Below are 57671 nucleotides of genomic sequence, written 5' to 3'. Positions count from 1 at the left end.
TGCAACCGGCGTATCTTTACTTACAGATTTTCGGATTCATGAAATCCAACGCACTCCTGCAAAACCAACTGTACCGATTGCTTATCCGCAGGCGCAGGCTGTATGTTATGGGCAGACAGCGACTTTAACTGCTGCGCCAACAAGCTCAGGTAGTGTTTTAAGGTGGTATAACCAAGTAAATGATGGTACATTATTACAAGAAGGTAGTCCGTATATTACGCCTCCAATAACGGTTGCAGAAGGCGATACAGCCTTTTTTTATGTAGCTGCCGCCTGGAATAGTGCTTGTCCTGCAGAATCAGAGCGGGTAAAGGTCGCGGTAGTAGCTAATTCCTTGCCAAGCATTACATTATCTCCCCTAGCCAGCATGTGTCAAGGCGAGACAAGTGTGTCTATAGCCTATACTACCACCACTAATAGTCCAACAAGTTATAGTATCACTTGGACTGATTCGCCGACAGATTTTATCAATGTGGTTAATCAAATGCTGACACCCAATAGTATCAATTTGAGCGTTCCCGGGAGCGCAGCTATTGGAACGTATTCGGGTATACTGAAAGTAAAAAGCGCTAACGGATGTGTAAGTTCAGAAATAAGTTTCTCTGTTGAAATACACCCTAAACCATCACCACCACATATAACAGCAAACTAAATAAACATCAAATAAAATTAAATAAATAGAGTTATGAAAAAAGCGAATTTTTTTGCAAAGTTAAGCGTCATCGTAGGCCTTATCTGTGGATTACCATTATTATCTATTGCAGACGTTAACATTTATATCTGTAGCACAGCGTCTGCAACGTTGAACTACGTCGGTGGCCATACGTTGGTGGCGGGCGACCGTGTCTTATGGCAGGAATTTGATGGAGCCGATAATCCTATTGGAGCTGGCCCTGTTGAATTAACTTACACGTCTTCACTGACCGACGTTGCTTTGACTTTGAGTGCAGCAAGTGATATTACGACTTTGGGATCGCACTTTTATAAGGCATACGTGCTATCTGCTAACCCTGCAAACTGTAGTGGTGATCTTTCTGATGAAGTCGAAATTTATAGATTACCTGATTTGATTCTAGATTTAACACCTTTAATTTCTTCATATTGTGCTGAAGCTTCGGGTACCACAGCAGAATCAGTCATTACAGCCTCGACAACCACCCAAGAGAGTCACGTGTTACCTACTGATGTATTATTAGCTTATAATTGGAGCGCCACCAAAGACGGCATTGCCGTCACTCCTATTAGTAGTATAGGCACCGCCCAAACTAATAATACAGGGGGACTGTCCTCAACAAATACCTTTACCATGAACGCCACTGGAGTTGGCGAATATTCTTTCTCGGCTACGGTAGCCTATCCAAGTCAATCAGCAAGTGGAATCACTATTAAGGGGGGGTGTTCTGCCAATTCTAACACACCAGCTGTAGTTACGGTAACTCCGAAACCAGGTAAACCGACTATTACAGTGGATTAGTCGGGGATCTTAATAAGGTACTTTTTTGCATGAAAAAAGCATTTCTCATATTGCTGTTATTTGTCGACCTAGCCTTTAACAGTCATGGGCAAAGCCGGCCTACCGCGCACTTGGTGCAAGGTGGGTCGGTAACGCTCCATGCACATGCCGAAGGGGCTCTAAGCTTTCTTTGGTTTAAGGACAATGAGCCGATCAATGGATTTTATGAGGAAAAATTAGTCGTTCAGGAAGCGGGTATTTATACGGTTATTGCACTTAATGGTGGTTGTGAGTCGGAAATATCCGATGCTGTGGAAGTGGTTATTGAACCGCATGGACCGGATAAACAGGTCGATATGCAGATCGCTAAATCGGCATCTCGTTCCGTTGCTTTATTAGGATCTACCATTGATTATCAATTGGTGGTTGTTAATAAGGGGCCGCATACAGCGACGGATCTAAGCGTGCGGGATATATTGCCTCCTTCACTGGAATTTAATGAAATTCTTGGTCCTTACAGCGGAGCTGTTTCCTATTCGCCTTCGACGCACGAACTAACCTGGAAACCGGATAGTTTATCCCCAGGGAAAAGTGTAGAACTTCGTATCCGTACGCAAACGAAACGGGAAGGGACGGTGGAAAATTATGCGGAAGTGGAGGCCACACAACCGGATCCCGATATCGGTAATAATGCAGCTACTGCTTCAACTAATGTGGTGGCACTTCGTATACCGAACGCTTTCTCTCCAAATGGAGACGGTCTGAATGATGTGTTCGAAATTACCGGTTTGGAGCTCTTCGAAGAAAATGAGCTTTTTATTTTTAACCGCTGGGGTGCCGAAGTTTATCAAATGAGAAATTACCGTAATACCTGGAATGGTGGAACGCTGAATGAAGGTACCTATTATTATGTCCTCCGAATCAAAATGGAAACCGGTAAAATGGAAACCTTTAAGGGCTATGTTACCCTTATTAAACAACGACGTTTTTTTTAGTGTATTTGTTAGGTAGTTAAGTCGTTTAGTAGTTGACGTTAAATTAATTAGCCAATGTCGTAATTAGCCAATGTGATAACGGTTAGAGGCGAGCTTAAAGCTTATCGCTTACTGCTTACAGCTAATAAAATTTGCAATCCCCCTTTTTTATTGTTAATTCTGTGGCATGATTACATTTGCAAATGCCAAGATAAATATAGGTTTGCAGGTGCTGGACAGAAGACCTGATGGCTACCACAATTTGGAAACTGTTTTTTATCCTGTTAAATTATTTGATATTTTAGAAATAGTGCCTTCCCCCTCATTGAAATTGGAGGTTTCGGGTATCGGTATACCTAATAACGATGAGGATAATCTTTGTATTCGTGCCTATAGAGCACTTGCCGTGGATTTTGATTTAGAACCTGTTTGTATCTATTTACACAAACAGATACCCATTGGAGCTGGTTTAGGGGGAGGCTCAGCGGATGCCGCTTTCTTGATTAAATTGCTGTCCCGGTATTTTCGACTGAATTTAAGTATCGAACAGATGGAGTCCTATGCCGGCGCATTGGGTGCCGATTGTAGCTTTTTTATCAGAAATAAGCCTGTTTTTGCGACTGGGATTGGCGATGTGTTTACCGAAATATCAATTGATTTATCAGCATACAAACTTGTTTTGGTTAAGCCTCCTATTCATGTTTCTACAGGAGAAGCCTATGGAAGTGTACGCTCCTCAAGGGAAAGTAAAAACCTTCGTGAACGAATTACATTGCCAGTCGAACAATGGAAAGAGCACCTTTTCAATGATTTTGAAACGGGAATCTTTCATCGATACCCGGAAATAAGAGGGATAAAATCCATGCTATACGAAAGAGGCGCGATATACGCTGCCATGAGCGGATCGGGTTCCACTGTTTATGGTCTTTTTAGAGAGGAGCTTGATCTAAAGGAATTGAAAGCTTGGTGTGAAGTGTATTGGATGGATGGTGGTGAGTGGAGGAGTAGTTGAGTCGTGAAGTAGTTAAGTTGTTGAGTCGTGTTTTGTTGGGTTGGAAAATCACTACTAACAGGTTCACTTTTCACAAAATAAAATCGATCGCCAGCCGACCAGCGACAATTTTGTATAAAATATTTAATAATATATCAAGATGAACAATTTAAATAACCCGATATGGTTGATGAGCTCTGCTTTTGACAAGCTCGGTATAGATGAACTCATTGAAAAAGCAGTGACCGTTGGTGCACAGGGAATTGACCTATGCGTATTCAGAAAAGATGGCACTCGAAAGGACCACACAGCCACGCACCTTGAATACGAGACCTTTGATTTAGACGCAGCAAAGAATCTCATCGATAAATTCAATGCGGCAGGTCTACAACTTTCACTGGGTGCTTTTGAAAATATGATTGGCGGCGATCCTACAGAGCGGGTAAAGAACCAGAATCACCTATTAAAGTTGATCCGGATAGCCTATTTACTAGGTGGAAATGCCAACAATGTTAAAGTGGGAACATTTGTTGGCTATAACCATGAATTAGGAGTGCAGGAAAATGGTTTCCAAAAAAATCTTGACGAATATAAACGCGTTTTTGAACCAATTGTTCGTTATGCAGAAAGCTTAGGCGTAACAATTTTATATGAAAATTGCCCGATGGAAGGGTGGCGTTCGGCAGCCTATACCTCCACTTACAATAATTTACCGGGGGTATTAGCGGCTCGTAAATTAATGTATACCTTAATCCCGAGTAAAGCGCATGGCGAAATTTACGACCCTTCTCATGATATTTGGCAACATACCGACCCGGTTGATGTTATTGCAGCGAGCGATATTACGCGTATTCACAGAATACATGTAAAGACAACTAGAAACCTCTTAACGAAAGGGCGGATCGAATGGGGCGGCATGTATCCTATGCATCAGGTGGAGGCTTCTTTGGCAACCAGAGCGGGAGTATCACAGCCGGTAAGTGATTGGGATCGTCATCATTACGAAGCGATGCTTCCAGGTTTTGGCGGTACAGACCATATGGATTGGCGGGCATTTGTTGATATATTACGCGAAAAGGGTTTCGAGGGACCTTTCGAAATTGAAAATGAAGCAAAGAATTCCAAAGATACCGGTAATCTCGCTGCCACCATACAGGGATACGAAGCGGCTATCCGTTTCCTGAGTCCCATGTTATGGAACTTAGGTAATAAAGGATACCAGTTTCAAAGGGGGGAGCCTTTACATGAACCAACTGCTCAAAAGGATATACCGGTTAAAACAATAAACGATTTGTAGGCACTTCAAACTTTTTTTTTATCAAGTTGTTGTTGGGATATGACTATGAAAGAAGAAATGAAAGAAAAAAAAGGAAGCAAAACAGCTAAGTTCGTTGCTTTTGCATTAGCAGGATTAGCTGCCGGAGCGGCAGTTTACTATTTGTTTGGGACAACGGAAGGTCGTAAAACGCTAAACAAGGCCGTAGATGGCGTAAATGGATTAAGTAAAACATTGAAAGCCCAGGCTGAAGAAGGTTTGCATCGGGCTTCCCACCTGGCAAATCGCGCAAAGGAAGAATATCAACGAGTATTAACAATGGCGGACGACGCTCGACATGATGCGATGGAGAAAGCTGATAAGTATAAAGAAGAGGCGAAGAAATTAACAAAGAAGGGCTTAAAATATGCCGAGGGATTGAGTCACGAAGCTCGGTCGAAAGTGGATAAAGCATAATAGTTGTGAGTTGAGCGATGAGCTTTTTAAGATTCAACTAATAACTGACAACTAAATAGTATCTTTGCCCGAAATGAATCTATTCAGGCAAGTAAATGTACTTCTGCAAAAGGAAATCAGATTAGAATGGCGATCTAAATACGCACTAAATGGTATCCTGCTTTATGTGGTTTCGACTGTATTTGTTTGTTATCAGGCGTTTAAATCAGTTCATCCGGTTATCTGGAATGCGCTTTTTTGGATCATATTACTTTTTACAGCTATCAATGCTATAGCTAAAAGTTTTACCCAAGAAAGCAAAGGAAGGCACCTCTACTATTATACTTTGGTAAGTGCTCAAGCAGTGATTTTATCAAAAATCATTTATAATATGCTATTAATGCTACTGCTAGCAGCGGTAGCATTTTTTTCTTATAGTACCATATTTAAAAATGAAATAGGAGATCCCACCCTTTATTTCATTACGATTTTGATCGGAAGTATCAGTTTCGGTACCACGCTTACCATGGTTTCGGGTATAAGCGCAAAAGCAGGAAGTAACGGTACGTTGATGGCTATTCTTAGTTTTCCTGTTTTAATTCCCGTTATTATTGTGTTGATTAAATTGTCGAAAAATGCCATGGATGGCTTGGAAAGAAGTGTCAGCTATGATGAGATTGGGGTGCTATTGGCTATAAACTTAATCGTCATTACGGTATCTTTATTGTTATTTCCTTACATTTGGAAAGACTAAACAACGCTTGTATTCAAATATATATTCAACATGAAGGCTTATTGGTGGAAAATTTTAGGAGCAGTACTTGTATTTTACTCGGTTGTTGCTGGTTTTTTGATTCCGGTGCCTAAGCTGCCCATTCTCCACGAAACGATCCGTAATACTTATTTTCATATTCCAATGTGGTTTGCGATGATATTACTCTATCTCATCTCGGTTATCTACAGTATTAAATACCTCTCATCCGGAAAGGTTAAGCATGACCTATTAGCCGTTGAAAGCGTGAATGTGGGAATTGTGTTTTGCGGATTTGGCTTGATCACCGGTATGTTTTGGGCAAATGTTACTTGGGGTGAACCCTGGCCGAATGATCCAAAATTAAATGGAAGCGCAATAGCGACCTTAATGTACCTGGCCTACCTGGTGTTGAGAAATGCATTAGATGAGGAACAGAAGCGCGCAAAGATTTCGGCGATTTACAATATTTTCGCCTTTCCTGTTATGATCGTGTTGCTTTTTATCCTTCCACGTCTTACCGATTCATTACATCCGGGGAATGGGGGGAACCCCGCCTTTAGTAATTTAGATATGGATGGTACGATGCGTGCGGTTTTCTACCCCGCTGTTTTGGGCTGGATGCTTATTGGTCTATGGATTACCTCGTTAAGGTATCGTTACCGTTTAATAGAACACGAAGCGTAATACGAATGAGCTTTTCTTGATGAAACATGACAAAATTCTGATGTATTGTGCTCGACGAGAAGGTTTTTTATGTTTTATGGACGCCGGTAAAAAGCGTTTAAAAGTATACGGAATATAGGATTTTGATATTTTTATTTAAAATAAAATAATAATTTGTATTAAAAGATATGAAGAAGCTAATTCTTTTGTTTCTATTAGGGTTGACATCCTTTTTTCATAGTTTTGCACAGTCGTCAAACGACGTAGAGATGGCTGATGTTATGCGGAGCTCGGGCAAGATTTATGTAGTGGTTGCGGTGGTTTGTGTGATATTTTTCGGATTTATTATATATCTCTTCACGATTGATCGTAAAATTAGCCGATTGGAAAATAAGAAAAATAAAATAGGCTAGCACGTTTAGGTGCTTCTTAAGGGAGAAACCAATTATTAATTATTACATTATGGCTACAAGTAAGTCACAGGGAGAGTTTAGTTTCTTTAACGATGTTTGCGAATTCTTTGATCATGCCGCTCAATTTACCAACCATGATAGAGGCTTGTTGGATCAGATTAAAGCCTGTAACAGTGTTTATCGTTTCCGCTTTCCGATCCGTAGAGCGAATGGTAAATTGGAAGTTATTGATGCCTGGCGCGTAGAACATTCTCATCATAAATCTCCTACCAAAGGAGGGATTCGTTACAGTGATATGGTGAACGAAGATGAAGTGATGGCGCTCGCGGCGTTAATGACTTATAAATGCGCAATTGTTAACGTGCCTTTTGGAGGAGCGAAAGGGGGAATTTGCATCAATCCGAGAGACTATTCGGTACCCGAGTTAGAAACAATCACCAGGCGATACACGGTAGAATTAGTAAAGAAGAATTTTATCGGACCTGCTATTGATGTACCGGCACCGGATTATGGTACCGGCGAACGTGAAATGAGCTGGATTGCCGATACTTATTTAACCATGAATCCCGGGCAGCTGGATGCACTGGGAAGTGTTACCGGTAAACCTCTTTCCTTAAGCGGTATTGACGGTAGAAAAGCGGCAACCGGTAGAGGTGTTGCCATTGCGATTCGGGAATGTGTGGATGTAGCGGAGGATATGAAGGCGCTGGGTTTAACGCCGGGCATAGCCGGTAAACGAGTTATTGTGCAGGGACTTGGTAATGTAGGATATAACACAGCGAAGGTGTTGGAGGAGTACGGTGCTATTATTGTTGGAATATGTGAGTACGACGGTGCCTTGTATAATGAAGATGGATTGGATGTTGACGCCATATTAGAGCATAGAAGGAATACCGGTACAGTTTTGGGCTACAAAAAAGCAAAGAAGGAGTTTGCTAATCCAAGCGAAGGTCTTGAACAAGCTTGTGACATATTAGTGCCGGCTGCTTTAGAAAAGCAGATTACCGAAGATAACATCGGCAAAATTAAAGCAAAAATAATTGCTGAAGGGGCTAATGGCCCTACCACTCCTAAAGCGGAAGAAATATTTACAAAAAACGGTGGCATTATTATTCCCGATATGTATTGCAATGCAGGGGGAGTGACCGTTTCCTACTTTGAATGGTTGAAAAACCTTTCGCATGTTGCTTTTGGACGTATGGATAAACGTTATGAAGAAACCGCTAATAGAAATATTGTAAATATGGTAGAGGCTGTTACAGGCGTTACACTAACAGCGGATCAACGAAGTGTGATTGTAAAAGGTGCATCTGAGCTGGAGTTGGTAAACTCAGGTCTTGAAGATACCATGATCCGGTCATACCATGAAATAAGAAGAATACGAAATGCGAACGATAAAATTGATACTTTACGGACAGCTGCTTTTGTAAGTTCGATTGATAAAATCGCTACCTCGTACCTTAATATGGGAATTTGGCCGTAGAAAGTAAAAATTAAAAAGTAAAAAAAGCTATCGGATATTGAATTCGATAGCTTTTTTGCTGTATAGAATTTTGACTTTTGACTTTTGACTTTTGACTTCTCTTATCTATTAATACTAAAATCCAAAGGTTTTTTTACTTTCTCTTTCAAGAGAGCGAGATCTACCACCTCCTTCATTTCGTTAACATAATGAAAGTTCAGATCCTTTATATAATCTTCTTTAATTTCCAGGATGTCCTTTCTGTTAGATTTGCAAAGTATAATATCTTTAATATTAGCTCTCTTAGCGGCTAAAATCTTTTCCTTGATACCTCCAACCGGTAAGACCTTTCCGCGCAAGGTAATTTCACCGGTCATCGCTAAGTTGGCGCGCACCTTGCGTTGCGTAAAGGACGACGCCAAAGCCGTGAGCATGGTTATGCCCGCAGAGGGACCGTCTTTGGGAGTCGCTCCGGCAGGTACGTGAATATGCACGTCCCATTTATCAAATAGATCAAAGTCTATTTTAAAATCTGCCGCATGTGCTCGAAGATAAGCCATCGCTATGCCTGCAGACTCCTTCATTACGTCTCCGAGATTTCCAGTCAGTGTAAGTTTTCCCTTACCAGGGCTCAGACTTGATTCGATGAAAAGAATATCGCCGCCTACCTGAGTCCATGCTAGCCCTGTTACAACGCCTGCTACATCGTTACTTTCGTATAAATCCTTGTCATAAATAGGAGCACCTAAAATATCAATAACTTCCTGCTGACTGATGCTAGGGCCTATAGGCGTTTCCATAACAATATTGGTTGCCGCACCGCGCACCAGAGCGCCTATTTTTTTCTCAAGGCCGCGCACGCCGGACTCACGGGTATATTCATCTATTACCTTTTCTATTACACTACCTTTCAAAGAAATATCCTTTGCCGTTAGGCCATGCTGTTCACGTTGTTTAGGTAAAAGGTGTTTTTTTGCGATCTCAATCTTTTCTTCAATTGTGTAACCATTTACCTCAATGATTTCCATTCTATCTAATAAAGCTGGCTGAACAGTACTTAAAGAGTTAGCAGTAGCAATAAACATCACATTGGAAAGATCAAAGTCCATCTCTACATAATGATCGTAAAAAGCGCTGTTCTGTTCCGGATCCAAGACTTCCAATAGTGCCGAAGAGGGATCGCCTCGAAAATCATTTCCGACTTTATCGATTTCATCCAAGACGAAAACGGGATTTGAAGTGCCGGCTTTTTTAAGTGATTGGATTACTCGGCCCGGCATTGCTCCTATGTAGGTTTTTCGATGCCCTCTGATTTCTGCTTCATCACGAACACCCCCTAACGCCATTCTGACGTATTTTCGGTTTAAGGCCTTAGCAATAGATTTCCCCAATGAAGTTTTACCAACGCCAGGAGGGCCCACGAGGCACAGGATTGGCGCTTTCATGTCTCTTTTAAGCTTCAAGACGGCTAAGTACTCAATAATACGTCTTTTTACTTTTTCTAACCCGTAATGATCTTTATCTAAAATCTTCTCGGCACGTTTTAAATCGAAGTTGTCTTTACTGAACTCATTCCAAGGTAAATCGATCAGGAGCTCGAGATAGTTGAGCTGAACCGAATAATCAGCCGCTGCTGGATTGATCCTGCTTAATTTATCCAATTCTTTTTTGAAATGGGTTGCGACTTCTCTACTCCACTTTTTCTCCAGGGATTTTTTCCTTAACTCCTCGATTTCCAAATCAGGCGTTGAGCCACCCAGTTCTTCTTGAATCGTTTTTAATTGTTGATTCAAAAAATAATCACGTTGCTGTTTGTCGAGGTCAACCCGAACTTTGTTTTGGATCTGATTTTTTAGTTCTAACAATTGTAATTCGGCGGTAAGCTGTTCAAGCACTTTATTTGCCCGATCCTTTACATCCTTCATTTCCAATAGTTGCTGCTTTAATGTTAAATCAGCATTCATATTGGAAGAGATAAAATTGATTAGAAAAGAAGAGCTTTCAATATTTTTGATGGCTATTCCTGTTTCGCTTGGTATGTTCGGCGAGATGTTGATGATTTGTAAAGCTAATTCCTTAATAGAAGAAATTAGTGCATTGAATTCTTTTTCCTTCTTCGCTTTTTCCTCTATAAAACGCTCGATGGAAGCTTTGATATACGGTTCCGATTGTATTTCCTCTTTGAGTCTAAAACGTTGCTTACCTTGAATGATCACTGTCGTGTTACCATCAGGCATCTGCAGCATTTTTATGATCATAGCTACCGTTCCAACCGTGTGCAATTGATCGAATGAAGGGTCTTCAATTGACATATCCCTTTGGGCAACTACACCAATGGCGCGATCACCTTTATAGGCTTCTTTTATTAGTTTGATGGATTTGTCTCGCCCTACGGTTATCGGTATAACCACTCCCGGAAATAATACCGTGTTTCTTAAAGGTAATATGGATAGAACTTCGGGTAACTCTTCACTACTCATATCGTCCTCATCTTGCTGTGTAAATAGTGGAAAAAATTCCGTGTCCTCATTTATGATTGGTAATGCTTGGTTAAAATCAAATAGATCAAACTTGCTCATTTGTATGTTTTATATTTATGTTGTAACAGGTTTTGGGTCAAAATGACAGTCTGCCTGCTTATTTTATTCTGTAAACAACTGAATAGGTATTGTTGCAAGCGCTATGCCAATATCTATTTATGCAATCTTTTTTAGTATTTGTGTCATATTTTCAGGTCATGCCCTTTGTTATCTTTTATAAATGCAATGATACTACAATAAAATTTAAAAGCCTGTAAATGAATAATATTTAATGCGATACAATAAAATACACATTTTTTAGTTTATTTTTGTGTCGAAATGGCAATGAGATTGCTATCTTAGAGAGGGATAAACCTTTAGGCTTTATGCAAGTGTCATAATAGCCTCCCAAGGAATAAAAGAAATTTAATTAATGAACATTAGACGCTATCAATTTATGAATTTTGGTAAATCAATGAAACAGTTGGTGTTACTGGGAGTTTTTATTTTTTCCGTAAGCGCTGTAGCCGCTCAGTCACAATCGTCATCCAGTAATCCCTACGTTCGTTTGGGAAATAAGGCGATTATGGATGGGGATTTTAAAGCGGCAGTAAATGCTTTAGAAAAAGTGAAAAATCCGGATACACTTGTTACTTACATGTTGGGATATTCGCAGATCAGATGTGCTGATTATAATAAGGCCATTACTTCTTTTACAAAACTTCTTAGCCAGAGCCCAAATAACTTTTCAGCTTATTATTGGAGAGGCAAAGCACGGAATACCTTAGCTGTTCAAAGTGAGAGTAAATTGAACGAAACTGAGCGCAGCAAAATGTTACAAGCAAGTATCGATGATTTTACCAATGCTATAAGACTTAATCCGGATGATTTGTCTTATTACCAAAGTAGAGGAATGGCCTATCGCGATTTAGGGATATTGCAAGGAACTAATTCTACCGCTGTTTACGACAAAGATCAAGCTGCTGAAGCTTATCAAAAAAGTATAGACGATTTACAGCACGTGTTGAGCGCAAATGCTAAAAGAGAAGATTTAGCAAAAGAAATTAAGAAGGTGAAGATTTACAAGAGTAACCTGTCTAAATAGCTAATTAACAAAGGCTTTAAAAGGCCTTAGCACAACAGTGCTAAGGCCTTTTGCTTTTTGGTAATTATAAGATTCTTCCGGTAATGATATAATTGTTGCGGCCTATTATTCGGATAGACTGTTCTTTCTCTATCTCATAAAGGGAATCTGGAAAATAATCAAGTCGTTCAGACGATTCATACAGCCAATTTTTTTCTCCGTTGAGGATTTGAATGTGTCTAACCGCACCTTTAGGATCCTTGTAAATGGTTATTTGCTTTGTTCGAAGTCTGGGCGCCTTCGCACGGTAACTTAACTTTCCGTCTGCCGAATCGATCCGATAACTTTGCAGCCAATCCGGCTTGTTGATATCGGATGAGGAAAAGAGCTCAAATTCTCTTTGCCAGTCGCCTAGCCTTAGCTTCTTTTGTTCGCGCTGCTCATTTTTACCTACGGTTTTAAGGATCAAAGGATTTTTTTTCTGCAAAAATTGTGCTTCTTGCTTAAAATAGGAAATCAAGTCGAAGTAGGGGGGATGAGTGACCTTCATTTCTCCATTGTCCGACGAACAAGATATGCCCATAAAGAGCGCAAGCATAGGTAGTGTGAGGGAAGGGAAATATTTCATGCGAAAGATAAACACCTGAGATTCTCCAATACAGGGGCGAAGTTAATAAAAAATTGCACAGCTGAGGTCACTGCTTTCGCTCTTCCATCGCTCGTCTGTGCAATTTTAGTTTTATTAGGAAACGAGCACTTCACCCGTCATCTTTTGAGGAACCGAAATATTTAACAGCGTCAGGATAGTCGGAGCTATATCACCCAATTTACCATCTTTTATGTGCCGGTAATCTTTGTCAATTAGAATACAAGGTACTAAGTTGGTTGTATGTGCGGTATTAGGTGAACCATCTTCATTTATCATATATTCTGAATTTCCATGGTCAGCAATGATTATAAAAGAATAACCTTCTTGTAAACCTTTTTCCACTACTTGTTTGGTGCAATTATCCACCGTTTCAACAGCTTTTACAACCGCACTAAAGACACCCGTATGGCCAACCATATCGGGGTTTGCAAAGTTTAAGCAAACGAAATCCGGATGATTGCTTTCCATTTCTTTACAAATAGCATCCGCAATACCTTGTGCACTCATCTCCGGTTGCAAATCGTAGGTTGCTACTTTTGGAGAAGGGATCAATATTCTTGATTCACCAACAAACTCCGTTTCTCTGCCGCCTGAAAAAAAGAAAGTTACGTGCGGATACTTTTCTGTTTCGGCTATACGTACTTGCGTCTTACCATTTTTTTCCAGTACTTCTCCCAAAGTTTCGGTAATATCGTCTTTTTGAAAGATCACATCCACATTTTTAAAGGTCTCATCATACGACGTCATTGTAATATACTTTAAATTCAAAGGCGTCATATTGTACTCAGGAAAGGCCTTTTGAGTTAGCGCTATCGTAATTTCACGCCCACGATCTGTTCGGAAATTAAAACAGATAACTACATCTCCCTCTTGAATAGTTGCTAATGGTTTGCCTGTTTCATCGACTTTGACAATTGGCTTTACAAACTCGTCAGTCACGCCGTCCGCATAAGAAGCATGAATTGCATCAATCAGATTTTTGCTTGCCGTTCCCTGTCCGTGAACCAGGAGATCATAGGCTTCTTTCACCCTTTCCCATCGGTTATCTCTATCCATTGCATAATAACGCCCGATTGTAGAGGCAAGCTTTGCCCGGCGATCTGCCAAATACTTTTCTAATTCGGCAATATAATTTACACCCGAGTGTGGATCAGTATCTCTACCGTCTAAAAAGGCGTGGATAAAGACATTTTCCGTTAAGCCTGCGTTTTCAGCTGCATCACATAAACCGCGAAGATGTTTGGTATGTGCGTGAACTCCGCCGTCAGAAACCAAGCCGATAAAATGTACCGATTTGCCTTCAGTTTTGGCGTAGGCAAATGCCTGTTGAAGAATAGTATTTTGATTTAGTTCGCCGTCTTCTACCGCTTTATGAATACGGCCAAGCTCTTGATATACAATACGGCCAGCACCTAAGTTCATATGTCCTACTTCTGAATTTCCCATCTGTCCGTTCGGTAAACCAACGGCTTCACCGGACGCCTCCAGTTTGGAGTGCGGGTATGAACTTAATAAATGATCTAAAAAGGGTGTATTGGCGGCTTTTACCGCATTGGAATCATCATTCTTGCCGTAACCAAGACCGTCAAGAATTATGAGCATTGCTTTCTTCATTTTTGCTATTCTTTTATTTTATTTTGTTTTCTCTTTTCACAAACCTAATACAAAAAATGATCCTTTGCTCAATTTTTTTTAAATATTGGTAAATAGGTGTGCCTTGACAAAAAAATAGACAAAATGGCATGCTTTTAGCTGCAATATGCAGCAGAAAGTATCGTGCTATAAAATGTACATAATTGCAAGTGTTAACGTAATTGAGCTAAATTCTTATCTGTCGGGATGATGAAAAGTGCGTGTATTATATTGCTTCTTTTTTTTACCAACCTAAAGTCTCATGTTGTTTATTCCCGTATAGACGATTTGATTGATAATATTACAAATTGCTTTAGAACCGGGAACAGTAAGGAGTTATCCTTTTACTTGTCCAGTACGGTAAGTCTTTCTTTATTGGAAGAAAGTAACACCTATTCAAAAAACCAGGCCGAAATATTACTTCACAATTTTTTTGACAGACATACATTTAGAAGTGGAAAAATTCTTCATAGAATGGAAACAAATGCCAGTAACCGTTATGCTGTCGTCGAATTGATCTCCTCCACCGAGAAGTTTAGGGTTTCCCTGTCTCTCAAAAATTTCAACTCCAAATTTTTAATTACGGACATACGTATTGATGTGGTAAAATAATATCGAAACAAATTCATCATTGCATAGGACAGTCAAAGAGCGTTATAAAACTTTTTCTATTCACGAAATTTTCACTAGGTTTGGAGCCGATTTACAATATGAGCACAATAGATAAGAAACAACTTAGTGACTTTATAAAGCAGGCGCTGCAGGAGGATGTTGGCGATGGCGATCATACTTCTTTGTCTACCATTCCGTCCGGAAAGCAGGGAATTGCCAAGTTAATAATTAAGGAAGACGGGATTTTAGCAGGGGTAGAGGTAGCTGTTGCTATTTTCCGCGAAGTAGATCCCTCCTTGCAAATCACCATTCGACAGAACGATGGTGGTGAAGTTGCCGTTGGTGATATTGTCTTATTCGTAGCAGGCAGTATTCATTCCATTTTAATAGCAGAACGTTTAGTACTTAATGTGATGCAGCGGATGAGCGGTATTGCAACAACAACTCATAAGGTTGTGAAGCTGTTGGAAGGCACAGAGACAAAAGTGCTTGATACACGAAAAACGACACCGGGAATTCGCTTTTTAGAGAAAGAGGCGGTGCGTATAGGCGGAGGTGTTAATCACCGTTTTGGCCTATATGATATGATATTGATCAAAGACAATCATGTGGACTATGCAGGGGGAATTGCCGCTGCTTTATCGGCTGCACATGAATATAAACGATCTTTGAAAAAAGCAATCCAGATAGAGATTGAGGTCCGAAATTTGGAGGAACTTCAAGCTGTACTTGATTTTGGTCGTGTTGATCGGATCTTATTGGATAATTTTGATTTCAAAACGTTAAAGCGTGCGGTGAATTTAGTTGACGGAAGGTTTATAACAGAGGCATCTGGAGGCATCACCCTTGAAAATGCTAAACAATTTGCGGATTGCGGCGTTAACTATATTTCTATAGGCGCTTTAACGCATTCCGTTAAGAGCCTTGATATGAGTTTGAAAGCTCAGATTGTTAACTAAAGTTAAGATTTTTTACTAATAAGATTTTCCTTTTTAGTATCATTGTACCCGATGACATCGATTAATGCCATTATTGCACTTCTGGTTGCGTATTTTTTTGGATCCATACCAACAGCCGTTTGGCTCGGACAATCTTTTTATGGCGTAGATGTAAGGGAATATGGCAGCGGAAACGCAGGAGCTACTAATACTTTCAGGGTCCTAGGTGCCAAAGCCGGCGTTGCTGTTATGATTATCGATATTCTGAAGGGGTGGACTGCAACAAATTTAGCTTACTTTATCGGTGTTTCCATTACCGGACCTACAAGTTCTGTACTCTTTATTAATTACCAACTTGCGTTAGGGGTAATCGCCGTTATGGGACACTTATTCCCTCTGTTTGCCGGATTTCGGGGCGGGAAAGGGGTTGCGACATTATTTGGAATGGTACTGGCCGTGCATTTACAAGCAGCTTTATTATGTGTTGGTGTTTTTATCTGTGTGCTGATGCTTACCCGTTACGTTTCCTTGGGATCTATTTTAGCTGGTTTTACTTTTCCTTTTAGCATCGTTTTTGTTTTTCAAACACCCTATAAGTCGTTGTTATTATATGGTATGTGTATTTGCGCGCTTATACTCGTTACACACCAAAAGAATATTGAGCGACTACTGAAAGGCAAGGAATCAAAAATCACATTGTTTAAAAAGAAGAATACGTAAAGTCGTCATATCGGCACAACAATTGCTGTATTTTTCAAATATAATCATCATTATGAATTGGAATAAAACTAAATTATTTGGTTCATTACTTTTACTCGTTTTTTTTGCAGCATGTTCTACCGTACCCTTAACGGGAAGAAAGCAATTAAGTTTGGTAGACGATAAAACGATGCAACAACAGGCGACGCTTGCTTATCGCGAGCTTTTAAGCGACCCGAAAACCAAAGTTATAAAAGGTACAGCTAATGCACAATTGGTACAGAATGTGGGCCGTAAAATAGCACGGGCCGTAGAAACTTACTTACAACAGCAGGGATATGCTGATCAATACCAGTTTAGTTGGGAGTTTAACTTAATTGACGACAAACAAGTGAATGCTTGGTGTATGCCGGGCGGTAAAGTAGCTGTATACACAGGAATTTTACCGGTTACGGAAAACGAAGCCGGTTTAGCTACTGTCATGGGGCACGAAATTGCGCATGCAATTGCAAGGCACTCATCTGAACGGGCCTCTAATGTGATGGCTGCCCAAGGTATTGGCGTCGGGGTGGGATTAGCGACATCCAAAAAATCTCAATTAACACAAGTCCTTGTCAGCCAGTTATATGGTGTAGGTAGCCAAGTGGCATTACTAAAATACTCGAGAAATCAAGAGAGCGAAGCCGATCGAATGGGATTAACCTTTATGGCGATGGCAGGATATAATCCGAATGAAGCGACGGCGTTTTGGCAACGAATGTCTTCCCGGGCAGGCGGACAGAAACCTCCTGAATTTTTAAGTACACACCCTAGTGATCAAAGGCGTATTGCTGATATTCAAAGACTGATTCCGGAAGCGATGCGGTATTATAAAAAGTAAGGTGTCTTAGCTTGCGGGAGGGATGAAGAGACGACGGATGCGGCCATGTTTATGATTAAGGTTAAATTTGAGTACCTAACAATTCCTGGATAGCCCGCGCTTTTAGCAGGCACTCTTCGTATTCGGTCAAGGCATCTGCTCCGGCAGTTATTGCCCCGCCAACGTGGAAGGAAAGCCTTTTCTTATGAGCATTGTATAAAAGGGAACGAATTACGACGTTGAAGTCATAATCTCCATCAGGCGCAAAGTAACCAATACTGCCAGCATATAGGCCTCTTCGACTAGACTCATACCTGTCTATTAATCGCATCGCGCTCACTTTGGGAGCACCCGTCATTGAACCGGCGGGAAATGTATTCCGAATACCGGTTGTATTCTCTAATTTTTCTCTCCCCACTGCAGTGATCGTAGAAATAAGTTGATGTACCTGTTTAAAACTATAAACGCCCATCAGCTCCTTTACTTTGACAGAAGCCGGTTCAGCACTTCTCGTTAAATCATTTCGTACCAAATCTACGATCATGATATTTTCACTGATTTCTTTTCCATCAGTTTTAAGTTTGTTGATTAATGCAATGTCTTCCTCCTCCGTTTTTCCACGAGGTGCCGTTCCCTTAATAGGCTGCGAGATTAACAAGCGGTTTCTTTTCGCCAGAAACCTTTCCGGAGAAGCCGATATAATGTGATGCTCCCCCATTTTGAAATAAGCAGAGAAAGGGGTGGGGGATAGTTCGCTCAATTGAAGAAAAGCCTCTATTGGTGTAAGGACAACATCTTCGGCAAAAAATTCCTGACAAAGATTCACCTCGTAAATATCTCCTTGATGAATATGTCGCAGTAATTTTTGGAATACATTTATGTAATTCTCCTTAGACATTTTAGCCTGTACAGTTCCTGTAAAAACAAAAGAAGGCGGAACAAATAGGGTATTTACGATCCCATTATAAATCTCGGATGGTGTTTCGCTTTGGATTGTAACTGTATTGCCTTTAATATGTAGCAAATGTTTCGGTACGAAAAAATAGGCGTTAGGTGTTTCTTGTTCATTTGGGTGGGCGGTATGTAGGGCCTCTATTTCGTTTTTCAGATCATAGGCTAAGAATCCGGGAATCCATTGCGCGGGATGATCCTTAATGAATGCCTGCAAAGCTTGAAAGCTATCTGCGTGACCATCTTTGAAGTCATGTAATACATCTGCGGCGATCAGTGCGTCAAATTTACTATAGGCGTCATCATGCTCACCCTGGCTGACCAAACAGCAGGCTGTATTAAATAAAGAAGCCCATTGAAGGGCTTTCTTTGTAAAGTTAACAATATCATCGATCTGATATTCTGTGGATGTCATCTCGGTTAATCCAAAATAAGCGTTTGCATTCTATCAGGGCCTACTGATAAATATTTTATTTTGACACCTAATTGTTTTTCCAGATATTGAATATATTCCTTTAATGCTGTAGGGATTTGACCAACCGAAGTGATACCGGTAATATCCTCATTCCACCCTTTTAGGGTTTCATAAACAGGTTCAGGTTTTAACGTATTGATGTCATATGGCATGTAATCGATCTTTTCTCCATTATGTATATAGTGCGTACATACATTCACTTCTTCAAATCCACTTAATACGTCGGCCTTGGTCATCACCAATTCAGTTACACCATTCAGCTGGATCGCGTAGCGTAATGCGGGAAGGTCAATCCAGCCTGTCCGACGGGATCTGCCTGTTGTGGCTCCGAATTCATGTCCGATTTGACGCAACTTTTCGCCGGTTTCATTTTCCAATTCCGTAGGGAAGGGGCCACCACCCACCCGCGTGCAATAGGCTTTGAAAATTCCAATGACCTGACCAATATTTTTTGGCGCAACACCTAGACCGGTGCAAGCCCCGGCAGTTGTAGTATTAGAAGACGTAACGAAAGGATAGGAACCAAAATCAATATCCAATAGTGTCCCTTGAGCTCCTTCTGCCAATACCGTTTTACCATCCTTTAGATAATTATTGACCAATTGATCACTATCAACATGAGGAATAGCTTTCAGGTATTCAATAGCCTCAAAGAAAGCTTGTTCTCTTTCGTCAAAGTTGGGAATCTCACCATAATGTGAAAGGATACTTTTGTGTTTTTCGACGAGCTTTTGGTAGCGTTCTTCAAAATCGGGTAAGGTAGTATCACCCACACGTATGCCATTACGCCCGGTTTTATCCATGTAAGTTGGTCCAATCCCTTTTAAGGTGGATCCAATTTTTCCAGCTCCCATTTTACTTTCGGAAGCGGCATCGAGTAATTGATGCGTAGGCAATATAAGGTGTGCCCTACGAGCAATCACCAATTTTCCTTCTGCAAGCGGATCGAACCCGCTTTTTTTTAAATTTTCAAGCTCTCTTTTGAGAATAATGGGATCGATAACGACGCCATTACCGATTAGATTTAACGTGTTTTTATTGAATATGCCGGAGGGAATGGTGTTCAGTACGTATTTTTGCCCGTCAAATTCCAGCGTATGTCCGGCATTCGGTCCGCCTTGAAAACGGGCAATTAAATCATACTGTGGCGTTAGGACGTCCACAATTTTACCCTTACCTTCGTCGCCCCATTGTAGGCCCAAAAGCACATCGACTTTCATCATGATTTGTTATTGTATGTCGTTTAATTAATAATTTATAGGAGAAACAAAAAAAAGGTGCTCAAAAAGAGTGTTATCTTCGAGCTAATAAAGCGTTTAATTAATAGCTCACTTCTTTGATAACAGACAGCAATTGAAATGCTTCTTTTTGAACACCTCGAAATATTGTATTATACAGTACATTGCTAAACTGAAACAACCTCTTTATTTCGGCTTTGGTTTGCTTCGGTTTTAGGGCAGCTTTCGTTACACTCACTGCAAACCCCATATAGATTTAATGAGTGATGCTTGATGTCAAACTTTAAAAGCTCTCCCATCATGCTTTGTATCTGATGAATTCTGGGGTCGCAGAATTCAACAACTTTACCGCATTCGATACAGATAATATGATCGTGTTGCTTATACCCATATGATTTTTCAAATTGGGCCATATTTTTTCCGAATTGGTGTTTCGTCACCAGATCGCAAGATACCAAAAGCTCCAATGTATTGTAAACGGTAGCTCTGCTCACTCGGTATTTTTTATTTTTCATGTGGATATACAGGGATTCCACATCAAAATGGTCGTTTCTTGAGTATATCTCTTCCAAGATGGCAAAGCGCTCAGGAGTTTTGCGCAAGCTTTTATTTTCGAGGTATGCCTCGAAAATCTTTCTGACCATACTTGTTGTTTCTGCTGTAGACATAATAATCCTTAATTATGTACAAACTTAGCTAAATTGCTTGTTATATGCAAATAACCCAAAAGTATATAAGAACTTCGCGGTTATCCTTGACATTCAGTTTATAAAGCTAGCATGTGAGCTCGTAGCCGGGAGCTATTAGGTGCTTAGTTACCAGGTGTCAGTTGTCGGTCATTTAACCCATTACCGTTATCCCTCTGAATCAAAACGTGTAATACCCGTAATGCCTTTAATCTGCTTTAGTTTTTTGATCAAGCTATCTAAGTGCTCCGTATTATTTACATACACCATGATCGATCCTTCAAAAATACCTTGATTACTGGTGATTGTAATCGATCGAATGTTGATTTTAAAATCTTGGGAAATAACCGTAGTAATCCGGTTAACCAATCCGACATCATCAATACCTACAATGCGTAAACCGGTAAGGAACGCTAATTCCTGTTGAGAGGTCCATTTGGCTTTCACGATGCGGTAACCGTAATTGGCCATTAATTTAGACGCGTTGGGACAATTCGTGCGGTGAATTTTTATACCATCGTTAACCGTTACAAAACCGAATACATCATCTCCCGGAATAGGATTACAGCAAGCCGAAAGTGTATAATCGAGTTTCTGAAAATCATCGCCAATCAATAAGGTTTCTTTATCCTTTTTGTCTACTTTTCTAAGTAAGCCGTCAACATGTTGTTCGATTTTAGTACTGGCTCCACTTGAAGTATCCACGGACTTTTCAGCCGTTGCAAATTCCTTCAGTTGTTTTAGGTCAATTTCCCCTTTAGCTACTTTATAGAACAATTCCTGTGTAGATGGCAGCTTTAAAAACGAGCTTAATTTATTGAGATTATCGGTGTTATAGGTAATCTTAATCGATTTAAGTTTCCTTTCCAGGATTTCCTTTCCATCTTCCGCTATGCGCCGCTTTTCTTCTTTTAATGCAGATTTTATTTTTGACTTAGCCTTTGCCGTAACAACAAAATTCAGCCAATCTTCCTTGGGTGTTTGTTTATTGGAGGTGATAATCTCCACTTGATCACCATTGGAAAGCTTGTGTGAAAGGGGTACCAGTTTATGATTTACTTTCGCTCCAATACAACTTGCGCCTAAATCGGAATGTATTTCAAAAGCAAAGTCGAGAGCGGTAGCGTCTAAAGGAAGCTGAATAAGGGCCCCTTTCGGGGTAAAAATGAATATTTCATCTGAAAAGAGATTCATTTTGAAGTCATCAACAAAGTCCAAGGCATTGGATTCAGGGTTACTCAAAATATCTCTTACTTTCTGTATCCATTGATCAAGACCACTATCGGAGTTTGATTCTTTATACTTCCAATGTGCAGCAAAGCCTTTTTCTGCAATTTCATTCATCCGTTTGGTGCGGATCTGTACTTCAACCCATTGACCTTTGGGTCCCATAACGGTGGTATGCAAAGATTCATAACCGTTTGCTTTAGGTGAAGAGATCCAGTCACGCAATCGATCAGGATTAGGTCTGTATAGATCCGTGACAATGGAATAGGCTTTCCAACATTCTGCCTTTTCCATTTCCTGTGTTGTGTCAATAATAACACGGATTGCGAATAAGTCGTATACCTCCTCAAAAGGTATAGATTTTTTCCGCATCTTGTTCCAAATAGAATGAATGGATTTAGGACGGCCAAAAACACTGGCTCTAATTCCCTGCTCCGTCAATATTTCCTGAATAGGGCCAATAAATTCCTGTATATAACGTTCCCGTTCCGCTTTCTTCTCATTTAATTTTCTTGCAATGAACTTGTATGTATCAGGATCTGTATATTTCATGGAAAGATCTTCCAGCTCCGATTTAATAGCATACAAACCTAAACGATGGGCAAGAGGTGCATATAGATAGCTTGTTTCAGAAGCGATTTTCAGCTGCTTATCACGGGCCATGAATTCCATGGTTCGCATATTGTGCAGTCTGTCCGCTAATTTAATTAGAATCACCCGTACATCATCGGCAAGGGTAAGGAGCATCTTCCTGAAATTCTCTGCCTGTATAGAGCTATTCGGATCAAAGATTCCTGAGATTTTGGTTAAGCCATCAATAATTTTAGCTACTTTTTTGCCGAATTTGTTTTCAATTTCATCTAAAGTAATATCGGTATCTTCCACCACGTCGTGTAATAAAGCACAAACGATGGAAGTAGTACCCAGCCCAATCTCCTCTGCCGCAATTTGGGCAACAGCGATTGGATGGTAAATGTAGGGCTCTCCGGATTTCCTGCGCATATCTTTATGGTTTTCCAAGGCCATATCAAATGCCCTCCGGATCATCTGCTTGTCACCCTTTTGCAAGGTGGGCTTACAAGCTCGCAATAACGCCCGATACCGTTTTAAGATCTCTTTTTTCTCAGCCTCTAAATCAATCACTAATTCCTTCATGGTCCTCAATTTCGTAAATATCTATTCTATATGCAAAAAATTTATTTCCTACCTTTGAGATTGTAAATGTCTCGGAAGGTTTAATAAAAATTGTATTAGTCGTCAATTTTTATTTAACTTTATTGGAAGTTTAGTAAGAGCTAAATCTATGAAATTTTTACGTTTAATGTTAATTTATTTACTGCTTTTTTTTGGTAGAGAGGGCTTGGCACAGCAGGTTAATAAAGATAGTTTAGCTAATACTTCTAACAATGCCTCAAATATCACGCCAATTATGTTGCCAACAACCATTGTTGACGGTGAACGGATACCTTGGATTTTATTGAGGGAGGTCGTGATTACCGATTATCGGATTTTTAAAACACCGGCAGACAGAGCTCGATATAATCGCTTAAAGTATAATGTCTTAAAAGTACTTCCGTATGCCAAATTTGCAGAAGACCGTTATGATAAATTACAGCGCGATCTAGCGGTAACGCCCAAAAAAAAGGATCAAAAAAGGCTTATCAAAGATTGCGAGAAAGAGATTAAAGCGATGTTTAACCGAGAGATAAAAAACATGTCGGTATCTCAAGGGGAAATATTAATAAAACTTATCAATAGACAAACGGGTAATTCCAGCTACGAGCTAGTGAAAGAGCTAAGGGGTGGAGTATCTGCTTTTTTTTATCAGTCTGTGGCGAAAATATTTGGTCATAATTTAAAGAATACCTATGACCCTGACGAAGACCGCGAAATAGAAACTATTATCCGGAACTACGCCAACAACAATCGTTACTTCTATTAATGGATGCTATATACCAATTTTGTGCAATGAAGCCTGATGGCTCCGTGGTTGATTTTAACATTTATCAAGGCAAGGTTTTATTAGTCGTAAATACAGCCAGTGCTTGTGGCTTTACGCCCCAATATCAACAATTGGAAAAGCTTTATGAACGCTATAAAGATCGAGGCTTTGAAATATTGGCCTTTCCTTCGAATGACTTCGGAAGTCAGGAGCGTTTGAGTGGTATGGCATTGCAGCATTATTGTAGTATTGAGCAAAAGTTAAGTTTTTCAGTTTATGATCGTATCAAAGTGAAGGGCCCTGATGCCCATCCATTGTACAAGTTTCTTGGCGATAAATTGTTGAATGGCCGAATCAATAGCAAGCCGCTGTGGAACTTTCATAAATATCTAATCGATAGAGAGGGGCGTGTTGTTGACTATTTTTATAGTTTTACGCAGCCCTTATCGAGACGCTTGATTCGGAAAATAGAACGGTTTCTGTAATAAATGCACATTAGGTAATATAAAATAATAACACGTGAAATTAGATATATTAGTAATTACTGTACATCCCGATGATGCAGAGCTGGGATGTTCGGGTACTATTTTAAAGCATGTTGCACTAGGAAAAAGGGTGGGTATAGTTGATCTGACGCGAGGCGAATTAGGTACAAGAGGCACCGTTGAGAGCAGAGCGAAGGAAGCTGCGGATTCAAGTATTATACTTGGACTGAGTGCTAGAGAGAATTTGGGCCTGCGAGATGGTTTTTTCAAAAATGAAGAGTATGAGCAACTTGAACTCATAAAAGCCATTAGAAAATATCAACCTGAGATTATCATTGGAAATGCTTTATATGACAGGCACCCTGATCATGGGAGAGCAGGTGAATTAATAACAGATGCTTGCTTTTTATCGGGACTGCGACGAATCGAAACAAAGGTAGATGAAACCTATCAGGAACCTCATCGTCCGAGGCTTCTATTGCAGCTCATCCAAGATCATTATATTAAGCCGGATATTGTTGTAGATGTGAGTGATTATTGGGATCAGAAGATTGAAAGTATTCGTGCTTTCAAATCGCAGTTTTTTAATGAAGATTATGCTGTTGAAGAGCCGCAAACCTATATATCTAATCCGGACTTCTTAAATATAATCGAAGCCCGGGCTAGAGAATATGGCAAGTATATCGGAGCTAAATACGCCGAGGGTTTTACTTGTAAGAGATTATTAGGCGTAGATAACCTCTTTAATCTGCGGTAAGCTTTATGAATGGAAGAAAGTGAGGTGTTAAACACTTTCTTCTTTATTTTGTTATCATATTCTAAAACCTAAAAATATGTCAAATACGTTCACTAAAATAAAAGAAGCCTTTCGTTTGCTCAAGCATATTGATTTTGATCAGTTATCAAAAATCTCCCAAAAAGTTGACCTCGTTAAAGTGATGGATGGTTTTTCAAAATTAGATGATAATCAGTTGAAGGGACTTTTGAAAATGATGGACGGCGACGGGAAAAAGAAAGAGCTACCTCCGATTAATGGGGATTTTTATGAGCTAAGCGACCGATTAAGTGCAGAAGATCGTGCTTTGCAACTCCGAATACGCCAATTTATGGAACAAGAAGTAAAACCCTTGGTGAATAAATACTGGTTGCATGACGAGTTCCCATTTGAGCTGATTCCTAAATTTGGCGAACTTGGTTTGGCGGGCATTACTTATAACGGTTATGGTTGTCCGAATAAATCATTTTTAATGGAGGGTGTATTGGCCATGGAAATGGCTCGGGTAGATGCTTCCATAGCAACTTTTTTCGGAGTTCAGAGCGGCTTGGCAATGGGATCAATTTATTTGTGTGGCTCTGAAGAGCAAAAGCAAGAGTGGTTGCCGCAGATGAATAAAATGCAGAAAATAGGTGCGTTCGGCTTAACAGAGCCGGAAGTTGGTTCAGGTGCCGCCGGTGGTTTAACGACGACCTGTAAGCGAACGGCGGAAGGATGGGTGTTGAACGGGCAGAAGAAATGGATTGGAAATGCAACTTTTGCTGATCTTATTGTTATATGGGCGCGCGATTTGGATGATGGCCAGGTGAAGGGCTTTATTTTGAAAAAAGATACACCAGGCTTTTCTGTCGAAAAAATAAAAGGGAAAATGGCATTAAGAATTGTCCAAAATGGGCTAATCACTTTAAAGGACTGTGTAATTGAAGAAAAAGACCGTTTACCTCACGCTAATTCTTTTAAAGATACGGCCAATGTATTGCGTATGACCCGTGCAGGGGTGGCTTGGATGGCGGTTGGATGTGCACGTGGGGCTTATGAGAGCGCGCTCGATTACACCCGGAAAAGAAAGCAGTTTGGCAAGCCGATAGCTTCTTTTCAATTAATACAAAATCATTTAGTGGAGATGCTTTCTAATTTAACAGCTATGCAAACGCTGGTTTTTCGCCTTTCTGAGCTACAGGATGCCGGGCAATTAAAGGATGAGCACGCTTCCTTGGCAAAGGTTTTTTGCTCGTTACGAACACGTGACATCGTAGGACAGGCCCGAGAGGTGATGGGCGGGAACGGTATCCTTTTGGAGCATGATGTGGCTCGTTTCGTTGCCGATGCTGAAGCGATCTACTCATATGAAGGAACCAAAGAAATTAACTCCCTTATTGTTGGGAGGGCGATTACAGGAATGAGCGCGTTCGTATAGTGCTTTATTTTTTCGTCCCTATTTGTTGCTCAATAAAAAAGCCAAAGTATTAACACCATCAGCATAATCGTCCAATGCGGGTTCCTGACTTTTGCCTAAAGAGAAGGATGGCACAATGGTGGTCAATTTTCTGTTAGTTACAATACATTGGATTTCTTCATTTCTTTCATTTAATTGTGCGGTTAAACTTTCTATATCATTATAATGTTCGTAATAAGCTACAGCTAATGGAGATGCTAAGCGTTGATCCTCTTTAAGCAACAGGAAGCCATTATCGTAATGCTTGTCGCCATTTACCAAATAAATCGACTTATTATAGTCGTAGTTGTTATGGTATTTATGATGATTAATAACCGTACTAAAGGTTTCGATAGCCTCAAAGAAGTAACTGATTTCATAATTTTTAGGAAAATAAAGTTTAGAAACATTTCTACACCCTAAGCCGTAATAGTCGAAGAGGTCGTAGCCGATATTTGACAGTTCGGCTTTTGTTTCATCGCCCCAAATAACAGCTACGCTATTTCTGTTTTTTCGAATAATGTGAGGTACATTCTTGAAATAGTATTCGAAATAGCGAGCGGTATTATTACTTCCTGTTGCAATAATCATGTCAAAACGCTGAAGTCTGTCTACCAAACTAATGTGTTGTTTAAATGCCGGTTCAAATTCAATTAACTTGTCCAATAGATGTGGAATCAAGTACTTATCGTCAGAAGACAGTTTTATTTGAACTTTAAAACCTGCTATTAACGCTGTTAATATATCATGAAAGCCTACCAAAGGTATATTCCCTGCGAGAACCAGTCCCACCGTTTTTCCGGACATGGGATCGATGTCAGGCAAGTAAGGTTGTATCCAGTCGGTTAATACCGGTTTAACCAGCGTTTTGGCAATAGCATGGAGTGCCTTTTTTGTATTAGCCGGTGTAAACCAACTGTTATGATATCCTGCTTGTTCGATGATTGCGTGTAAGCTATCTGACGCCGTTTCCATATAGTTGCCCAGTGCAGAAAAGGCGGCGATGCGTTGATGGCTTGTCAAATTGTGATTCTTCAAAGTGGAAAAACTTTTTAAATGTTATATTTGCAATAAAAATACTACCATGTTTGACAAAAAACTACTAAATTTGTAGATTATTGTTGAAAAAGTAATATTTGCAAAAATAAAGTATAAACGGATTTTTTAAGAAGATAATGGCAATTAAAATTACTGATGAGTGTATTAACTGCGGAGCTTGTGAACCGGAATGCCCTAATAATGCGATATACGATGCAGGTATGGCATGGCGTTTTTCCGATGGTACCGAGCTGCACGGAGTAATTGATTTTGGAGATGGGACCACATTGGATGCTGATGAAGCTCAGGAAGCTTTATCAGATGAAATCTATTATATAGTATCAGATAAGTGTACGGAATGTGTGGGTTTTCATGATGAGCCGCAATGTGCGGCTGTGTGTCCGGTAGATTGTTGTGTAGATGACGAGGATGTTCGTGAAACCCAGGAAGAATTACTGGCAAAAAAGGCTTGGTTGCACGCCGAAGGCTAGTGACAAGCGAAGAAGAGCAGGTAACCATTTGTTAGCTGCTCTTCCTCATAAATGAGTTCTTAATGATCGTCGTCCTTATAAGGAACGATCACTACAGGGCAAATCGCGTGTCTTGCCACTCCTTCAGAGACACTTCCTGAGATAAAATGATCGAATCCTGTTCTTCCATGAGTCCCGAGCACTATTAAGTCTGCCTGCCACTCATTAGCGGCTTCCAATATCTCCTTCCTCGGTTGACCCAACTTACTAATTTTTGTCACATGCTGTTCGCCATTCGGCCAAAGCGAGGCTAATCTATTTAATAAATCTGTTGATGCTTGCTCTTGCACCTCGTTAATTTCAGGTATATAAACCGGGTTGACACCCATGATTGGATCGACAGCCCCATAAGTACTGCTTGTTGGCGGATCGATGACATGTACCAGGGCTACCTCACCGTTGAAAGCTTGGGCTAAGTGATAACCATAGCGAACCGCTTTTTCAGAGTATTTACTGTCTTCAACAGCGATTAAAATACGCTGTGTCCTTATTGTTAATGATGAATCTATCATAATCGCTTGTGTTGTTAACATATAACATTTGAGATAGATGAAAGTTTTGGTGTTTATGTGTGCAAAACCGATTGTATTGTAAAGGCATTTTATCTAAGTTTGCATATACAATGATTTGTGTGTACCATGGTGTATGGAATTTGTAATTTACCCGTCATACCGGTACGGGCTGAGGGCGGCAATAAAAGCGAAATTGTTTCTCAATTACTGTTTGGTGAAGTCTTTGAAGTTTTAGAAAAAAAAGACGAGTACCTATATGTTAAAATGGGATACGATGATTACGAAGGGTGGATTGACGGGAGGCAGCAAGTTTCGCTGTCAGCGGAAGACTTTAACGCTATACAAAATGAAGAACAGCCGATAGCAGACTTATCTACCCATGCGATGCTACTAAAGTTGGGTAAGGAGGAAAGCCTTCACTTGTTGCCTGGCAGCACCTTGCCTTTTTTGGACAACGATAGCTTCCGTATTAATGATACTGATTACCTCTTTCTGGGGCTATCTCGATTACCCGATTTGGAAGATTTTGAACAAGAAGCAGAAGATGTGCTTAGATTTTATCTGAACGCACCTTATCTTTGGGGCGGCAGATCTGTCTTTGGAATTGATTGTTCAGGATATGTCCAATTATTTTATAAGCATTTTGGTGTTCGCCTAAAAAGAGATGCCTGGCAGCAGGCAGAACAAGGAAAGACTGTCGACTTCCTTCAGGAAGGAAGATTAGGAGATCTGGCTTTTTTTGATAATGACGACGGAAAGATTATCCACGTAGGGATATTATTAAATGAGTCTGAGATTATCCACGCATCCGGAAGAGTAAAAATTGATCAGATTGATAATACCGGGATATTTTCAAGAGAATCAAACAAGTATACACATCGACTCAGAATTGTTAAAAGAATTATAAATTAGCCGGCTTATTTTCCAGCTAATTTATAATAATTAATGATAACCTAATATTTTTAGTACTTGCTTAGAGTTTTGTTCTTCTCCAAAGACTTCAAAATTGAACGTTTCATCACGATTGCGACGAATGATCACATGTTTGGGAGAAGGGAGCAAACAATGATGTATCCCGCCGTAACCGCTTAATACCTCTTGGTAAGCACCTGTATGAAAGAAGCCCAAATATTGTACTTTTCGGGTTCTTGGCATAAACACATTATTCATATGTGCTTCCTGATTATAATAGTCCTGTCCGTCACAAGTAATACCACCTAAATTGACGCGTTCGTATTCCGAATCCCAATTATTGATCGGCAAAAGAATGTATTTCTGATTTAATGCCCAAACATCAGGCAAGTTTGTAATGAAAGAACCATCGAGCATCAGCCATTTTTCGCGGTCATTTTGCTGCTTTCTTCCTAACACTTTATAAAGGATGCCTGAGGCTTCGGCCACCGTATACTTGCCAAATTCAGTGATGATATCCGGCTCCATTACCTCATGCAATGCGCATATTTCTTTGATCCGATTAACGATTTCGTTAACCATGTATTCATAATCAAAGTCGTGTACCAATGAATCTTTAAAAGGCATACCGCCTCCAATATCTAAGGTATCTAAATCGGGATTTATTTTCTTAAACTTGCAGTAAAGTGTTACATACTTTTCGAGCTCGTTCCAATAATAAGGCGTGTCAGAAATACCGGAATTGATAAAGAAATGCAACAACTTGACTTTGAAATTCGGGTTATGAACAATTTTATTGTTGTAAAAATCAAGAATGTCCTCCATCCGGACTCCCAATCTAGACGTATAAAATTGCGAGTCGGGTTGTTCTTCGGCTGCAATTCGGATACCAAGGTTACAAGGCTCGTCTAATTCAACTTCGTCATCATAAAGGTTGAACTCCTCCTTGTTGTCCAACACGGGTATGATGTTTTTAAACCCATCGTGCAACATATCTACAATATATTGCTTATACTGGAAAGTTTTAAAACCGTTGCAAATCACTGTAATATCTTTCGATACAACTCCCTTTTTTTCCAAGGCATCGATCATCGGCATATCGAAAGCAGAAGATGTTTCCAGGTGAATGTCATTTTTAAGGGCTTCTTCCACAACGTGTCTAAAATGCGAGCTCTTTGTACAATAGCAATACTTATAAGATCCTCGATAGTTGTTTTTCAGAATAGCAGTTTGAAAGAGAATTTTCGCCTGTTGGATTTTTTTACTGATAATGGGAAGGTAGGTAAACCTTAGAGGGGTGCCATATGTCTCTATCATTTCCATCAAGTTTAAATCATGAAAATAGAGCTCATCATCAATGATGTCAAATCCGTCTTGCGGAAAACCAACACTTAGGTCAAGAAATTCCTGATAGCTTTGCATTTATCTTAGTTAAAATTTTTGCAAAAATGTAATTTTAAATCGATATATAGCATCAGATTTTTATAAAATTGATGTCAAGAAAATAAGAAGTCTATTAGCTTGTTAAATAAGGCTTTTTTTAGGAGGTAAAAATATTTCGGCCATCATGCATCGAGCGCTTCCTCCACCATTCTTTTCAATCACATCAAGGGGGGAATAAAGCAACTGTGCATATTTTTCCAGACATTTCAACTGTTTTTTATTCAGTGACAAATAAGCTTGTTCAGACATGATTAACAGTGACTCATTGTATTTGTTTTTTATTTGCAGCATATTACCTGCGAAATGCTCCACTTGGTCGAGCGATATGCCAATAATTTCTTTCTCCGTCTGTGCCAAGCTTTTTATCACCTGAGCCCTTTGATCAAGCGATTTTATCGCTTCTTCACAAACTACTGCGAAGTTATTGCCTATACACATCATAACATTGGTATGGTAGATAGCGAAGCCGTGTCTATCCACGGCTTCGAATATTAACGGCATGTAATGCATTTGTTTGCAAAATTCATATAAAGCGTCCGTCGAACTTCTTGGAGATGCGCACATATATGCAATACGATGATGCCGATCAAGTACCATGCTGCCCGTGCCCTCAAGAAAGAGGTGCTTATGCTCAAAGTGAGTGAGGTCAATCGTATTCTTTATTTCATAAATATTCGAAAGCATGTCAATAATATCCTGTCTTCTTTCTTTTCTGCGGTTCTCGGCGAACATTGGATAAAGTATAACAGAGCCATCTTCGTGAAAAGATATCCAATTGTTTGGAAAGATGGAGTCGGGCGTAAATGTTTCCCGTGTATCTTCAATTACCTGTACGTCCACACCGTTTTTCTCCAATAAGGAAACCATTCTTTCAAATTGAGCTAAGGCAAGCGTATGTACATCAGCGTTTGGTGTAGCTTGCTGAAACTTGTTGTTTACGGCCGTTTCTTCATTATAATTGAAGTTTACGGGTCTAATCATCATAATCTGGCTAGTAAGGCTCATAGGGAGGTGTTTTAGTGGATGTCATCTCGTAGCAAAGGCAGGCTCATGCAGTGAAAGCCGCCGCGGGCCCTTGACAATTCCGCCGAAGGTAAGAGGATAAGCGTGTTTTCTATCTGATTAATATGGAGGATATCAAGTTCCAACTCTTCTATGACTTTGGCAACCTCCTTAACCTGAAAACCTTTCTCTAAAAAGGCTTGAATAGTTTTATCATTTCGGTCGTAACCTAATACCACACCTTCCTTCAAAGCGAGTAAATTACAAGAGTCTGTCCATTGTTCGCGCGCGTCAAAAGGGAAGACGTTGTTTCCACTATAGATAAATTGCGTTTTTTCCGTACTGTTTAAGTCGTTTCTACTTATATCATCCAAAAGTTTTTCCAATGATGAAAAACGTCTTGTTTTCAGGGTTTTATCGCTATAAAACTGAATGATTTCCGCTGTTTGCTGTTCAGGTTCCGTAAAGAAATCGAGTGGCTCTTCGTCCTTACTCGGGGTAGGTTTAGCCACGGATGCCAGAACAGCCCATACATTACGTTTTACTTGTGTGAAAATCGTATCAATATGCATAAAGTCGCGTTTTGCAGGGATCTTAATGACCGTTACCTTTTCTACTACTTTATGTTTAAAAAACAACTTAATAGCTTCATTGGCGCCATGTGGAGATGTCCGTTCGCTACAGCCAATAAGGACGTGATTAGAACTAACCACCATTACATCGCCGCCCTCCAATGTGGCGCGCTTTTCTTCGTCTTCACCGGGACGAAGAAAATGTTGTATAGGGTCGGGAATTTCAAGGATAGTCTCCTGAAAGTCTTTAAATATAGGATGGTTGAAGAATATATACCGCATGATCATGCTTTCACGGCCCCGCGCTTTTTTGGCAGGCTTATTGAGCAAAATAAAACGGTTAATAACGATGCCTAGATCACGGGTGAAGATAAGATTGGGGATGGGAGCAAAAATCATATGTTCGTCATCTAGTGATCCGGACAGAATAATTTTGGCTAATTTAATAGGGTCTTTTTTTGACAAGAGTTGCTGCAATCGGTAATTACAGCCTTCGATGGCACAGACTGCTGCGACAAGATTAGTTCTAACATTGTGATCTTCCAATATGTCTGCCAACAGTGATTGTACTTCAATCACTTTGTCGGAGCGATGGAATGCTTCCGCATCCGGTTTAAAGAATGCACGGTCTTGATCCGGTGCATCAATATGTTTTAGCTTTCCTTTTATTTTTTGAGCGTCTAAAAAGTACAATAATAACTTTATATAATAGTCGTATTCTCCTTTTCGTAAAGTGTTTAAATGGACAATGTCTTCAAAAAGCCAGTCTTGGGCTTTAGAGGGCACGACTTGTCCCAATCCACTGTCGGGACTATGAACAAGTAATTTGCGAAGCGTGCCAATTTCTGAATTGACGTTAATGAGCGGTTTCATGTGTGGTTTATATTACTAGGTATTATAGTTCGACCCGGTGGGTGTTCATAACCGATAGATTCCAAAATGCATCAGCATATCGGGATACGCTATGCATTGCTGCAAATTAGCGTTTATTTTTTAAATATAAAATTCCGATATTTTCTCTAAGTTTGGCGCATGAATTTTATTGCATCATTAACAGTTCAAGCTATAAAAGATTTATATCAAGTAAAAGTTGATGAAAAATCAGTTAACTTACAGGAAACCAGAAAAGAATTTGAAGGACAAGTTACTATTGTAACCTTTCCATTCACCAAATATTCTAAAAAGTCACCCGAGCAGACAGGAAGCGAAATCGGTGATTACTTGGTTGCCCACGCCGCTGAAATAGCTTCATATAACGTGATCAAGGGATTCTTGAATTTAAGTTTGACGGATAGTTTTTGGCTTCAGCTTCTGGATACAGAAATTTCAAAACCGGATTTTGGAGAAATTCCGAAAAACGGAAAACGTGTAATGGTAGAGTATTCTTCGCCAAACACAAATAAGCCGCTTCATTTAGGGCATGTGCGTAATAACTTACTTGGTTTTTCGGTTGCAGCCATTCTTGAGGCGGCCGGCTATGAGGTTATAAAGACTAATTTGGTTAATGATCGGGGTATTCACATCTGCAAGTCGATGCTTGCCTGGGAGAAGTACGGCAAAGGAGAAACACCTGAATCAGCCGGACTAAAGGGTGACAAGTTGGTTGGCAATTATTATGTGCTTTTTGACAAGGAATACAAAAAGGAAGTGGATTTGCTGAAGGCGGCGGGAAAAAGTGAAGAAGAGGCAAAGAGAGAAGCTCCCTTAATGTTGCAAGCACAAGAGATGCTTCGTCAATGGGAAGCCGGAGATGATGAAGTAATAGATCTGTGGAAACGAATGAACAGCTGGGTTTATGATGGGTTTGAAGAAACCTATGAAAAGATGGGGATAACATTTGATAAAGTTTATTATGAATCGAACACATACCTTTTAGGAAAAGATATTATCGAAGAGGGTTTATCTAAAGGTGTATTTTTTAGAAAAGAAGATAATTCTGTTTGGATTGATTTAACGGCCGATGGCCTTGATCAAAAACTTGTTTTGCGTGGAGATGGTACCTCCGTTTACATTACACAGGATCTGGGTACCGCTCAGTTGAAATACGATGATTATCGTATGGACAACTCCATTTATGTGGTTGGCAACGAGCAAGATTATCATTTTAAAGTGCTCTTTTTGATTTTGAAGAAGCTAGGTAAATCGTGGGCCGAAGGTCTTTATCATCTTTCGTATGGCATGGTAGATTTGCCTTCAGGAAAGATGAAGTCGAGAGAAGGGACCGTGGTGGACGCTGATGATTTAATGGCGGAAATGATTGATACGGCGAAGCTAAGGACTGAAGAGCTGGGAAAAGTGGATGATTTCTCGGAGGAAGAGAAGGGGGGGCTGTATGAAATGATTGGTTTGGGTGCCTTGAAGTACTTTCTTCTAAAGGTGGAGCCAAAAAAGCGCTTGCTATTTGATCCCAATGAGTCCATCGATTTTCAGGGGCACACCGGACCTTTTATTCAATATACACATGCACGTATAAAATCGGTTTTAACAAAGGGCAACTATGGAACTACTCCTTTTAGCGTGCAGCCAATGAGTTTGGAAGCATCTGAGCGGGACTTGATTAAAGAATTAGCGAAATTTACGGACATTGTTAAAGGCGCTGCGGCGGATTATAGCCCTGCAGTGATAGCCAATTATGTCTATGAAGTTGCCAAACTTTATAATAAATTCTATCACGAGGTGTCTATCCTAAAAGCGGAAGAGAAGAGCTTAAAAGAATTTAGGCTCAACCTATCAGCAGCAACGGCAACCGTCATACAAAAAGCGATGAGGTTACTTGGAATTCAGGTCCCCGAGCGTATGTAGGGACTAATTTGTGTTTAGGGACTAACAAAATGGCTTGTCTGCTGTTGTTATGTTAGTCCCTTATATACAATATGGCCCTAATTTTATCATTAATCATTGTTTTAAGCTTTATATTCTTATTCTTTTATAAGTATCAGCCTGCAATTCCGGGTGCTTTAGGTACATTAGGTGTCTTTGGTGTATTTATTTACCTGTGCACGTATATCCAACCTGTAATTCAAGGAGAGAAAGTAATTGAGGCAGTTTCTTGGGTGCCTGAATTAAAGGTTGATATAGGTTTTTACTTGGATGGCCTAAGCTTATTCTTTGCTTTACTCATCAGCCTTTTTGGTGCTTTTATTCTTTTGTATTCCATTGAGTATATGAAAGGGAAGCCCAAAGCCAATCGTTTCTTCTTTTATCTATTCATATTCCTGGCATCGATGCTAGGGCTGGTTCTCGCAGATCACGTTATTCTACTTTATGTTTTTTGGGAGATGACGAGTATATCGTCTTATTTTTTAATTAGTTATAATAATCATAAAAAAAAAGCAAGAAGAGCCGCTTTACAAGCCTTACTGATTACCAATTTAGGTGGTCTTGCTCTATTTGTCGGGTTGTTACTACTCGGTCATCAATGCGGAAGTTTTCATTTATCGGCGATTATCCAAAATGGACAGACTTTGGCAGGAATGAGTACGATCATACTGCTTATTCTAATAGGGTGTTTTACTAAGTCGGCCCAATTTCCCTTTCATTTTTGGCTCCCTAATGCCATGGCAGCGCCGAGCCCTGTTAGTGCATATCTTCATTCGGCGACCATGGTTAAGGCTGGGGTTTTTCTTGTAATGCGTCTGAATCCGGTTTTTTCAACCGATATCATGTGGCAAGTCAGTTTGCTGGCCATTGGATCAATTACTATGGTATTGGGAGCGATCAGGGCAGTGAAAGCCTTTGACCTAAAAAGCATCTTGGCATCTATAACCATCAGTACCCTTGGGGTATTGATGGCCTTGATTGGTGTTGGTAGTGACTTAGCCTTGCAAGGGGCTTTACTTTACCTGGCAGTACATGCACTTTACAAAGCCGCTTTATTCCTCGTTGCCGGCAACGTAGATAGGCAAACGGGAACAAGAGATTTGAGAAAGCTGTCCGGTTTATATCGAAATATGCCTTTTACCACATGTGCTGCCTTGTTGGCCGGCTTAGCTTTCGCCGGTTTGCCACCGGTCTTGGGTTTTGTTGTAAAGGAGAAGCTATATGAAGCTTTATTGGGAGGTGAAGAGTATCTGTATTGGTTTCTGATCGTTTTTATTATTACCAATGCGATTTATTTTATGTTAGCAGTGAAATTAACCTATGATCTTTTTTTCGGTAAGTCGGTTTTATCGCAAGCTGTTAAAGAAGTATCTGTTATAATGTGGGGTCCTCCTGTGTTCCTGTCGCTGATGGGACTCTTGTTTGGTATAGGGGGCGCTCATTTTGAGTCGTTTTTTACAGTTGCCGCTGAGACAACCATGAACAAGCGTGGCGCTCGGGAAATCGATTTGTCATTATGGCACGGATTTAATACCGCTTTTATATTGAGTGGTATAACCTGGTTAATAGGATTGGCCTTTTATGTAGGAGAGAGCAAGTTTAGGAGATTGGCGGAGATAACAAAATTGTTTTCTTTGGATCATGCATACCGATCTATTTTACATCATTTGCAATCCTTCACCTATGTAGTAACTCGTTTTTTTCAGCATGGCTTTTTGACGCGGTATTTAAAGGTGATATTCGTTGTCCCTATTGTCATGCTGAGTTGGATCTACATGGAGGGGAAACTTTTTTCGGAAATTCATTTCGACAATTGGAAAAGTTCATTCTCAGAGGTTTATGCCTTTTTTCCTTTACTTCTTATTTTTACAGGCACGTTGTTTATTTTAAGAACCTCTTCCCGTTTGCGTATCCTGGTTTGTTTGAGCCTCGTGGGATATGGAATCGCTTTATTTTATGCTGTTTTTAGTGCTCCTGATGTCTCCATGACGCAATTTTTAGTTGAGACGATCACGTTGGTGATTTTTACGATCGTATTGAACCGAATGCCGAAAAGTGCCAGCTTTCCCTTAGAGCCAAGAAAAGTATTGATTGCGGGTGTTTCCATTGCTTTTGGCATTATCATAACATGTATACTCATCAGCGTACAGCAATACCCGTTAAATCCTGCACTTAAAGATTTTTATATTCAACATAGTGTTCCTAGAGGCCATGGAGAAAATGTTGTAAATGTCATGCTGGTTGATTTTAGGGCTTTTGATACGTTTGGAGAAATGGTTGTATTGAGTATGACTGCGCTTGGTGTTGTTGCACTAATTAATTTAAAATCGAAGGAGGACAAGTTATGAAGACTGCGATATTGCAAGCTGCCGTTAAAGTACTTATGCCCATCTTTCTCGTGTATTCGCTATATCTTCTATTCCGAGGGCATGACAGTCCGGGAGGTGGCTTTATTGCGGCTTTGGTATTATCGATCGGATTAATTTTTCATATGATTGCTTTTGGCGTGCCGGAAACGCAACAAACCTATAAGATTGATACAATGATTTTAACGGGAATAGGGTTGTTGCTTAGCTTTTCGTCCGCCATTTTGTCAATGATTTTCGGTGAAGGTTTTTTTTATGCGCTATGGAGCGATATCACTGTAAAGGGGATAGGCACAATAAGTTCAGTTCTTTTATTTGATATTGGCGTTTATATGGCTGTCACCGGGGCGATATTAAAAATTGCTTTTGCCATTTTTAACAGATAGGTTTATGATCATAGGAATCTCAGTTTTGACGGGTTTTTTATTTGCGGCCGGAGTTTACCTGTTATTACACAAAAGTTTTATGAAACTGATTGCCGGGGTTATTTTGTTTGGGAATGCCTGTAATCTGTTTTTATTAATTACCGGCGGTTTGGTAGACAGCCATCCTGCATTTGTTTCAGGAAATGATGGAGCGGTGCCCTTAGATAATATGGCGGATCCGGTTCCTCAAGCTTTTATTCTAACGGCTATTGTTATTAGCCTAGGTGTTCAGGCATTTGTAATCGTTTTACTTAAAAGAATCTACCAAACCAGTCATACCAATAATTTAGATGCTTTAACAGATACGGATGATGTTTAATGTCAATTCAATTTACCTTACGATAACGCCGCTCTTAATTTTTATGTTGGGTGGAATATTATGCTTGTTGTTTTATAAGCGTGTCAACATTCAACGGGCGGTTGTTTTGATTTCGACGGTGATTGCACTAATCAGCGGCGTAAAATTGGTAAAGGTATTGGCCCGTGAGGAGTTTTTAACCATGCAAGTTGGTGGTTGGGAGGCTCCGTTTGGTATCACACTCTTTGTCGATCGTTTTGCAGGACTAATGATCGCTATGACTGCTTTACTCGCCGTTAGTGCATCACTCTTTTCCTTTTCCGATTCCGTAATGCCTACGAGAAAAAAGCAAATCGGTTTTTACCCCGCTTTTATGTTTATGTTGGCAGGTATATCAGGGGCTTTTTTAACGGGCGATTTGTTCAATCTATATGTTTGGTTCGAGGTTATGTTGATATCATCGTTCGTGCTTATTACACTAGGTAGTAAAAAGGATCAATTACAAGGAGGAATTAAATATGTAATCATCAATTTTATTGCTTCATCGTTCTTGTTGTTAGCTATCGGTATACTCTATGGTACAACCGGTAATACCAACCTTGCAACCTTAGCAGAAAGCTTACGGGACCCTGCTCTTCAAACTGTGACGCAATTAGCAGCGGTTTTGTTATTAGCAAGCTTTGGGATTAAGGCGGCGCTGTTTCCTTTTTATTTTTGGTTACCGGCTTCTTATCACACGTCGCCTATCGCTGTTATGGCTATTGTAGCGGGTTTACTAACGAAAGTAGGCGTTTATACGATGATCCGAACTTTTACTTTATTGTTTCCTCTACAACAATATCATTATTTGCAGGTTTTTATACTTATTATTTCTAGTCTTACTATGTTGATGGGCGTGTTCGGAGCTATTGCTCAGCGCGATATAAGAAAAGTGCTGGCTTATAATTTAATAAGCAAAATTGGATTTATAGTTTATGGTTTAGCGGTATATACACCCGCCGCGGTTGCCGGGGCTATTTTTTACACACTGCATCATATGCTGGTTAAGACCAACCTTTTTTTTGTGGTTGGTATCATAGGAAAGGCCAGAGGTTCTTATCGCGTGAAAGATATTAATGGTTTATACGATCACTTTCCGCGCTTGTCTTTTCTTTTTTTTGTACTCGCACTAACCTTGGTAGGTATACCGCCATTTTCGGGTTTTTGGGGTAAGTTTATGTTAGTGGATGCCGGCCTCTCTGTATACGATTATCGTTCTGTCGCACTGCTATTAATAGTCAGTTTATTAACCTTATACTCGATGATGCGTATCTGGGGAAAATGTTTTTTAACGAAATTCGATACGCGATTGGAACAATTGATCACGGAACGTGTTTTTATGAAAGAATATTACCAAGTATATATCGCAAGCGCTTTTTTGTTTCTTGTAACGCTATGGATCAGCTTCAGTCCATCATGGCTGATTGAGTATACACAAAGAGCCGCCGAGCAGGTATTGACACCGAGTGGCTATATTAACGCGGTTATGCAGCGATAATGAATTTTTAATCTGAGTACGCATTCATACTTTGCTAAGAGAAATTATGTTCATTTTATTTATTATACATTTATTGGTAAGCTTTTACGCAAGTTATTGGATACTTGAGAAAATAACCTTTGTTCCGGAAACGGCGGGTGGCGCCTTGTTAGCTTTTCTTTTTTCTTATACCGTTTTTTGGGGACTGTTATCCGTTTTTCAACGGCGCTATTTTAAACTGGTAATCCAGCTAATGTATCTTTTAAAATACTTCATTAAAGAATTTATTCGTTCCAATGTGCGTTTAACAAAAGAGATTATTACGCCAAGGATCAATTTACGACCAGCGGTAGTAAAGGTACCTTTATCGCTTCATTCCGATATGGAAATAATGATTCTCACTAATATTTCAAATCTCACGCCCGGCACTTTGATCGTTGGAATTTCGGACGATAAGCGTTACTTTTTTGTGCACACCATTTATCTGGAGGGAGGATCGTTGCCAAGTTTCAAGCAATATATGCAGGAAGGATTTGAAAAGAGACTGCTTCAGATTGCAGCCCTTTCGAAAGGCGTTAACACGATCCAAACGTCAGGAAAGGGCGACAATGAAGTCATGAAGAAAATAAACAAAACGAAGAAGCAATGACTATTTTTTCATATATTTTGTTGTTTTGTGTCTGCTTACTTGCTCTTTCAGTTTTACTCGCTTTATATAGATTTATTGTAGGGCCGAGTATAGCAGACCGATTATCTGCTCTCGATTTAATATCTGCCTATTTAATCGGGTTACTGGTCATATACGTAATGTTTACGGACAAACTCATTTTTTTTGACGTTGCCTTGGTTTTTTCCCTGATCGCATTTTTGGGGGCTATATCATTCGCCTATTATCTTGTAAACCAAAGAAAGTAATGAACAATTTAACCTTAATTATCAGCGCCATTTTAGCCGCACTTGGTTCTTTTACCATGTTCGTTTCGGCAATCGGTTTATTACGGTTGCCCGATTTTTATAGTAGACTGTCCGCTGTTACGAAAAACTCAACTTTAGGCGTGCTCTTGATTATCGCTGCGGCTGTATTTTATTTCAATAACATTGAGGTACTATTAAAAGGGCTCGGCATCATGTTTTTCATATGCCTAACCTCACCAACTGCTGCTTATGTAATAGCGAAAGCGGCTATTCATATAAATGTTCCATTCTGGTATAAAACGAATCTAAAAGACTTTCAGGATGATCGTAAAAAGGAAAATTTAAATGACAACCATTAAAAAGTTCATCGCCAAATGTCTTGCAATTTAAAGGTTTTATCGAGCCTTAATCCTTTTTCTGTTTGTTTAAGTGTACAGCATTCAATCAACGGATCGTGTTCTAAAAACAGAATATAGTTATTTATAAAGGCTTCTTCTAGTATCGTTTTTTTCTCTTCCAGTGTTTTTAAGGGAAACATGTCATATGACATGATATAAGGCAACGGGATATGTCCAATAGAAGGCAATAAATCAGCCATATAGAGAATGGTTTTTCCATTATAGCTAATTTGTGGTAACATCATGGCTTCCGTATGGCCATAGGTGAATCGAATTTGGATTTCTTTTGTGAAAAAAGTTTTTTCATTTTCTTCGATAAATTGTAGTTTGCCGCTGTCCTGAAGAGGCAAAATATTTTCCTTTAAAAACGACGCTCGTTCTCTATCGTTCGGATAAATTGCCCATTGCCAGTGTTTTTGGTTTGTCCAGTAAGTAGCGTTTTCAAAGGCCGGGATTAATCTATCAGCTCGTCTTTCGACAGCGCCTCCGACATGATCAAAATGAAGATGAGTCAGCAGTACGTCGGTAATATCACTTTTTTGAAATCCGTATTTTGCCAATGAGTCATCGAGTTTGCTCCCATGCGGTTGATAATGACCAAAGAACTTGGCATCTTGCTTATCACCTAAACCTGTATCTATCAAGATTAACCGGTCAGCGGTTTCTATCAATAAAAGTCGAGCAGCCCAAGTACACAAATTGTTTTCATCCGGTGGATTAGTACGTTGCCATATACTTTTCGGTACTACTCCGAACATAGCTCCACCATCCAATTTAAATAGTCCGGCTTCGATGGTATATAGATTCATGATCTTTCAACTTGTTTCTTTAATTGCTGAATATAATAAAAAAAATTAAATGAAAAGTTAAAAGCATGTTTTGGTGTATTTGGTTCATATGGCATTATTTGTTTTAATGACATTTATTGTTGTATAATTTTTAGGATTTATTAAATACATTGTTTGTTTTGCTGATATTTTTAATAAAATGATAAAAAAAATAAATAGGTGTTCTTTTTGTATAAGTGCTTATGTATTAAGGAGCTATAGTACTTGAATTGAAAGTGTATTTTGTACAATGTGTTGATTATTAGCTATTTTTGAATTTTTTTAATCTTTTTTAATGCTTAGTTTTGACCTGGAATTTCAACAAAACAAATTTATATGAACTCTACTATTTCTGAACCACTAGATTTAGGGAATCAAAAATTTTATCCGAAAGGAAAAATATTTTATCAATTATCTGTTCCTGCTTTAGTTGAACATGCTATATTGAATCGCGAAGGTGTGCTGACAGAATGCGGTGCTCTGGTTGCGGACACGGGGAAATTTACAGGTAGATCACCTAAAGACCGTTACATTGTGCATGATGATAAAACGAAGAGCACCGTTTGGTGGGGAGATATCAATCAACCGTTGGAGGCGAAGTATTACGGGCAGTTATTAGCTAAAATGATGCATTATATGAAGGACATCGACCTTTACGTGCGCGACGGATATGTCTGCGCAGAGAAAAACCATCGTTTAACACTGCGAGTGATTACGGAGTCGGCTTACCAGAATATTTTTGCTCACCATTTGTTTATGCGGCCATCTCGAAATGAACCATTATCATCCATTAACTGGACCATCTTGGCAATTCCCGGTTTTGAAGCAATTCCACTGGTGGATGGTGTAAGAAGTGCGAATTTTGTTATTATTAATTTTACGGAGCAAGTGGTGCTCATCGGTGGAACAGGTTATACCGGAGAAATTAAAAAAAGTATCTTTTCAGTCCTAAATTATTTGCTGCCAACAGAAAAGGGTATTTTGTCTATGCATTGTTCGGCAAATGTAGGTAAGGAAAGAGGCGACACTGCCTTGTTTTTTGGTTTATCAGGAACCGGTAAAACAACCTTGTCTGCTGATGAGGCGCGAATGTTAGTCGGAGATGATGAACATGGATGGAGTGAAGAGGGGGTGTTCAACTTTGAGGGTGGCTGTTATGCCAAATGTGTTGGACTTGCCGAAGAAAAAGAACCACAAATTTTTAATGCCATAAGATTTGGCACATTGCTGGAGAATGTTTGCATGCTAGGGGAGTTGCGCACACCCGATTATAACAACATTAGCAAAACGGAAAATACGCGGGCGGCTTATCCGGTTCATTTTATTAAAGGGGCCGTCGAACCGGCAATAGCTGAACACCCAAAACATATATTCTTCCTTACGGCGGATGCCTTTGGCGTTTTGCCACCAATCTCGAAATTGAGCGTTGAGCAAGCGATGTATCACTTTATTTCCGGTTATACCGCTAAAGTGGCCGGTACTGAATCTGGCATCATTGAACCAACCGCTACGTTTTCCGCCTGTTTTGGAAAGGCCTTTTTACCCCTACATCCTGCAAAATACGCAGCTATACTTGGCAAAAAACTAAAAACGCATCAAGTTCAAGTTTGGCTAGTTAATACGGGATGGATAGGAGGCGCCTATGGCGTCGGTAAACGTATTCCTTTGGTTCACACACGTAATTTGATTCAGGCAGCTCTACGGGGTGACTTGGATGAGGTTGATTACCAAACGCATTTGATTTTTGGACTTGCCTATCCAAGAAGCTGTCCGAATGTACCGAGTGATATATTAAGCCCAAGAGACAGTTGGAGGGATAAGGAGGCTTATTTTGCTCAAGCCAATAAGTTAGCAGAAGCTTTTGCAGAAAATTTTAAACAGTATGAAGCGGAGATGGATATAAAGATTCTCGAAGCTGCCCCCAAGGTACAAATTGTTAGTTTATAAGAAAGTGGGGCGCTGTGTAATAGCGTCCCACCTTAACCTTACCTCTTGGAGAATGACTCGATGACGTTGGAGAGAGTTGCTGTTTAGCTTAATCGACCAGATCAAGGCCCCAATCAATACCCTTTAAGGTAGCAGGTATTCCCTTTTCCAACCAAACAGGTGCTGGTTTTCCTTTCAGGAAATGATCAAAAAACTGTTGTTCTCTGATTTGAATATCCTTTCTGTTTTGTCTTTTAACCAAATTATGTTCTTCTCCGTTATAATTAAGTAGCCAAACCGGTTTATTAAGACGGCGAAGCGCAGTGAACATTTCTATTCCCTGATACCATGGAACGGCACCGTCGTTATCATTAGCCATAATTACAACGGGGGTTTTAACGGCTTTAAGATGAAAGAGTGGCGAATTTTCTATGTAGAGATCATAACCCTCCCACAAATCTTTTCCTATGCGACTTTGCGTTTTTTCGTATTGAAATTGCCTGTTAAGGCCAGTAGACCATCGGATACCCCCATAAGCGGACGTCATATTAACTACAGGAGCGCCTGCCCAAGCTGCAGCGTACATATCGGTGCGTGTAATCAAATGCGCTACCTGATAACCACCCCAACTTTGTCCTTGTATTCCCAAATGCTTTTCATCTACCCAGGAGAATTTAGCCAGTTCTTTGACGCCGGAGTTAATATACTCCTCGGCGGATTTTCCGGGATGCCCAATTTCATAGCTAATATCCGGAGCAAACACTAGATACCCATTGCTCACAAAATAGCTTATATTTAGCCGTGAAGGAGTCGGAGCTGGAGGGATGTAGGTGTGTAAACCATCTGATAATTTCTCATAGAAATAGGTAATCATTGGGTATTTCTTCGCTTCGCTGAAATCTTCCGGTTTATATAGAATGCCGGTCGCTTCATGCCCCCCAGGCGTTGTCCACTTTACCAATTCGGCAGTGCCCCAATTGTATTGTTTTTGTTGCAGATTGATTGCACTTAACTTCGTTTCATTTTTAAATAGCGAAGCGGTCGCGTATAGATCGGGCGACTCTTCGTAATTTTCCTTCGTATAGATAATCAGTTTTTTATCGGTAGCCGCCAATATATTTTTATATGTGTAAGGAGCCATAATGAGCTCTTTTGGATCCCTTTTGTTGCGAGGGTTAGTTTCAAACCAGCCTCCATTTTTATTGATGTGATTGAAGGCACTTACCAAGAACGCTTCCTTTGTATTGATGATAATAGATTTATCGTGTTTTCCTGCTCCGGTTTTTGGAACAATATCTTCATATCTAAACGTAGTTTTCGTGCTTCTTCCTGCACCATTTGTCAATAGTCGTCTATCATCTCCCTGCGGATCGAAGCTCCAGATGTCATACTTATCGTAAATCAATACCTCTTTATCTTCTGCTGTCCAGCCGGCGATACCATAAGGTCGGGCAAAAGTAGGTGAGTCATTATCTTCGTCTGCAAAGCTTACCGGTAAATCGGTATTCAATATCTTCAAAAAACGCGTACCCACATCGTATGCGTTCCATTGCTGGGTGGCCATATCGTACCAAACGACATATTTTCCCAGCGGCGATAAATGGGCTTGTCCGTATATATCGGATGCGATTTTTACCTTGCTTCCGTCTACTGTAGAGATTAAATAAAAATCCTGCTTCGTATTGCCCTCCCATTGCGCAGCGATCCTTTTTCCGGCGTTGGTACTTCCTAAGGCATAAATATTGTCGGCGTCATCCGTTAAATCTATATCGGGGATGTCTAAAGACGCAAGGGGTATTACAATATTGTTTCTTTTTGGATAGATTACACTCAAATAGCTTTTAGCTAAATCTTTCTTTAGATTTACCAATTGCTGCGGTTGCAGGTAATCATCTTTCCAGTTCCAAATGTCCACGTTGGCTACTTCAAAATCGACAATTGTGGTGTCTTTTACCCGGGGGATTGGCGCAATACCAAAGAAGAGCTTCTCGCCGTTATTGCTAAAGCGTAAATTGCCATCTCCGCTGACATTCCAGTTGGTGGGCATCCCGGCACTATTGATACTGGCAATTACATTGGCAGTATCCCGCTCAGATGTGTAATAATAAAGACTATATGGTTTCTGAAGCGCTTTCTCAGGACTTTTTTCTGCAGCAAAGGCTAGTTGCGTACCGCTTTGGTCAAAGGTTATTTGCCGATAAGTCCCCCGTCCTCTGCTTATTTGTTTGAGCTTTTTCTCTTTGATCTCGTAAAGAAATAGACCGGCATTATTTACCGGAGCTTCTTTTTTTTCTGATCGAACAAAAACTAAGAAATTAGCAATATTATCGAAAAAATAATCAGTTACTTGTTCAAAAATTTCCTCCTGCCCGGTAGCCATGTTGCGCAAATGCAATATTCCTGCTTCGTCAGCCTTTTTGTCTTTGCTTTTATTGTCTTTCTCTGCGCTATCTGCTTTTAAAGCTTCTTTTTCTTCCAAATACGCTATATATTCAGATGACTCATCCGCTAATTTAAAAGATTTCACATTACCGGTTTTGTAGATGCTTTTGTCAAGAAGGGAGATAATTGCCAACGAATCTTTAGGCATTTCTTTTTCCTTTTTCTTCTTTATTTTAGCTTGTCTCGTTTCGGCAAACGATGGTTTGATCGCTGCAACCGCATATTGCGAATTATTAGTGAATATCCCATTTTCGCCCCTTGGCACATTCAAAATTACTTCTCCTGATGGGGTTGTGATAAAAAGATGAGCATCTCCTTCTTGAGGAGTAACACTATATAAGACATACTGTCCGTCAAGGCTTACTTTTGGTGATTTTATACTTTGCCAGCTATCATAGACACTATGGTCTAACGGTCTTTTCTGGGCGAATGAACAAAGACAGATAAAGTTTAGGATAATTGTTAAATACACTCTATACACCATGTTGGATTGATTTGTCGGTAAATATCCGAAAAATATAAAATTCCATCGAGAAATCACCATTATTTTACATTGCCGATGATCGTATTAGTTTATTAACAAAGGCTTAGCTGATGTCTAATCCCTGTCATTTTCCGTTCGCCTTGGGCAATCGGTTTTTTATTTTATGGGGGATTCGCGATATTTGATGAAATATTTATTTTAATGATATGATAACTGTTACAGATAAGGCAAAAGATAGGATCAATGAGATTCTTCGTGAGGAAAAGTATGATGCATCATATTTTGTGCGGGTTGCTGTGGAAAGTGGTGGTTGTTCAGGACTTACCTATAAGCTTGATTTTGATAATGAGGAACGTACGGGCGATCAAGCTTTCGAGGATAAGGGCGTTAAAATTGTATTGGATATTAAGTCTTTTCTTTATCTGGCCGGTACAAAGTTGGACTATAGCGATGGGTTAACAGGTAAAGGTTTTAATTTTATTAATCCGAATGCCTCGCGCACCTGTGCTTGTGGTGAGAGCTTTTCAGTCTAATTGATAATACATTTTCTTATATTAAACCTGCTTCATGCATATTCCAAATCGGCGAAGCAGTTCTCAATTTGCTTACAGTGCTTCGTACAGAGTCGATCGTATAATCGATCTGTTGTTTTGTTGTGAATCTTCCCAAGCTGAAACGGAGAGCACTTTCCGCTTCTTCTTTCTTCAGTCCCATGGACAGGAGTACATGAGAAGGTTCTCTACTTCCGCTGGCACAAGCGGCGCCTGCCGACAATGCGAGCTGCGGTAGTTGCGCCATGATTTCGGTGCCTTTTATATAGCGAAAGCAGATATTAGAGACATGGGGCAACCGGTTCAAGCTATCACCGTTTATTGATGTTTCCGGTAGTGTAAGCAAGGAAGTTTCCAAGTAATCCCGAAGTCGTTTCAATTTTTCAGATTCCTCTCTTTGGGTGCGGTCTGCCATTTCGGCTGCGGCACCCAATCCAACGATGCCTGGAACATTTAAGGTGCCCGCACGGAGATTGTTCTCCTGCTTTCCGCCCAGGAGAAGAGCCCCTACTTGAATCGGGTTATTTCGCCGCTTAATATACAAAGCCCCGACCCCTTTAGGGCCGTAGATTTTGTGTGCACTTAGTGCCAACATATCTATACCTTGATCCACAACGTTAACCGGCACTTTGCCCACTGCTTGCGTGGCGTCGCAAAAAAATAGAATGTTATGTTTTCTTGCAATGGTACCAATCTGTTCTATCGGGTGAATTACGCCTGTTTCATTGTTTGCAAACATTAGGCATATTAAGATCGTATCTCGTCTTATGGCTTGATGCAGCTCATCTATTGAAATGTTACCAAGATGATCGGTTTTCAACTTCGTAATTTCGGCACCTTGATTGCTTAAAAAAGTACAGGTATCTAAAACGGCAGGATGTTCCGTGGAACATGTAATAATATGCTTACCAATGTGTTGATAATAATATAAGATTCCCTTAAGCGCCTGATTAATTGCTTCCGTAGCGCCCGATGTGAAAACGATTTCTTTAGGAGATGCGTGGATCAGCTTTGCAACCTGTTCTCGGGCAATTTCAACCGCTTCGGCAGATCTTCTTCCTAGGCGATGATATATGCTGGAGGCATTCCCGTAGGTTTCACTGAAATAAGGCAGCATTAACTGTAGGACAGAGGGGTCAACCGGTGTGGTTGCGCAATAGTCAAGGTAGATGAAATCCGAGCTTATATTAAACATAAGTAAGGTACTGTAATCGAATATTCTTAAAACTTTTTTTATAAGGACTTGTATTGATAGAAGCTCTTTGATTTGTAGAGCAGATTTTCAATACGAGCGCTTGCTAGTCTCAATAATGCTATTCAACGCTACATTGAAATCAATGCTAAACAAAGTTAACAAATTTTGATGGGTTTGATTGTACATGAATTTTACTTAGGTTTGCAGCAAATTTTTGAGATCTGCTTACCTACGCTGGCATTCTTCGTTAGAGCCATCATCTCTTGGGTAATCAAGCTATTATAATAAAATGAATAGAAGATCTAAGTATCTTACCTTTATTGTAGCCACCGTATCTGCCTTACTATCATGTGGTAAAAATTTCAATAAAAACGAAATTTTCCAATCGGAGGCTTTTGCGCTGTATGGAGATCGGGTTGTCCAGGGTTCGTTTGAAGCGAAGGCGATATCTCCGACAGAACTGGTAAGTAACTACAAAAGCCTGTACTACGATACGCTTAGTCCGCGCATAAATTTTAAGTTTAGTATAAACGGAAAAGATAATGAGCTTCCTTCGGGGATTTATCATTCCGTTGTTGTTCTACCTGAAGAAACAGGAGAGAAGATTGTTTCAGTTAAATTTGGTAAACCCTATAAGGATGAAACGAGTATACCTCCACGAACCTACCTTGCCCCGGGGACAAAAGTGAAAATCAAGCTCGACCTAACGGAAATTTTTGCAGCATTTGAAAAAGAGGGATTTTATACAAATTTTAATGGGCTAAAAATTTATGAAGAAGATTTCAACCGCGTTTATGTTGCTGGCAATATCAAACCTCTTCTATGGGATTTTGATAATTTGGTCAATCATCCTGAATTGGAAATGAAAGACCATGACGGAGATCATATCTATGAAATCACTTTGACCTTTAACCACTCAAATAGAAAAAGTAATCAGAATACTTGGAAATTAACTCGAGATATCAGCTCATTTCCGATTTACTCATCGCCTTACCCACTGTTAGATGCGCTCCATAATATGGCGATAGAAGAGCTTCTGGAGAAAGTGCAAGGAGATAGCACTTTGCAACTGAAAAAGAAGGGGAGCACAAATAATTGGAATCATGTTAATTATAGCATCATTCTTTCATTGGCAGCAATTGCACCGGAACTGGCAAAGAAGAATTTAATGCAACAGATTCATGATGGGCAGTTAGCACAAAGTGAGGGAACGGGCGGTGCGTACCCTATTTCAACAGACCGAGCTTTGTGGGTAATTGCGGCTTGGGAAGTTTACAAAGTCACCGGTGATATAAGCTGGTTGAAAAATTGCTATCGAATTGCAAAAAATATCGTTGAAGAAGACCGTTTGTTGGTTTTCGACGCCAATACCGGACTTATGCACGGCGAGTCTAGTTTTTTAAACCAGCGCGAGCAGAGTTATCCGAAATGGATGCAACCGACCGATATTTATGAGTCTATGGCCATAAGCACCAATGCAATACACTACGGCGCTTTAAGTAGTCTTTCTGCTATGGCTAGACAGATGTCGAAAAACGAAGAGGGTAGTAAATATAAAATTTGGGCGGACAGCTTAAAAACCAATATAAATAGGCACCTTTGGATAGATGATAAATCGCGTTATGCACAATACCTGTATGGCAGCGTACACAAACTCCCTTCGGAACGATCGGATGCATTAGGGAATGCCTTGGCTATTTTATTCAATGTTGCTGATGTTGAACGACAGAAAGTCCTGGTGGAAAATATGCCTATTCTGCCATTTGGGGCAGCTTGCATTTATCCGCAGACAACTTTTATCCCAACTTATCAGAATAATGCTATTTGGCCATTTGTACAAAGTTATGTCGCTATGGCTGCTGCTAAAGTATACAATGAACAATCCGCCTTAGCCAGTTTAGCGGCTATATACAGAGCGGCAGCGATGTATCTTACGAATAAGGCAAACTTCAGAGCTGATAACGGGAATTATGAACCGACTTTAGCCAACGAGGACGGAGCCTTAAGTAGTCTAGCGGGAAATCTGGGATTGATCTATCAAGTCTTCTTCGGATTTCAATTTGAACCCGACGGACTTCGATTACGTCCGTATATACCTAAAAAGCTACGGGGAGAAAGAAAGCTAACAGGATTTAAATATCGGAATGCAAGCTTAGATATTACATTAAGTGGTTACGGTAATGTCATTACGTCTATCAAACTTGATGACGATGAATTAAAAGAAGCCTTTCTTCCAGGAAATATCAAAGGAAAACATAAGCTAACAATTGTATTGGGAGACAATCAAATACCGCAGGGAAAAATTCATACAACACCCAATTACTTTGCAATAGATATGCCTGCCCTTCGTTATGATAACGGTAAGCTAAAATGGCGTATCGTTGAAGATGCTGTCAATTATAAAGTGCTCAAAAACGGAAGAGTACAAACATTAATTGATCAAAACGAGATTAACATCAACCAAAACGAGTTTGCAGAATATCAAATAATCGCAGTCGATTCAGCAGGTGTTGAATCATTTGCAAGCGCTCCCTATACCGTATATTCACCTGAAGCAGCGCAAATAATTGAAATAGAAAGTTTTGGAAAAATATCAAAAGAAAAAAAAGTAAAGGGATATTCCGGTAAAGGCTTCATCGATTTGGCGCTCCCTGCAAACGATTCGTTAACCTTTATCGTTAATGTTGCGGATACCGGCCTTTACGCTATTGACTTTCGTTATGCGAATGGAAATGGAGACATAGGAACAGGTGAAGCGTGTGCGCAAGCAAGTCTGGAGAGTGTAAAACAGTCGTTAGGAGGGGTGGTTTTCCCCCAAAGGGGAAGTGGAGAGTGGTCTGATTGGGGTTTTAGCAATAAGGTGATTGCCAGGTTAAATAAAGGAGAACAGCCGCTAAAACTTACTGTGCCAAGCAATGACGCTGCTAATGTTAAAAGAATACATAAAAGAAGTGCATTCATTGACTATATTAGAGTAATAAAAATAAAGTAGTATTTTGGAAGCAAGGAAGGGTATTATTTACAAAATCAACCAATGGCGTATTCAAAAAATTTCCAATCGGAATTTTTTGGTGATTTTAGCGGTCGTTGTCGGCCTAATTGGTGGTTTAGCCGCCTCTGGTTTGAAAGCGCTCACTCACGGAATTGCTGCATTTCTACAGAATGATGTACAGTCGGAATATAAATACTATCTATACCTGTTTTTCCCCCTCATTGGGATATTACTAACCGTTATTTACGTTCGTCGCTTTATTCGTAGAGGAAAATTTGAGCATGGTATTACACCGATCCTGTATGCCATTTCCAGAAAATCGAGTCGGATTGAAAACCATAATGTGTACTCTCAAATCATCACATCTGCTCTTACCGTGGGATTTGGCGGATCGGCAGGATTGGAGGCTCCTATTGCCTATAGTGGTTCGGCCATTGGATCCAATGTTGCACGGTTTTTTGGACTTAATTATCGTGAAGTAACGATGTTGTTGGCCTGCGGTGCTGCAGCAGGTATAGCCGGGGCTTTTAACAGTCCTGTTGCAGGTATGGTGTTCGCGATAGAAATTCTATTGCCTGAGTTTTCAATTCCCGCCTTTATCCCCTTACTTATGGCTGCCGCAACAGCATCGGTAGTATCGAGAGTGTTATATAGTGAGCCATTATTTTACTTGGTATCCGATGAGTGGGTTCTGCCTGCCTTATTTTTTTATGTAGTTTTAGGCGGGCTGGTTGGATTGTTTTCCATTTATTTTACCAAAGTTGATGGTTGGGTTAAAACTTGGTTCTCCGCTGTAAAGAATCCCTATCATAAAGTTTGGTTGGGAGGACTTAGTTTAGGGGTGTTAATATTTGTCTTCCCCGCTTTATATGGAGAAGGATACATCGCCATTCAGCAGCTTTTACTTGGTAAAGCCAATTCATTGCTGGCAAACAGTATCTTTTCTGATTATAAGCATGTGGGCTGGATGGTAATTGTTTATAGTCTTATAACTGTTTTTGCTAAATCTTTCGGTACACTTATTACGCTAAATAGTGGAGGAAATGGCGGAACTTTTGGACCTAGTTTGGTTATGGGAGGACTTCTGGGTTTTGTTTTTGCCCACGGTATCAATCTTACGGGGTTAACTTATCTTACAGAGGCCAATTTTATTGTTGCCGGTATGGCCGCCGCCTTAAGTGGCATTATGCATGCACCGTTGACGGCTATTTTCTTGATCGCTGAAATAACGGGAGGCTATACATTAATGGTACCTCTTATGATTGTATCGGCTATTTCTTATTTTATTAATCGTGCCACAGTTAAGTATTCGATCTATACAAAAAATTTAGCCATACATGGTGATTGGCTTTCTCATGAAGATAAAGATAAAACGGTTTTGAGAATGATGAAACTACGCTATGTCTTGGAAACGAACTTCACTGTATTACATCCCGATGAAAAACCGGTAGATCGGCGATCAGATATCATTCATACTAAAAGAAATATTTTTCCTGTAGTAGATGAAAATCGGAAATTACTGGGCGTCATATACAGCGAACGCTTATTTAGCATCCTGATGGGAGAGGAGGTAACGGATAAAACGATGAAAGAGCTGGCTCAAGCTCCTCTAGATGTGGTAAGAATGAACGCCAATATGTATGATGTTATGAGGAAAATGGACCGGGAGGATATTTGGATCCTACCTGTCCTGGATGATAATGATCGTTATATGGGATTTGTTTCTAAATCTGCTATTTTTAATAAGTACAGAGCTTTGCTGGTGAGGCAAGGAGCCTATTTAGATTAGCCCTTTAAGTCTTTCTACGATCCCGTTTAACAAATATTAACCTTAATTGTCATCCCAATAACTTACTTTTGCTGTTAGGTGACACAAGAAATTTTATAATGAACAAGTTATTTTTAGCGATACTGCTTCCAATATTCGTTTCATGTGGTATTAATCAACAGGCCAAGCAAATTAAGGCTTTGGAAAAATGTAAATATGAAGTGAAAAGCGTAGATAGTGTCTTTCTGGCAGGTGCAGATATAGTTAAAATGCTTCAGTCGGGAAATATTGATACCCGCAGTATGGGCGGCGTGGCGATGGGTATGTTACGGAAAGAAATACCTTTGAAGGGAATATTGAATTTGAAAATCACTAATCCTACCACTAATTTAGCCGGGATTAATCAGTTTCAATATCAACTCCTTATGAAGGACAAAGAATTAGCTACCGGACTGGTTAATCAACAAATAAAAGTGAAACCCGGTGAATCAGTGGAGGTTCCGGTTTTAATTGATGCCAATGTTTATGGCTTGCTTTCCAACGGATCGGTATTACAGGAAATATCAGATTTCATTTCAGGGAAAAATGCCAAGCAAGAAAGCGTGTTAACCATAAAATTAAAACCAACTATTGCTATTGGGAATAAGACAATAAATTATCCCGGTTGGATAACCTTCGATAGGAAAGTTACCCGCAGCTTGTTGTTGTAGTTTTTTTCGGAAAAGGCGAGATGCCTAACTTACGCTGTATATATGAAAAAGAAATCGCCTCAGATCACTTCGCACCATCTTTCTGAAGATGATTCTAGAGAATTTATTGTTTTTCATATCAATAAACGCCTGTTAAGTTCAAAGGAGTTTAAGCCTTATGATATTTTTAATCCTTTTAAGTCTGATTTCTTTGCTGTATTAATGGTCCATGAAGGATCTATAGATATTAATTTGAACTTGCAGCACTTTCGATTGGAAAAAAACAATCTGTTGGCATTTGCTCCCAATATGATCAAACGGTTGATTTCTATTAGTGATGACTGCAAATTTTATGCTATTCTGTATAAATCGTCTTTTTTGGTTAATGCAAATATTAGAGAGTTCCATCAGGATGTATACGACCTATCCGTTTCAGGTATGCCCTTATATAACCTGGCATTACATGAGATCAAAATCCTAAATAACTTAATTGAAGTTATGTTATTGCGCAATCATGCGGAAGATGCGAATATGAACGATGCCGTCGTGAAGCACAGTTTTTTAACCTTTATGTATGAGTATGCTTTTTTGTACAGGAAATACATAAGAGAGAAGAACCGAAAGGTGTCACGAAAGGAAGACATTATGCTTCGCTTTACCAAGTTGGTAGCCGATAACTTTAAGGAAGAACGAAGTGTTGATTTTTATGCAAAAAAGCTTTTTATAACACCCAAGTACCTATCGGAAGTTACTAAAGATGTTTCGGGCAAAACTGCCAGCGCTATTATCGCGGAAATGGTAATCATGGAAGCGAAGAGCTTATTGAGCATACCCTCGCTAACTGTCATAGAAGTAGCTGATTTTCTGAATTTCAGTGATATGTCTTTCTTCGGAAAATATTTTAAAAGGTACACTGGTGTCAATCCAACAAGCTACAGGAAGACGATCGCTTAATGTAGAATACTCATGTTAATGTCAAATTTGTTGGTAACGCAACGATTATTTTTGTTGATAACTTTTTCCTATCCCTATACTCTTTATCTTAGTCTCTTATATTGCTTTGGTCTGTAATTGGTTGAAAATAAGCGAATAATAGTGTGTATTATATTAACGTTTAAGGAATATTTCGTTGATATAAAATAAATTTTTATGCAGTTTCGAAGATTTTGTTAATTTTATATTAACAAAACAATGTACATAACCTAATCTTACAGCGGAATAAAATACAGAATTTTAGACGTGTTGCTGTATGAAGAATAGCTGTAAAATGTTGGTTTAACCTAAAAATAGGCAGGATTTTTAAATAAATTTCATCTTTAAGAGTGAGATGAGAGCGGATTTTATACAGAAAAAATGACCAATTTTGGCGACATATGTACCTTTTTTAAATTTAATATTGAATTGATATTTGTGGCGTTATTAGTTGACATACAAACGATTTTTATAATAGATGAATCAGGTGAAAAATAATGATGATTTAGCCATATTCCACCTCGATAACCTGAGTAAGTTGTTGCGAAACAAAGCCAATCAATATTTGTCAGCTCAAGGAATCGAAGTGAGGATAGAACAGCTGCCTGTTTTGTTTAGTATACCGGAGGAGGGGCTTCCGCAGCAGCAAATTGCAGATGAGATCGGGAGAGATAAATCGTCGGTACTTCGGACTATTTCCAATTTAGAAAAGGAAGATTTGGTCCGAGTAACTACAGATGTAGCTGATAAAAGAAAAAATTGCGTCATGCTTACACCCAAGGGGCGTGCTTTGGCAAGACTTATCAAAGACAAAATAGTGAATCTTGAAAAAGTTTTGTTCAATAGCTTGAAGAGCCCGGAGCATGATCGATTTATGCAGGTAATTAAATCGATTGGGAATAACCTGCAAAATATACATATAATATAACTGTGTTAAAAAGTAGATGAACCCTCGGGTTTTAAATTTTCAATTAAATGAGCAGAAATTTTGACAAGCGTATAGCAGATTTTAAAGATGCGGCGGTGATAAAAGAGAAAGGCCTCTATCCTTATTTCAGACCGATCGAGTCTGGACAGGACACGGAAGTCGTCATCAACGGGAAGAAAGTACTTATGTTTGGCTCAAATTCTTATTTGGGATTAACCAACCACCCAAAAATTATTGAAGCTGCTCAAAAGGCTACCGCAAAATATGGCACGGGCTGTGCCGGCTCACGTTTTTTGAACGGAACGCTTGATATTCATGAGGAATTAGAAGCGAAACTTGCTGCTTACGTAGGTAAAGAAGGGGCTGTTTTATTTAGTACTGGATTTCAGGCTAATCTTGGCGCTCTTTCGTGTTTAACCGGAAGAAACGATTATTTGATTTTAGATGATTGTAATCATGCCTCTATTATAGATGGAAGCCGTTTATCATTCTCTAAAGTTATTAAGTATAAACATAATAACATGTCCGATTTACGCAATAAATTAAGCCAATTACCTGAAGAGGCTGTTAAATTAATTGCTGTTGACGGTGTGTTTAGTATGGAGGGCGATTTCGTCAAGCTTCCCGAATTGATTTCCATTGCAAAAGAATTCGATGCAGCAGTAATGGTAGATGATGCACATGGTTTAGGCGTAATCGGTGAAGCGGGCGCCGGAACGGCTTCGCATTTTGGCCTGACAGATGATGTCGATGTCATTATGGGAACTTTCAGTAAGTCGCTAGCGTCATTAGGTGGTTTTTTAGCAAGTGATGCGAACACGATAGAGTATTTGAAGCATCGAGCACGGTCCTTAATGTTTAGTGCTAGTATGACACCAGCGTCAGCAGCCAGTGTTTTAGCAGCTCTTGAAATCATTCAATCCGAACCCGAACATATTGAGAACCTTTGGAAAAATACCGAATATGCCAAAAGACAATTGTTGGAAAACGGGTTTGACTTGGGGAAAACAGAAAGTCCCATTCTACCGGTTTACATTCGTGACAATGATGCTACATTCTTAATAACGAAAAAATTGCAGGAAGCAGGTGTTTTTGTTAATCCTGTAGTATCTCCTGCCGTGGCTTCACAAGACTCTTTGATTCGATTTTCCTTGATGGCTTCACATACCTTCAACCAAATCGATGAGGCAGTTAGCAAGTTAACAAAGGCATATCGTGAGACTTTAACCAGCGAGTTCGTTAAAATAGCATAAAACCAAAAAGATAGGTATAGCATTTATTTTACATGAAGGTAGTTAACGTTTCGTCCAAGAGTCAATTAAAATCCTTTATAGATTTTCCTCACGATTTATACAAGAATGACAAGAACTATGTGCCGGAACTGTTTATCGCCCAGCGTGACATGCTCACGCCGGGGAAACATCCATTTCATGATCATTCATTTATCCAATTGTTCTTGGCTTACGAAGGTGAGCGAATTGTAGGGCGGATTGCTGCCATTTATAATACAAATCATAACGCCT

General features: G+C 39.7%; 53 protein-coding genes (2 of these 53 only partly in view). 38 read left to right on the top strand and 15 right to left on the bottom strand.

Annotation, left to right across the window (positions count from 1 at the left end):
- The 10 genes from M1D52_RS16085 to M1D52_RS16040 all read left to right on the top strand — a co-directional run.
- Nucleotides 1-652, top strand: the final stretch of a protein-coding gene (locus tag M1D52_RS16085) for an immunoglobulin domain-containing protein (RefSeq protein WP_437392969.1). The gene continues 953 nt to the left of window position 1, outside the view; only the last 652 of its 1605 coding nucleotides appear in the window; the start codon falls outside the window, past its left edge; it ends in the stop codon at nt 650-652.
- A gap of 150 nt (nt 653-802) precedes the next feature.
- On the top strand, nt 803-1474 hold the full coding sequence (locus tag M1D52_RS16080) for a hypothetical protein (RefSeq protein ID WP_437392968.1): 672 nt from the start codon (nt 803-805) through the stop codon (nt 1472-1474).
- 29 nt (nt 1475-1503) lie between these two features.
- A complete protein-coding gene (locus M1D52_RS16075; RefSeq protein ID WP_437392967.1) occupies nt 1504-2448 on the top strand; it encodes a T9SS type B sorting domain-containing protein in 945 nt (314 codons plus the stop codon).
- Nucleotides 2449-2614: 166 nt separating this feature from the next.
- Entirely contained in the window at nt 2615-3439 is an 825-nt protein-coding gene (gene ispE, locus M1D52_RS16070) for a 4-(cytidine 5'-diphospho)-2-C-methyl-D-erythritol kinase (RefSeq protein WP_013666243.1), read from the top strand.
- Between the two features lie 139 nt (nt 3440-3578).
- On the top strand, nt 3579-4715 hold the full coding sequence (locus M1D52_RS16065) for a sugar phosphate isomerase/epimerase family protein (RefSeq protein ID WP_437392966.1): 1137 nt from the start codon (nt 3579-3581) through the stop codon (nt 4713-4715).
- A gap of 57 nt (nt 4716-4772) precedes the next feature.
- Nucleotides 4773-5150 carry a hypothetical protein gene (locus M1D52_RS16060; protein WP_130857339.1) on the top strand — a complete coding sequence of 126 codons (378 nt, stop codon included), beginning with the start codon at nt 4773-4775 and terminating at the stop codon, nt 5148-5150.
- 73 nt (nt 5151-5223) lie between these two features.
- Nucleotides 5224-5883 (top strand): heme exporter protein CcmB, encoded by a 660-nt coding sequence (locus tag M1D52_RS16055; protein ID WP_013666246.1) that lies wholly within the window; start codon nt 5224-5226, stop codon nt 5881-5883.
- Between the two features lie 30 nt (nt 5884-5913).
- Entirely contained in the window at nt 5914-6567 is a 654-nt protein-coding gene (gene ccsA / locus M1D52_RS16050; protein WP_013666247.1) for a cytochrome c biogenesis protein, read from the top strand.
- A gap of 167 nt (nt 6568-6734) precedes the next feature.
- Nucleotides 6735-6959: a CcmD family protein gene (locus M1D52_RS16045; protein WP_013666248.1), complete on the top strand. Its 225-nt coding sequence runs from the start codon at nt 6735-6737 to the stop codon at nt 6957-6959.
- A gap of 49 nt (nt 6960-7008) precedes the next feature.
- Entirely contained in the window at nt 7009-8442 is a 1434-nt protein-coding gene (locus M1D52_RS16040; protein ID WP_437392965.1) for a Glu/Leu/Phe/Val family dehydrogenase, read from the top strand.
- A gap of 101 nt (nt 8443-8543) precedes the next feature.
- Here the strand turns inward: M1D52_RS16040 and lon are convergent, their stop codons facing one another.
- On the bottom strand, nt 8544-11000 hold the full coding sequence (gene lon, locus M1D52_RS16035; protein ID WP_437392964.1) for an endopeptidase La: 2457 nt from the start codon (nt 10998-11000) through the stop codon (nt 8544-8546).
- Between the two features lie 373 nt (nt 11001-11373).
- On the opposite strand from lon, the gene M1D52_RS16030 reads away from it, so the two are divergent.
- Nucleotides 11374-12045 (top strand): tetratricopeptide repeat protein, encoded by a 672-nt coding sequence (locus M1D52_RS16030; RefSeq protein ID WP_013666251.1) that lies wholly within the window; start codon nt 11374-11376, stop codon nt 12043-12045.
- Nucleotides 12046-12109: 64 nt separating this feature from the next.
- Here the strand turns inward: M1D52_RS16030 and M1D52_RS16025 are convergent, their stop codons facing one another.
- Nucleotides 12110-12652, bottom strand: coding sequence for a hypothetical protein (locus M1D52_RS16025; protein WP_157622244.1), 543 nt, complete (start codon nt 12650-12652; stop codon nt 12110-12112).
- A gap of 114 nt (nt 12653-12766) precedes the next feature.
- Nucleotides 12767-14287 (bottom strand): 2,3-bisphosphoglycerate-independent phosphoglycerate mutase, encoded by a 1521-nt coding sequence (gene gpmI, locus M1D52_RS16020; protein ID WP_437392963.1) that lies wholly within the window; start codon nt 14285-14287, stop codon nt 12767-12769.
- Between the two features lie 225 nt (nt 14288-14512).
- Between gpmI and M1D52_RS16015 the strand changes: the two genes are divergently transcribed.
- The 4 genes from M1D52_RS16015 (at nt 14513) to M1D52_RS16000 (ending at nt 17434) form a co-directional block, all read left to right on the top strand.
- On the top strand, nt 14513-14917 hold the full coding sequence (locus M1D52_RS16015) for a DUF4783 domain-containing protein (protein WP_013666254.1): 405 nt from the start codon (nt 14513-14515) through the stop codon (nt 14915-14917).
- Nucleotides 14918-15015: 98 nt separating this feature from the next.
- Nucleotides 15016-15876: a carboxylating nicotinate-nucleotide diphosphorylase gene (gene nadC / locus M1D52_RS16010; RefSeq protein WP_437392962.1), complete on the top strand. Its 861-nt coding sequence runs from the start codon at nt 15016-15018 to the stop codon at nt 15874-15876.
- Nucleotides 15877-15927: 51 nt separating this feature from the next.
- Nucleotides 15928-16575, top strand: a complete 648-nt coding sequence (plsY, locus tag M1D52_RS16005) for a glycerol-3-phosphate 1-O-acyltransferase PlsY (RefSeq protein WP_013666256.1) — start codon at nt 15928-15930, stop codon at nt 16573-16575.
- A 52-nt stretch (nt 16576-16627) separates the two neighbouring features.
- Nucleotides 16628-17434: a M48 family metallopeptidase gene (locus tag M1D52_RS16000; protein WP_013666257.1), complete on the top strand. Its 807-nt coding sequence runs from the start codon at nt 16628-16630 to the stop codon at nt 17432-17434.
- 61 nt (nt 17435-17495) lie between these two features.
- Here the strand turns inward: M1D52_RS16000 and M1D52_RS15995 are convergent, their stop codons facing one another.
- The 4 genes from M1D52_RS15995 to M1D52_RS15980 form a co-directional block, all read right to left on the bottom strand.
- A complete protein-coding gene (locus tag M1D52_RS15995) occupies nt 17496-18779 on the bottom strand; it encodes an anthranilate synthase component I family protein (protein WP_437392961.1) in 1284 nt (427 codons plus the stop codon).
- Nucleotides 18780-18784: 5 nt separating this feature from the next.
- A complete protein-coding gene (locus M1D52_RS15990; RefSeq protein ID WP_130857487.1) occupies nt 18785-20059 on the bottom strand; it encodes an adenylosuccinate synthase in 1275 nt (424 codons plus the stop codon).
- Nucleotides 20060-20244: 185 nt separating this feature from the next.
- On the bottom strand, nt 20245-20745 hold the full coding sequence (locus M1D52_RS15985; protein ID WP_013666260.1) for a Fur family transcriptional regulator: 501 nt from the start codon (nt 20743-20745) through the stop codon (nt 20245-20247).
- A 186-nt stretch (nt 20746-20931) separates the two neighbouring features.
- Complete coding sequence (locus tag M1D52_RS15980; protein ID WP_013666261.1) at nt 20932-23145, bottom strand: RelA/SpoT family protein; 2214 nt, start codon at nt 23143-23145, stop codon at nt 20932-20934.
- A 148-nt stretch (nt 23146-23293) separates the two neighbouring features.
- Here M1D52_RS15980 and M1D52_RS15975 point away from each other — a divergent pair, with 148 nt between their 5' ends.
- From M1D52_RS15975 to M1D52_RS15960, 4 genes are all read left to right on the top strand, one after another.
- A complete protein-coding gene (locus M1D52_RS15975) occupies nt 23294-23932 on the top strand; it encodes a DUF4294 domain-containing protein (RefSeq protein ID WP_013666262.1) in 639 nt (212 codons plus the stop codon).
- On the top strand, nt 23932-24417 hold the full coding sequence (locus tag M1D52_RS15970) for a glutathione peroxidase (protein ID WP_013666263.1): 486 nt from the start codon (nt 23932-23934) through the stop codon (nt 24415-24417). The genes M1D52_RS15975 and M1D52_RS15970 overlap by 1 nt, the downstream gene beginning before the upstream one ends.
- 34 nt (nt 24418-24451) lie before the next feature.
- Nucleotides 24452-25174, top strand: a complete 723-nt coding sequence (gene bshB1, locus M1D52_RS15965) for a bacillithiol biosynthesis deacetylase BshB1 (protein ID WP_013666264.1) — start codon at nt 24452-24454, stop codon at nt 25172-25174.
- A 76-nt stretch (nt 25175-25250) separates the two neighbouring features.
- Nucleotides 25251-26609, top strand: a complete 1359-nt coding sequence (locus tag M1D52_RS15960) for an acyl-CoA dehydrogenase family protein (protein WP_130857346.1) — start codon at nt 25251-25253, stop codon at nt 26607-26609.
- An 18-nt stretch (nt 26610-26627) separates the two neighbouring features.
- Here M1D52_RS15960 and M1D52_RS15955 read toward each other — a convergent pair whose 3' ends face one another.
- Complete coding sequence (locus M1D52_RS15955; protein WP_437392960.1) at nt 26628-27665, bottom strand: acyl-CoA reductase; 1038 nt, start codon at nt 27663-27665, stop codon at nt 26628-26630.
- A 137-nt stretch (nt 27666-27802) separates the two neighbouring features.
- Between M1D52_RS15955 and M1D52_RS15950 the strand changes: the two genes are divergently transcribed.
- Nucleotides 27803-28156: a 4Fe-4S dicluster domain-containing protein gene (locus M1D52_RS15950; RefSeq protein WP_013666267.1), complete on the top strand. Its 354-nt coding sequence runs from the start codon at nt 27803-27805 to the stop codon at nt 28154-28156.
- Between the two features lie 59 nt (nt 28157-28215).
- Here M1D52_RS15950 and M1D52_RS15945 read toward each other — a convergent pair whose 3' ends face one another.
- Nucleotides 28216-28707 carry a universal stress protein gene (locus M1D52_RS15945; protein ID WP_013666268.1) on the bottom strand — a complete coding sequence of 164 codons (492 nt, stop codon included), beginning with the start codon at nt 28705-28707 and terminating at the stop codon, nt 28216-28218.
- A gap of 126 nt (nt 28708-28833) precedes the next feature.
- Between M1D52_RS15945 and M1D52_RS15940 the strand changes: the two genes are divergently transcribed.
- Entirely contained in the window at nt 28834-29619 is a 786-nt protein-coding gene (locus tag M1D52_RS15940; protein WP_437392959.1) for a C40 family peptidase, read from the top strand.
- Between the two features lie 30 nt (nt 29620-29649).
- Here M1D52_RS15940 and M1D52_RS15935 read toward each other — a convergent pair whose 3' ends face one another.
- The 3 genes from M1D52_RS15935 to M1D52_RS15925 form a co-directional block, all read right to left on the bottom strand.
- A complete protein-coding gene (locus M1D52_RS15935; protein WP_013666270.1) occupies nt 29650-31041 on the bottom strand; it encodes an arginine decarboxylase in 1392 nt (463 codons plus the stop codon).
- Nucleotides 31042-31143: 102 nt separating this feature from the next.
- Nucleotides 31144-32067, bottom strand: coding sequence for a citrulline utilization hydrolase CtlX (gene ctlX / locus M1D52_RS15930; RefSeq protein ID WP_437392958.1), 924 nt, complete (start codon nt 32065-32067; stop codon nt 31144-31146).
- 11 nt (nt 32068-32078) lie between these two features.
- A complete protein-coding gene (locus M1D52_RS15925; RefSeq protein WP_437392957.1) occupies nt 32079-33509 on the bottom strand; it encodes an arginine deiminase family protein in 1431 nt (476 codons plus the stop codon).
- Between the two features lie 159 nt (nt 33510-33668).
- On the opposite strand from M1D52_RS15925, the gene argS reads away from it, so the two are divergent.
- From argS to mnhG, 8 genes are all read left to right on the top strand, one after another.
- On the top strand, nt 33669-35438 hold the full coding sequence (gene argS, locus M1D52_RS15920; RefSeq protein WP_130857349.1) for an arginine--tRNA ligase: 1770 nt from the start codon (nt 33669-33671) through the stop codon (nt 35436-35438).
- Nucleotides 35439-35509: 71 nt separating this feature from the next.
- On the top strand, nt 35510-37804 hold the full coding sequence (gene mbhE / locus M1D52_RS15915) for a hydrogen gas-evolving membrane-bound hydrogenase subunit E (protein WP_437392956.1): 2295 nt from the start codon (nt 35510-35512) through the stop codon (nt 37802-37804).
- Nucleotides 37801-38208: an MnhB domain-containing protein gene (locus M1D52_RS15910; protein WP_013666275.1), complete on the top strand. Its 408-nt coding sequence runs from the start codon at nt 37801-37803 to the stop codon at nt 38206-38208. The genes mbhE and M1D52_RS15910 overlap by 4 nt, the downstream gene beginning before the upstream one ends.
- Nucleotides 38209-38212: 4 nt before the next feature.
- Entirely contained in the window at nt 38213-38566 is a 354-nt protein-coding gene (locus M1D52_RS15905; protein ID WP_013666276.1) for an NADH-quinone oxidoreductase subunit K, read from the top strand.
- Entirely contained in the window at nt 38556-40082 is a 1527-nt protein-coding gene (locus M1D52_RS15900; RefSeq protein ID WP_437392955.1) for a proton-conducting transporter transmembrane domain-containing protein, read from the top strand. The genes M1D52_RS15905 and M1D52_RS15900 overlap by 11 nt, the downstream gene beginning before the upstream one ends.
- A gap of 46 nt (nt 40083-40128) precedes the next feature.
- Entirely contained in the window at nt 40129-40710 is a 582-nt protein-coding gene (locus M1D52_RS15895; RefSeq protein WP_149105641.1) for a Na+/H+ antiporter subunit E, read from the top strand.
- Entirely contained in the window at nt 40707-40976 is a 270-nt protein-coding gene (locus tag M1D52_RS15890) for a monovalent cation/H+ antiporter complex subunit F (protein ID WP_013666279.1), read from the top strand. The genes M1D52_RS15895 and M1D52_RS15890 overlap by 4 nt, the downstream gene beginning before the upstream one ends.
- Nucleotides 40976-41335 (top strand): monovalent cation/H(+) antiporter subunit G, encoded by a 360-nt coding sequence (gene mnhG, locus M1D52_RS15885; RefSeq protein ID WP_013666280.1) that lies wholly within the window; start codon nt 40976-40978, stop codon nt 41333-41335. Before M1D52_RS15890 ends, mnhG begins: the two co-directional genes overlap by 1 nt.
- Nucleotides 41336-41340: 5 nt before the next feature.
- On the opposite strand, the gene M1D52_RS15880 is transcribed toward mnhG, so the two are convergent.
- A complete protein-coding gene (locus tag M1D52_RS15880) occupies nt 41341-42183 on the bottom strand; it encodes an MBL fold metallo-hydrolase (RefSeq protein ID WP_013666281.1) in 843 nt (280 codons plus the stop codon).
- Between the two features lie 354 nt (nt 42184-42537).
- Between M1D52_RS15880 and pckA the strand changes: the two genes are divergently transcribed.
- A complete protein-coding gene (pckA, locus tag M1D52_RS15875; RefSeq protein ID WP_437392954.1) occupies nt 42538-44148 on the top strand; it encodes a phosphoenolpyruvate carboxykinase (ATP) in 1611 nt (536 codons plus the stop codon).
- 88 nt (nt 44149-44236) lie between these two features.
- Here pckA and M1D52_RS15870 read toward each other — a convergent pair whose 3' ends face one another.
- The gene (locus M1D52_RS15870) at nt 44237-47053 is read right to left on the bottom strand and encodes a S9 family peptidase (RefSeq protein WP_437392953.1); all 2817 of its coding nucleotides are present in this window, start codon (nt 47051-47053) and stop codon (nt 44237-44239) included.
- 206 nt (nt 47054-47259) lie between these two features.
- Here M1D52_RS15870 and M1D52_RS15865 point away from each other — a divergent pair, with 206 nt between their 5' ends.
- Nucleotides 47260-47586, top strand: coding sequence for a HesB/IscA family protein (locus M1D52_RS15865; RefSeq protein WP_013666284.1), 327 nt, complete (start codon nt 47260-47262; stop codon nt 47584-47586).
- A 16-nt stretch (nt 47587-47602) separates the two neighbouring features.
- Here the strand turns inward: M1D52_RS15865 and M1D52_RS15860 are convergent, their stop codons facing one another.
- The gene (locus M1D52_RS15860; RefSeq protein ID WP_013666285.1) at nt 47603-48799 is read right to left on the bottom strand and encodes a cysteine desulfurase family protein; all 1197 of its coding nucleotides are present in this window, start codon (nt 48797-48799) and stop codon (nt 47603-47605) included.
- A gap of 289 nt (nt 48800-49088) precedes the next feature.
- Here M1D52_RS15860 and M1D52_RS15855 point away from each other — a divergent pair, with 289 nt between their 5' ends.
- The 7 genes from M1D52_RS15855 to M1D52_RS15825 all read left to right on the top strand — a co-directional run.
- Nucleotides 49089-51791, top strand: coding sequence for an alpha-L-rhamnosidase-related protein (locus M1D52_RS15855; RefSeq protein ID WP_437392952.1), 2703 nt, complete (start codon nt 49089-49091; stop codon nt 51789-51791).
- A 4-nt stretch (nt 51792-51795) separates the two neighbouring features.
- A complete protein-coding gene (locus M1D52_RS15850; RefSeq protein ID WP_013666288.1) occupies nt 51796-53580 on the top strand; it encodes a chloride channel protein in 1785 nt (594 codons plus the stop codon).
- Between the two features lie 98 nt (nt 53581-53678).
- On the top strand, nt 53679-54269 hold the full coding sequence (locus M1D52_RS15845; protein ID WP_437363429.1) for a hypothetical protein: 591 nt from the start codon (nt 53679-53681) through the stop codon (nt 54267-54269).
- 42 nt (nt 54270-54311) lie between these two features.
- Complete coding sequence (locus M1D52_RS15840; RefSeq protein ID WP_013666290.1) at nt 54312-55202, top strand: helix-turn-helix domain-containing protein; 891 nt, start codon at nt 54312-54314, stop codon at nt 55200-55202.
- Nucleotides 55203-55698: 496 nt separating this feature from the next.
- Nucleotides 55699-56148: a MarR family winged helix-turn-helix transcriptional regulator gene (locus M1D52_RS15835; RefSeq protein WP_013666291.1), complete on the top strand. Its 450-nt coding sequence runs from the start codon at nt 55699-55701 to the stop codon at nt 56146-56148.
- Nucleotides 56149-56195: 47 nt separating this feature from the next.
- Entirely contained in the window at nt 56196-57401 is a 1206-nt protein-coding gene (gene spt, locus M1D52_RS15830) for a serine palmitoyltransferase (protein ID WP_013666292.1), read from the top strand.
- Between the two features lie 32 nt (nt 57402-57433).
- Nucleotides 57434-57671, top strand: the start of a protein-coding gene (locus M1D52_RS15825) for a hypothetical protein (protein WP_130857362.1). The gene runs 881 nt beyond the window's last position; 238 of the gene's 1119 nt are visible here — the first part of the coding sequence; its start codon is at nt 57434-57436; the stop codon falls past the right edge of the window.

The sequence above is a fragment of the Olivibacter sp. SA151 genome, from assembly GCF_054130995.1.
Note: the sequence above shows the minus strand (reverse complement) of the source record. Positions and strands in the feature narration are given on the sequence as shown.

Coding starts and splice junctions, on each gene's coding strand:
- M1D52_RS15925 (WP_437392957.1), bottom strand. CDS start 33,509: ATGAAACCGCTCATTAACGTCAATTCAGAAATTGGCACGCTTCGCAAA.
- M1D52_RS15845 (WP_437363429.1), top strand. CDS start 53,679: ATGAACAAGTTATTTTTAGCGATACTGCTTCCAATATTCGTTTCATGT.
- argS (WP_130857349.1), top strand. CDS start 33,669: ATGAATTTTATTGCATCATTAACAGTTCAAGCTATAAAAGATTTATAT.
- M1D52_RS15975 (WP_013666262.1), top strand. CDS start 23,294: ATGAAATTTTTACGTTTAATGTTAATTTATTTACTGCTTTTTTTTGGT.
- M1D52_RS15835 (WP_013666291.1), top strand. CDS start 55,699: ATGAATCAGGTGAAAAATAATGATGATTTAGCCATATTCCACCTCGAT.
- M1D52_RS15905 (WP_013666276.1), top strand. CDS start 38,213: ATGATCATAGGAATCTCAGTTTTGACGGGTTTTTTATTTGCGGCCGGA.
- M1D52_RS16000 (WP_013666257.1), top strand. CDS start 16,628: ATGAATTGGAATAAAACTAAATTATTTGGTTCATTACTTTTACTCGTT.
- M1D52_RS16045 (WP_013666248.1), top strand. CDS start 6,735: ATGAAGAAGCTAATTCTTTTGTTTCTATTAGGGTTGACATCCTTTTTT.
- M1D52_RS15890 (WP_013666279.1), top strand. CDS start 40,707: ATGACTATTTTTTCATATATTTTGTTGTTTTGTGTCTGCTTACTTGCT.
- M1D52_RS15995 (WP_437392961.1), bottom strand. CDS start 18,779: ATGACATCCACAGAATATCAGATCGATGATATTGTTAACTTTACAAAG.
- mbhE (WP_437392956.1), top strand. CDS start 35,510: ATGGCCCTAATTTTATCATTAATCATTGTTTTAAGCTTTATATTCTTA.
- plsY (WP_013666256.1), top strand. CDS start 15,928: ATGACATCGATTAATGCCATTATTGCACTTCTGGTTGCGTATTTTTTT.
- M1D52_RS15840 (WP_013666290.1), top strand. CDS start 54,312: ATGAAAAAGAAATCGCCTCAGATCACTTCGCACCATCTTTCTGAAGAT.
- M1D52_RS15980 (WP_013666261.1), bottom strand. CDS start 23,145: ATGAAGGAATTAGTGATTGATTTAGAGGCTGAGAAAAAAGAGATCTTA.
- M1D52_RS16075 (WP_437392967.1), top strand. CDS start 1,504: ATGAAAAAAGCATTTCTCATATTGCTGTTATTTGTCGACCTAGCCTTT.
- gpmI (WP_437392963.1), bottom strand. CDS start 14,287: ATGAAGAAAGCAATGCTCATAATTCTTGACGGTCTTGGTTACGGCAAG.
- M1D52_RS15880 (WP_013666281.1), bottom strand. CDS start 42,183: ATGAATCTATATACCATCGAAGCCGGACTATTTAAATTGGATGGTGGA.
- ispE (WP_013666243.1), top strand. CDS start 2,615: ATGATTACATTTGCAAATGCCAAGATAAATATAGGTTTGCAGGTGCTG.
- mnhG (WP_013666280.1), top strand. CDS start 40,976: ATGAACAATTTAACCTTAATTATCAGCGCCATTTTAGCCGCACTTGGT.
- M1D52_RS15960 (WP_130857346.1), top strand. CDS start 25,251: ATGTCAAATACGTTCACTAAAATAAAAGAAGCCTTTCGTTTGCTCAAG.
- M1D52_RS15870 (WP_437392953.1), bottom strand. CDS start 47,053: ATGGTGTATAGAGTGTATTTAACAATTATCCTAAACTTTATCTGTCTT.
- M1D52_RS15855 (WP_437392952.1), top strand. CDS start 49,089: ATGAATAGAAGATCTAAGTATCTTACCTTTATTGTAGCCACCGTATCT.
- spt (WP_013666292.1), top strand. CDS start 56,196: ATGAGCAGAAATTTTGACAAGCGTATAGCAGATTTTAAAGATGCGGCG.
- M1D52_RS15935 (WP_013666270.1), bottom strand. CDS start 31,041: ATGCAAAGCTATCAGGAATTTCTTGACCTAAGTGTTGGTTTTCCGCAA.
- M1D52_RS16060 (WP_130857339.1), top strand. CDS start 4,773: ATGAAAGAAAAAAAAGGAAGCAAAACAGCTAAGTTCGTTGCTTTTGCA.
- M1D52_RS15910 (WP_013666275.1), top strand. CDS start 37,801: ATGAAGACTGCGATATTGCAAGCTGCCGTTAAAGTACTTATGCCCATC.
- M1D52_RS16030 (WP_013666251.1), top strand. CDS start 11,374: ATGAACATTAGACGCTATCAATTTATGAATTTTGGTAAATCAATGAAA.
- M1D52_RS15945 (WP_013666268.1), bottom strand. CDS start 28,707: ATGATAGATTCATCATTAACAATAAGGACACAGCGTATTTTAATCGCT.
- lon (WP_437392964.1), bottom strand. CDS start 11,000: ATGAGCAAGTTTGATCTATTTGATTTTAACCAAGCATTACCAATCATA.
- M1D52_RS15940 (WP_437392959.1), top strand. CDS start 28,834: ATGGTGTATGGAATTTGTAATTTACCCGTCATACCGGTACGGGCTGAG.
- pckA (WP_437392954.1), top strand. CDS start 42,538: ATGAACTCTACTATTTCTGAACCACTAGATTTAGGGAATCAAAAATTT.
- M1D52_RS15990 (WP_130857487.1), bottom strand. CDS start 20,059: ATGAAAGTCGATGTGCTTTTGGGCCTACAATGGGGCGACGAAGGTAAG.
- ccsA (WP_013666247.1), top strand. CDS start 5,914: ATGAAGGCTTATTGGTGGAAAATTTTAGGAGCAGTACTTGTATTTTAC.
- M1D52_RS15970 (WP_013666263.1), top strand. CDS start 23,932: ATGGATGCTATATACCAATTTTGTGCAATGAAGCCTGATGGCTCCGTG.
- M1D52_RS16040 (WP_437392965.1), top strand. CDS start 7,009: ATGGCTACAAGTAAGTCACAGGGAGAGTTTAGTTTCTTTAACGATGTT.
- M1D52_RS16015 (WP_013666254.1), top strand. CDS start 14,513: ATGATGAAAAGTGCGTGTATTATATTGCTTCTTTTTTTTACCAACCTA.
- M1D52_RS15985 (WP_013666260.1), bottom strand. CDS start 20,745: ATGTCTACAGCAGAAACAACAAGTATGGTCAGAAAGATTTTCGAGGCA.
- M1D52_RS15860 (WP_013666285.1), bottom strand. CDS start 48,799: ATGTTTAATATAAGCTCGGATTTCATCTACCTTGACTATTGCGCAACC.
- M1D52_RS15895 (WP_149105641.1), top strand. CDS start 40,129: ATGTTCATTTTATTTATTATACATTTATTGGTAAGCTTTTACGCAAGT.
- M1D52_RS15900 (WP_437392955.1), top strand. CDS start 38,556: ATGATGTTTAATGTCAATTCAATTTACCTTACGATAACGCCGCTCTTA.
- M1D52_RS16065 (WP_437392966.1), top strand. CDS start 3,579: ATGAACAATTTAAATAACCCGATATGGTTGATGAGCTCTGCTTTTGAC.
- nadC (WP_437392962.1), top strand. CDS start 15,016: ATGAGCACAATAGATAAGAAACAACTTAGTGACTTTATAAAGCAGGCG.
- M1D52_RS16025 (WP_157622244.1), bottom strand. CDS start 12,652: ATGAAATATTTCCCTTCCCTCACACTACCTATGCTTGCGCTCTTTATG.
- M1D52_RS16055 (WP_013666246.1), top strand. CDS start 5,224: ATGAATCTATTCAGGCAAGTAAATGTACTTCTGCAAAAGGAAATCAGA.
- M1D52_RS15950 (WP_013666267.1), top strand. CDS start 27,803: ATGGCAATTAAAATTACTGATGAGTGTATTAACTGCGGAGCTTGTGAA.
- M1D52_RS15865 (WP_013666284.1), top strand. CDS start 47,260: ATGATAACTGTTACAGATAAGGCAAAAGATAGGATCAATGAGATTCTT.
- ctlX (WP_437392958.1), bottom strand. CDS start 32,067: ATGAGCCTTACTAGCCAGATTATGATGATTAGACCCGTAAACTTCAAT.